57 protein-coding genes, 3 pseudogenes and 2 riboswitches are annotated in these 57,671 nt (G+C 37.3%); of the genes and pseudogenes, 40 read left to right on the top strand and 20 right to left on the bottom strand.

The annotated features are described in order from the left end of the window. Positions 1–2 precede the first annotated feature (2 nt). The 3 genes from ACHABW_RS06145 to ACHABW_RS06135 form a co-directional block, all read right to left on the bottom strand. Complete coding sequence (locus tag ACHABW_RS06145) at positions 3–326, bottom strand: DUF4870 domain-containing protein (protein ID WP_110935137.1); 324 nt, start codon at positions 324–326, stop codon at positions 3–5. 89 nt (positions 327–415) lie between these two features. Continuing rightward, positions 416–1,336 (bottom strand): EamA family transporter RarD, encoded by a 921-nt coding sequence (rarD, locus tag ACHABW_RS06140; protein WP_435754519.1) that lies wholly within the window; start codon positions 1,334–1,336, stop codon positions 416–418. Positions 1,337–1,618: 282 nt separating this feature from the next. Beyond that, a complete protein-coding gene (locus tag ACHABW_RS06135) occupies positions 1,619–3,496 on the bottom strand; it encodes an LTA synthase family protein (protein ID WP_435754518.1) in 1,878 nt (625 codons plus the stop codon). A gap of 456 nt (positions 3,497–3,952) precedes the next feature. Here ACHABW_RS06135 and ACHABW_RS06130 point away from each other — a divergent pair, with 456 nt between their 5' ends. From ACHABW_RS06130 to ACHABW_RS06120, 3 genes are all read left to right on the top strand, one after another. Further along, complete coding sequence (locus ACHABW_RS06130; RefSeq protein WP_435754517.1) at positions 3,953–4,588, top strand: YitT family protein; 636 nt, start codon at positions 3,953–3,955, stop codon at positions 4,586–4,588. A gap of 204 nt (positions 4,589–4,792) precedes the next feature. Beyond that, positions 4,793–5,212 carry a tripartite tricarboxylate transporter substrate-binding protein gene (locus tag ACHABW_RS06125; protein ID WP_435754516.1) on the top strand — a complete coding sequence of 140 codons (420 nt, stop codon included), beginning with the start codon at positions 4,793–4,795 and terminating at the stop codon, positions 5,210–5,212. 17 nt (positions 5,213–5,229) lie between these two features. Beyond that, complete coding sequence (locus ACHABW_RS06120; RefSeq protein ID WP_435754515.1) at positions 5,230–5,766, top strand: tripartite tricarboxylate transporter substrate-binding protein; 537 nt, start codon at positions 5,230–5,232, stop codon at positions 5,764–5,766. A 75-nt stretch (positions 5,767–5,841) separates the two neighbouring features. On the opposite strand, the gene ACHABW_RS06115 is transcribed toward ACHABW_RS06120, so the two are convergent. The 3 genes from ACHABW_RS06115 to ACHABW_RS06105 are packed head-to-tail and all read right to left on the bottom strand — an operon-like array spanning position 5,842 to position 9,424. Then, a complete protein-coding gene (locus tag ACHABW_RS06115; RefSeq protein ID WP_435754514.1) occupies positions 5,842–7,821 on the bottom strand; it encodes a tripartite tricarboxylate transporter permease in 1,980 nt (659 codons plus the stop codon). A 56-nt stretch (positions 7,822–7,877) separates the two neighbouring features. After that, positions 7,878–8,156: a hypothetical protein gene (locus ACHABW_RS06110; protein WP_110935143.1), complete on the bottom strand. Its 279-nt coding sequence runs from the start codon at positions 8,154–8,156 to the stop codon at positions 7,878–7,880. 11 nt (positions 8,157–8,167) lie between these two features. Then, positions 8,168–9,424, bottom strand: a complete 1,257-nt coding sequence (locus ACHABW_RS06105; protein ID WP_435754513.1) for an MFS transporter — start codon at positions 9,422–9,424, stop codon at positions 8,168–8,170. Positions 9,425–9,647: 223 nt separating this feature from the next. Between ACHABW_RS06105 and ACHABW_RS06100 the strand changes: the two genes are divergently transcribed. Then, complete coding sequence (locus ACHABW_RS06100; protein WP_435754512.1) at positions 9,648–11,021, top strand: amino acid permease; 1,374 nt, start codon at positions 9,648–9,650, stop codon at positions 11,019–11,021. Here the strand turns inward: ACHABW_RS06100 and ACHABW_RS06095 are convergent. Beyond that, entirely contained in the window at positions 11,002–11,631 is a 630-nt protein-coding gene (locus tag ACHABW_RS06095) for a LysE family transporter (protein WP_110935146.1), read from the bottom strand. The two genes, ACHABW_RS06100 and ACHABW_RS06095, sit on opposite strands and share 20 nt — an antisense overlap. A 290-nt stretch (positions 11,632–11,921) precedes the next feature. Between ACHABW_RS06095 and ACHABW_RS06090 the strand changes: the two genes are divergently transcribed. The 6 genes from ACHABW_RS06090 to ACHABW_RS06065 all read left to right on the top strand — a co-directional run bounded on the left by ACHABW_RS06090 (position 11,922) and on the right by ACHABW_RS06065 (position 17,065). Continuing rightward, complete coding sequence (locus ACHABW_RS06090) at positions 11,922–12,140, top strand: hypothetical protein (protein WP_435754511.1); 219 nt, start codon at positions 11,922–11,924, stop codon at positions 12,138–12,140. Between the two features lie 190 nt (positions 12,141–12,330). After that, positions 12,331–13,353 carry a GTP 3',8-cyclase MoaA gene (gene moaA, locus ACHABW_RS06085; RefSeq protein WP_435754510.1) on the top strand — a complete coding sequence of 341 codons (1,023 nt, stop codon included), beginning with the start codon at positions 12,331–12,333 and terminating at the stop codon, positions 13,351–13,353. A 384-nt stretch (positions 13,354–13,737) separates the two neighbouring features. Further along, positions 13,738–14,517, top strand: a complete 780-nt coding sequence (locus ACHABW_RS06080) for a TerC family protein (protein WP_435754509.1) — start codon at positions 13,738–13,740, stop codon at positions 14,515–14,517. 141 nt (positions 14,518–14,658) lie between these two features. Further along, positions 14,659–15,156, top strand: coding sequence for a L,D-transpeptidase family protein (locus ACHABW_RS06075; protein WP_435754508.1), 498 nt, complete (start codon positions 14,659–14,661; stop codon positions 15,154–15,156). A gap of 95 nt (positions 15,157–15,251) precedes the next feature. Then, positions 15,252–16,088 carry a sulfurtransferase gene (locus ACHABW_RS06070; protein ID WP_435754507.1) on the top strand — a complete coding sequence of 279 codons (837 nt, stop codon included), beginning with the start codon at positions 15,252–15,254 and terminating at the stop codon, positions 16,086–16,088. A gap of 110 nt (positions 16,089–16,198) precedes the next feature. Beyond that, a complete protein-coding gene (locus ACHABW_RS06065) occupies positions 16,199–17,065 on the top strand; it encodes a hypothetical protein (protein WP_435754506.1) in 867 nt (288 codons plus the stop codon). Between the two features lie 157 nt (positions 17,066–17,222). Here the strand turns inward: ACHABW_RS06065 and ACHABW_RS06060 are convergent, their stop codons facing one another. Next, on the bottom strand, positions 17,223–17,954 hold the full coding sequence (locus ACHABW_RS06060) for a hypothetical protein (protein ID WP_435754505.1): 732 nt from the start codon (positions 17,952–17,954) through the stop codon (positions 17,223–17,225). Positions 17,955–18,221: 267 nt separating this feature from the next. On the opposite strand from ACHABW_RS06060, the pseudogene ACHABW_RS06055 reads away from it, so the two are divergent. Continuing rightward, a pseudogene (locus ACHABW_RS06055) lies at positions 18,222–19,412 on the top strand (MFS transporter). Next, entirely contained in the window at positions 19,402–20,055 is a 654-nt protein-coding gene (queC, locus tag ACHABW_RS06050; RefSeq protein WP_110935155.1) for a 7-cyano-7-deazaguanine synthase QueC, read from the top strand. Before ACHABW_RS06055 ends, queC begins: the two are co-directional and overlap by 11 nt. Before the next feature lie 99 nt (positions 20,056–20,154). Here queC and uvsE read toward each other — a convergent pair whose 3' ends face one another. Continuing rightward, complete coding sequence (uvsE, locus tag ACHABW_RS06045) at positions 20,155–21,030, bottom strand: UV DNA damage repair endonuclease UvsE (RefSeq protein ID WP_435754504.1); 876 nt, start codon at positions 21,028–21,030, stop codon at positions 20,155–20,157. 304 nt (positions 21,031–21,334) lie between these two features. On the opposite strand from uvsE, the gene ACHABW_RS06040 reads away from it, so the two are divergent. The 9 genes and pseudogenes from ACHABW_RS06040 to ACHABW_RS06000 form a co-directional block, all read left to right on the top strand. Next, positions 21,335–22,306: a rhodanese-related sulfurtransferase gene (locus tag ACHABW_RS06040; RefSeq protein ID WP_435754503.1), complete on the top strand. Its 972-nt coding sequence runs from the start codon at positions 21,335–21,337 to the stop codon at positions 22,304–22,306. Positions 22,307–22,589: 283 nt separating this feature from the next. Continuing rightward, positions 22,590–23,066: a low molecular weight protein-tyrosine-phosphatase gene (locus tag ACHABW_RS06035; protein WP_110935158.1), complete on the top strand. Its 477-nt coding sequence runs from the start codon at positions 22,590–22,592 to the stop codon at positions 23,064–23,066. 133 nt (positions 23,067–23,199) lie between these two features. Further along, positions 23,200–24,189: a class I SAM-dependent methyltransferase gene (locus ACHABW_RS06030; protein WP_435754502.1), complete on the top strand. Its 990-nt coding sequence runs from the start codon at positions 23,200–23,202 to the stop codon at positions 24,187–24,189. A 95-nt stretch (positions 24,190–24,284) separates the two neighbouring features. After that, positions 24,285–26,132 carry an asparagine synthase (glutamine-hydrolyzing) gene (asnB, locus tag ACHABW_RS06025; protein ID WP_435754501.1) on the top strand — a complete coding sequence of 616 codons (1,848 nt, stop codon included), beginning with the start codon at positions 24,285–24,287 and terminating at the stop codon, positions 26,130–26,132. A 324-nt stretch (positions 26,133–26,456) separates the two neighbouring features. Continuing rightward, a pseudogene (locus tag ACHABW_RS06020) lies at positions 26,457–27,956 on the top strand (phytoene desaturase family protein). Next, positions 27,953–28,786: a phytoene desaturase family protein gene (locus ACHABW_RS06015; RefSeq protein ID WP_435754500.1), complete on the top strand. Its 834-nt coding sequence runs from the start codon at positions 27,953–27,955 to the stop codon at positions 28,784–28,786. Before ACHABW_RS06020 ends, ACHABW_RS06015 begins: the two are co-directional and overlap by 4 nt. Positions 28,787–28,872: 86 nt before the next feature. After that, positions 28,873–29,415 (top strand): phytoene desaturase family protein, encoded by a 543-nt coding sequence (locus ACHABW_RS06010; RefSeq protein WP_435754499.1) that lies wholly within the window; start codon positions 28,873–28,875, stop codon positions 29,413–29,415. 191 nt (positions 29,416–29,606) lie between these two features. Next, positions 29,607–29,744, top strand: a complete 138-nt coding sequence (locus ACHABW_RS06005) for a hypothetical protein (protein ID WP_435754498.1) — start codon at positions 29,607–29,609, stop codon at positions 29,742–29,744. Between the two features lie 2 nt (positions 29,745–29,746). Then, a pseudogene (locus ACHABW_RS06000) lies at positions 29,747–30,445 on the top strand (phytoene/squalene synthase family protein); the annotation flags it as partial. 105 nt (positions 30,446–30,550) lie between these two features. Here ACHABW_RS06000 and ACHABW_RS05995 read toward each other — a convergent pair. From ACHABW_RS05995 to ACHABW_RS05970, 6 genes are all read right to left on the bottom strand, one after another. Next, positions 30,551–32,032, bottom strand: a complete 1,482-nt coding sequence (locus tag ACHABW_RS05995) for a phytoene desaturase family protein (protein ID WP_435754497.1) — start codon at positions 32,030–32,032, stop codon at positions 30,551–30,553. Further along, positions 32,029–32,481, bottom strand: a complete 453-nt coding sequence (locus ACHABW_RS05990) for a hypothetical protein (RefSeq protein WP_435754496.1) — start codon at positions 32,479–32,481, stop codon at positions 32,029–32,031. The genes ACHABW_RS05995 and ACHABW_RS05990 overlap by 4 nt, the downstream gene beginning before the upstream one ends. A gap of 22 nt (positions 32,482–32,503) precedes the next feature. Beyond that, a complete protein-coding gene (locus ACHABW_RS05985) occupies positions 32,504–33,121 on the bottom strand; it encodes a glycosyltransferase (RefSeq protein ID WP_435754495.1) in 618 nt (205 codons plus the stop codon). Beyond that, positions 33,118–33,390, bottom strand: a complete 273-nt coding sequence (locus ACHABW_RS05980; protein ID WP_435754494.1) for a hypothetical protein — start codon at positions 33,388–33,390, stop codon at positions 33,118–33,120. The genes ACHABW_RS05985 and ACHABW_RS05980 overlap by 4 nt, the downstream gene beginning before the upstream one ends. Positions 33,391–33,474: 84 nt before the next feature. Next, positions 33,475–33,843 (bottom strand): lysophospholipid acyltransferase family protein, encoded by a 369-nt coding sequence (locus ACHABW_RS05975; RefSeq protein ID WP_435754493.1) that lies wholly within the window; start codon positions 33,841–33,843, stop codon positions 33,475–33,477. Continuing rightward, positions 33,836–34,624, bottom strand: coding sequence for a carotenoid biosynthesis protein (locus ACHABW_RS05970; protein ID WP_435754492.1), 789 nt, complete (start codon positions 34,622–34,624; stop codon positions 33,836–33,838). Before ACHABW_RS05970 ends, ACHABW_RS05975 begins: the two co-directional genes overlap by 8 nt. A 283-nt stretch (positions 34,625–34,907) precedes the next feature. Here ACHABW_RS05970 and ACHABW_RS05965 point away from each other — a divergent pair, with 283 nt between their 5' ends. Together ACHABW_RS05965 and ACHABW_RS05960 are read left to right on the top strand one after the other, a co-directional pair. Continuing rightward, positions 34,908–35,651: an SDR family NAD(P)-dependent oxidoreductase gene (locus ACHABW_RS05965; protein ID WP_435754491.1), complete on the top strand. Its 744-nt coding sequence runs from the start codon at positions 34,908–34,910 to the stop codon at positions 35,649–35,651. Between the two features lie 58 nt (positions 35,652–35,709). After that, positions 35,710–36,585 carry a Cof-type HAD-IIB family hydrolase gene (locus ACHABW_RS05960; protein WP_435754490.1) on the top strand — a complete coding sequence of 292 codons (876 nt, stop codon included), beginning with the start codon at positions 35,710–35,712 and terminating at the stop codon, positions 36,583–36,585. 104 nt (positions 36,586–36,689) lie between these two features. On the opposite strand, the gene ACHABW_RS05955 is transcribed toward ACHABW_RS05960, so the two are convergent. From ACHABW_RS05955 to uppP, 3 genes are all read right to left on the bottom strand, one after another. Beyond that, entirely contained in the window at positions 36,690–38,201 is a 1,512-nt protein-coding gene (locus ACHABW_RS05955; RefSeq protein WP_435754489.1) for an NCS2 family permease, read from the bottom strand. A 12-nt stretch (positions 38,202–38,213) separates the two neighbouring features. Continuing rightward, positions 38,214–38,801 (bottom strand): xanthine phosphoribosyltransferase, encoded by a 588-nt coding sequence (locus tag ACHABW_RS05950; protein ID WP_435754488.1) that lies wholly within the window; start codon positions 38,799–38,801, stop codon positions 38,214–38,216. A 160-nt stretch (positions 38,802–38,961) separates the two neighbouring features. Next, positions 38,962–39,063, bottom strand: a riboswitch (purine riboswitch). A gap of 621 nt (positions 39,064–39,684) precedes the next feature. Beyond that, the gene (gene uppP, locus ACHABW_RS05945; RefSeq protein ID WP_110935168.1) at positions 39,685–40,515 is read right to left on the bottom strand and encodes an undecaprenyl-diphosphatase UppP; all 831 of its coding nucleotides are present in this window, start codon (positions 40,513–40,515) and stop codon (positions 39,685–39,687) included. Positions 40,516–40,733: 218 nt separating this feature from the next. Between uppP and ACHABW_RS05940 the strand changes: the two genes are divergently transcribed. Then, positions 40,734–41,390: a TlpA family protein disulfide reductase gene (locus tag ACHABW_RS05940; protein WP_110935169.1), complete on the top strand. Its 657-nt coding sequence runs from the start codon at positions 40,734–40,736 to the stop codon at positions 41,388–41,390. 144 nt (positions 41,391–41,534) lie between these two features. Here the strand turns inward: ACHABW_RS05940 and ACHABW_RS05935 are convergent, their stop codons facing one another. After that, positions 41,535–42,449, bottom strand: coding sequence for an aldo/keto reductase (locus ACHABW_RS05935; RefSeq protein ID WP_435754487.1), 915 nt, complete (start codon positions 42,447–42,449; stop codon positions 41,535–41,537). Between the two features lie 144 nt (positions 42,450–42,593). Here ACHABW_RS05935 and ACHABW_RS05930 point away from each other — a divergent pair, with 144 nt between their 5' ends. The 16 genes from ACHABW_RS05930 (at position 42,594) to ACHABW_RS05855 (ending at position 57,379) form a co-directional block, all read left to right on the top strand. Beyond that, entirely contained in the window at positions 42,594–43,130 is a 537-nt protein-coding gene (locus tag ACHABW_RS05930; RefSeq protein WP_435754486.1) for an NUDIX hydrolase, read from the top strand. 155 nt (positions 43,131–43,285) lie between these two features. Beyond that, positions 43,286–43,927: a stage II sporulation protein M gene (gene spoIIM / locus ACHABW_RS05925; protein WP_223292218.1), complete on the top strand. Its 642-nt coding sequence runs from the start codon at positions 43,286–43,288 to the stop codon at positions 43,925–43,927. A 180-nt stretch (positions 43,928–44,107) separates the two neighbouring features. After that, a complete protein-coding gene (locus tag ACHABW_RS05920) occupies positions 44,108–44,542 on the top strand; it encodes a Fur family transcriptional regulator (RefSeq protein ID WP_110935172.1) in 435 nt (144 codons plus the stop codon). 390 nt (positions 44,543–44,932) lie between these two features. Further along, the gene (locus tag ACHABW_RS05915; RefSeq protein ID WP_435754485.1) at positions 44,933–45,166 is read left to right on the top strand and encodes a YqzK family protein; all 234 of its coding nucleotides are present in this window, start codon (positions 44,933–44,935) and stop codon (positions 45,164–45,166) included. A gap of 29 nt (positions 45,167–45,195) precedes the next feature. Continuing rightward, on the top strand, positions 45,196–46,086 hold the full coding sequence (gene xerD, locus ACHABW_RS05910; RefSeq protein ID WP_435754484.1) for a site-specific tyrosine recombinase XerD: 891 nt from the start codon (positions 45,196–45,198) through the stop codon (positions 46,084–46,086). Between the two features lie 115 nt (positions 46,087–46,201). Beyond that, the gene (gene deoB / locus ACHABW_RS05905; RefSeq protein WP_435754483.1) at positions 46,202–47,383 is read left to right on the top strand and encodes a phosphopentomutase; all 1,182 of its coding nucleotides are present in this window, start codon (positions 46,202–46,204) and stop codon (positions 47,381–47,383) included. A gap of 12 nt (positions 47,384–47,395) precedes the next feature. Then, positions 47,396–48,229 (top strand): purine-nucleoside phosphorylase, encoded by an 834-nt coding sequence (locus ACHABW_RS05900; RefSeq protein ID WP_435754482.1) that lies wholly within the window; start codon positions 47,396–47,398, stop codon positions 48,227–48,229. Between the two features lies 1 nt (position 48,230). After that, positions 48,231–49,073, top strand: coding sequence for a purine-nucleoside phosphorylase (locus ACHABW_RS05895; protein WP_435754481.1), 843 nt, complete (start codon positions 48,231–48,233; stop codon positions 49,071–49,073). A 13-nt stretch (positions 49,074–49,086) separates the two neighbouring features. Continuing rightward, positions 49,087–50,388, top strand: coding sequence for a pyrimidine-nucleoside phosphorylase (locus tag ACHABW_RS05890; RefSeq protein ID WP_435754480.1), 1,302 nt, complete (start codon positions 49,087–49,089; stop codon positions 50,386–50,388). A gap of 311 nt (positions 50,389–50,699) precedes the next feature. Continuing rightward, on the top strand, positions 50,700–51,863 hold the full coding sequence (locus ACHABW_RS05885) for a D-alanyl-D-alanine carboxypeptidase family protein (protein ID WP_435754479.1): 1,164 nt from the start codon (positions 50,700–50,702) through the stop codon (positions 51,861–51,863). A 142-nt stretch (positions 51,864–52,005) separates the two neighbouring features. Further along, entirely contained in the window at positions 52,006–52,362 is a 357-nt protein-coding gene (gene spoIIAA, locus ACHABW_RS05880; RefSeq protein WP_110935179.1) for an anti-sigma F factor antagonist, read from the top strand. Further along, positions 52,359–52,799: an anti-sigma F factor gene (gene spoIIAB / locus ACHABW_RS05875; RefSeq protein WP_435754478.1), complete on the top strand. Its 441-nt coding sequence runs from the start codon at positions 52,359–52,361 to the stop codon at positions 52,797–52,799. The genes spoIIAA and spoIIAB overlap by 4 nt, the downstream gene beginning before the upstream one ends. Positions 52,800–52,812: 13 nt before the next feature. Further along, positions 52,813–53,568 (top strand): RNA polymerase sporulation sigma factor SigF, encoded by a 756-nt coding sequence (gene sigF, locus ACHABW_RS05870; RefSeq protein WP_110937572.1) that lies wholly within the window; start codon positions 52,813–52,815, stop codon positions 53,566–53,568. An 80-nt stretch (positions 53,569–53,648) separates the two neighbouring features. Further along, positions 53,649–55,139 carry a spore germination protein gene (locus tag ACHABW_RS05865; RefSeq protein WP_435754477.1) on the top strand — a complete coding sequence of 497 codons (1,491 nt, stop codon included), beginning with the start codon at positions 53,649–53,651 and terminating at the stop codon, positions 55,137–55,139. A gap of 57 nt (positions 55,140–55,196) precedes the next feature. Further along, a riboswitch (Lysine riboswitch) is annotated at positions 55,197–55,373 on the top strand. 112 nt (positions 55,374–55,485) lie between these two features. After that, a complete protein-coding gene (lysA, locus tag ACHABW_RS05860) occupies positions 55,486–56,826 on the top strand; it encodes a diaminopimelate decarboxylase (RefSeq protein ID WP_435754476.1) in 1,341 nt (446 codons plus the stop codon). A 118-nt stretch (positions 56,827–56,944) separates the two neighbouring features. After that, a complete protein-coding gene (locus ACHABW_RS05855) occupies positions 56,945–57,379 on the top strand; it encodes a peptidylprolyl isomerase (protein ID WP_435754475.1) in 435 nt (144 codons plus the stop codon). Positions 57,380–57,420: 41 nt separating this feature from the next. On the opposite strand, the gene ACHABW_RS05850 is transcribed toward ACHABW_RS05855, so the two are convergent. Further along, positions 57,421–57,671, bottom strand: a 251-nt coding sequence (locus ACHABW_RS05850) for a hypothetical protein (protein ID WP_435754474.1), incomplete at its 5' end; no start/stop codon positions are given.

The raw sequence follows: 57,671 nt of genomic DNA, 5'->3' as shown, positions 1-57,671 counted from the left end.
GTTCATTTAATTAATCTAAATATTAAAGGGAATTTATAATATTCTCCATCATATGCTTTTATAGCGGCAATAATAGTTAAAATAAACCCAGCAACTCCAACAATGGCAAGCATTAAGATGCCGATTAAAATAAGGACAAACAGCCCACTAATAATAGAATAAACGGTAATAGATATTAAAAAGTTCAGGTATTCTTTTCCGTGATAGTCAATAAATTCAGATTCGTCTTTTTTAAGAATCCAAATAATGACTGGGCCAATAAAAACTGTGAAATAACTAATCAAGTAAATTAACATAGCTAACGTTTTTTCTTCCTTTGAAATCATCCTCTCACCTCCTCTTATAGTTTACTCACCGTAGTCCAGAGATTTTCCTGTTGGACACTTAGTTTATTAAAAAATGTTTTAGCCATATATTATCTTTGCTTTGGTTGGATACTCACCATAAAAGATGACTTCCCGATAGAATAAATAACTAAGCCCACCCAAATGAATGCAAATGAAACAACGTGAACGATCGTAAATGGTTCGTTATAGAAGATAACTCCTAAAATTAGCATAATTGTAGGAGCAATATATTGAAGAAATCCAATGAGTGAGAAAGGGATTTTTTGAGCGCCAATTCCAAATAGCAGCAGTGGAACAGCTGTTGCAATACCAGTACCTATTAATAGATAACCAGTTGACAGATTTTGTAAGTGTAGGATGGAGGATACATCACGATGTATCCAAAACAAAAAACCTAATGCAATAGGAGTAAGTAGTAACGTTTCTAATGTTAAACCAGTCATTGCACCAATTTTTGTTTGTTTTTTAACTAAACCATAGCAACCGAAGCTAACCGCTAACAGAAGAGCAATGTAGGGTACTTCACCGAAAGAAAATGTTAAGATTGCAACACCGGTAAAAGCTAATCCTACAGCAATTTTTTGCCAAAAATGCAGGGTTTCTTTGAAAAAAATAACTCCTAATAAAACGTTAAAAAGTGGATTTATATAATAACCGAGGCTCACTTCAACAATTCTGTCGTTTGCAACCGCCCAGATAAAAATTACCCAGTTGATGCTAATAAAGAGAGCGGCCAATAATATCCCCACTACAATCTTTGGGTTTTCTGCTAGATATCGAAGGTCATAGATTAAAGCTTTGAACTTTTTTGTTACTAATAATAAAATAAGCATAATTAAAAGCGACCATACTATCCGATGCGCTAGTACTTCAAAAGGCGGGACATGATCTACAAACTTCCAATAAATAGGGAGGAATCCCCAAATGAGGTAAGCACCTATGCCAGAAGCAACCCCCATACTAATTTCTTTCTTCTCTTGATGCTCCATGAAGTAAGTGCCTCATTTCATAAATTTTACTCGTTAAGAATTGTTTTCTTCATCATTGACTAATATTACATGTTATTTCCAGTAAAGGATACTGTAAGAATGTTGTTTTTGTAGAAGATGTTAGAATAAAGAGAAAGACTATCACTTAAGCCGAAGAGCAGCACACGGTTTTCTTGCAGGGGACAACCTCAGTAGAGGCTGAAGTGTTGCCGTCGGACAGTTTTCGCCTCTAGATCAGTGTTGAGTGTATCTTTAGAAAGTGTTTGTGAACATGGGTATTGATTAGTTTTCATGAAGATTCTTGTCAAAGCGCAATAAATCTCCGTAAATGATCCTGTCTGAGTAATTAAGCTGCTTTTTAACGTTTTCCTTATAGGGGAGACATAAGCTATTATCTGTTTGTATACCTGTTTTTTTAGAATAGCAATGTTCATTTGTATAAACGACATCGTCAGTTATAAAACTGCCGTCTCTAAGGATTACAAGATCCTCCCGTTCTCTAGAGAAAAGATTATTACCTAATATTGTTTGTTTTTCTTCATCTATTCCAAGTAGGTGTAAAAGTGTAGGCCGGAAGTCAATTTGGCCGGAAACTGTAGAAATAACCTTACCTTCCATTCCAGGAATATGAATAATCAATGGTACTTGTTGAAGCTCTGTTTCTACGAAAGGAGTAATTTCTTTCTCTAAGTATGTTGACATGTCACGGTTATGGTTAGCGGAAATACCATTATGATCACCGTAAATAATTATCATTGAATTTTCGTACAGGTCTTTTTCCTTTAAGTTTTCAAATAATACCTTCAGTGATTCATCCATGTATCTCACTGTCGGGAAGTATTTATTTAAAGTGTTGCTCTTGGAATTATAACGACCAATATACATATCCTCTTCATCCAAATCAAATGGATAATGATTTGTTAACGTAATTAAATTGGCATAAAAAGGTTGGGGCATATGGGAAAGATGTCCAACTGACTGCTCCATAAACTTAATATCTTTTAGACCCCAACCAACACTATTTTCACGATCAATCCTGTAATCGTCTTGTGTATAAAAACGATTGTATCCAAGTTGTCGATACATCAAATTTCTGTTCCAAAAACTTCCGTTATTTCCATGCAGAGACGAAGTGAAATACCCGTGATTATTCATTATTTCTGGCAAAGCGTGATACTTATTACTTGCATGAGAAAAGAAAACAGCACCTCTGGAGAGGGGGAACAAAGAGTTATTCATTAAAAATTCTGCATCAGAAGACTTTCCTTGAGCTGTTTGATGATAGAATTCTTCAAAGTATATACTATCACTTATTAGTTCATTTAAAAATGGTGTGATTTCTTCTCCATTTACTGTATTATTGATTACAAAATTTTGCAATGACTCTGCAGCTATTAAAATAACGTTCTTTCCTTTAGCAATGCCATACGAGTCAAGTTGACTCAAATCGTTCTTTTCACCTATAGAATCGTTAATTCTAGAAAACTCTTCTTCACTGGCTAGTACACGGTGAGCACGAGCGTTCGTATGAAGATAAGCATCATAAAGGTGGTAATTGTAAATTCCAACATTTTTAACAAGAAGTTCCCTGTCAAAGGAACGGGATAACAATTGGGGTCTTTCGATATTTGCTAAACCAAGGTTTACGATCAAGACGATCAAAACAACAGTAAATAGCGGACTTAGTTCCGTAAATTTAAATTTTTTCCAATTATCTGTGAACGTAGTTTTGCCTTTTTGCAAAAGGAAAATAATCAGGATCAGATCAGAAAAATAGACGATGTCGTACCAATGGATAATTGAAAATATACTTGAGCCTAGTTTTGATAAATTTCCTCCTAACATAAATAGTGGGATTGTAATAAAATCAGTGAATACTCTATAATACAAAATGTTTGCGTAAAGAATGCAAGAAACGGTTGCCATGAATAATAGCAAATAAAAATGTTGTTTTATTGGGTTTCGCATTGAAATCAAACATAGGAATACGATTAAAAAACACCAGGGATTTAAGACAAGAATCATCCACTGATTTAGGTTTTGGATAGACGTTTGAAACTCCGTTATACTGACAAGTATTGTTTTCCCCCACAATAATAAAAATACTAAGATAAAAATTTGTTGACCTTTATAAATATCTTTCACTTTAATTTCCCCCATTAGCTCATCCCATGATATTCCTTTAGTTATTTCAGTGCTTGAATGATTGACTGTAGGATCATTAAAATCCAAAGCTAATATATTTTTATTTGCACATGATTATCCCTTTAGCTTTAAGCTTTACTCTTAGCAAATAAGTTTCCTTATCAACACATTACCTTCAACAGTAACGACAAGCGCGGATTTTAAATATTCTCAGCTAGTGTAATGGATGATTTATTAATAGTAGGTTGTGCTTTTACTCTCAGCCAGATACATTGGATTTCTTTGTCATTTCATACGTTGCTCTTCAAGTCATGCTTCTGAAAGTCATAATTCAGCTAGTTACTCAGTAGAATAATGATAGGACAAGTTTATCGAGGCTTACTTAGTGGGGTGAATCGACGTGGAATATAAAGATTACAAACTAATGAGGATGAGAATAATTAGTTATGATCGTTTATTAGGAATTTTACTGTGAGGCATAGCTTAAGAGCGTATGTTTTAATATCTTGTGGTGCTATTATACAGGGATTTGCAATGGCGTTATTTCTCTTCCCTAATTCTATTCCTTCCGGTGGTGCAGGTGGCCTTGCAGTACTTTTAAATTACTGGTTAAATGTACCGGTAAGTTTTGCTCTTTGGTTTGTCAATTTTTCTTTACTTGTTTTAGCTATCTACTGGCTTGGAAATGCGAGTGCAATTGGAACAATGTATGGTATAACCGTGACCTCTTTAAGTGTGCACTTCTTTACGATTACGATGCATATGCCGCAAACAATTGTGTGGATTGATCTGCTAACCGGTTCTATCATTTTAGGTTGTGGGATTGGAATACTGCTCAGACAAGGTGTTTCCAATGGTGGCATGGGGGTAATTGCCCTCTTGGTCTCAAAATACAGGGGGATCCCTCCCGGTAAACCGCTTTTAATATTGAACGGTTTAATATTTATTCTAACTGCGTCTATTATTGACTGGCGGATCATCATTCTTGCACTCCTTTCCCAATGGATTTCAACCCATATTGTGGATGTTGTCTTTAAATTAGATATAAATTCGCGAATAGATAAGATGAAGATTTTGACTGAAGGATTAGTGTGGAGAAGAAAATAAGAAATCTTTCCTTCATACAAAATTGTTAGAAACGAAACCAGTGGACGAATACCAGATAAGCAAAGTGGAGTTAGACTACTAGCAGTGGGTTTCTCTTATTAAAAGCTAAACTATTTCAATTTCTTTTTTTCTAGACAACATACCCATTCATCTGTAAAAACATATGGATGTAGGGTAGAGAATTTAGAAAAGGAGGAATATATTTTGTTTAAAAGAAATGGTATGATCGTATTAATATGCAGCTTTTTCTTCTTCATCACTACTGCGTGTTCATCTGAATCTGTTGAGGAAGAATATCCAGAAAAAAGTATTCAGCTAGTTGTTTCTTTTTCACCAGGAGCTGCAACAGATACGCAAGCAAGAATCATTTCAAAGTATGCCAATAAATACTTAGGAGAGGAACTTGTTATTGTAAACAAGCCCGGTGGAGGTGGACAGGTTGGCTGGAATTCCTTTGCTTCAACGGAGTCTGATGGATATACACTGGCCGTCTATAATCTGCCTCATATTATCACTCAACCGCTTGTGGGGGATACTTCTTATGCAATAGACACCTTTGAACCAATTGTAAATTGGGGCGGTGATCCCCTACCGTATTTGCTGTACATGTGGATAGTGAGATAACTACACTTGATGAACTAGTGGCACAATCAAAAGCTGCACCCGGTTCCATTACTGTGGGGAACGCTGGAATGTATGTGGGACAGCACCTTGCAACTCTCTTGTTAGAAAACGAAGCCAATATTGAATTGGAAGATGTTCCATTTCAAGGGGCAGCAGATGCCATTGCATCATTACTAGGAGGGCATACAGATGTGGTTGCAGGAAATTTATCTGATATATACAGATTAGGAGACGAAGTTATTCCTTTAGCGATTGCAACCGAGGAGCGACATTCTTTTGCACCGGATATCCCAACGTTCTCAGAACTAGGCTTTACCGACGTTATCATGAGTACTGACAGGGGAATAGCAGCTAGACAAGGAACTCCCCCCGAAGTGATCGATAAACTAGAGAAAGCATTTATAGAGATCCTTACCGATGAAAAGTTTCTGGATGAAATGGAGCAGGCAGGGGCAGATATGCTCATTATGAATCGAGAAGAGATGATCGAAGAAATTAAAATCCGGACGGAAACTTATCAGGAATTACTTGATTCAATTGGGGTAACAGACTAAATAACAGGCGGGGAAACTTTCACAGCGGTGCTTCAAAAAATATGTTTTGATCTTTTGAGGCACCGTTTTTATAAGTTAGAACATGGGAAAAACATTGAGTGGTACTTTTAAAATGAGTTTAAAAACAATATAAAGAATAACCGTAAAACTAATAGAAATAATAATCATTCTTGAATATTGTATCGTCTGCCATTTCAATAGATGAACGTATAGAGGGACGATCATCATTAAAATAAATACTTGCGTATAGTATCCTATTTGATTCGTAAGGAGACTAACGATGCTTACCAAAACTAAGAGAGGGAAAATTATCATGATTTTACTTTTATTTGCATTTGTTTTTAACTGAGAGAGAACCTGTCTTGATGAAGAAAAATATTCAAGGACAGTAAAAACAACAATTAAAAGCAGCGTTACTTGAGGGAAAATCCGATGCTCAAACGGAAATTTAAATAAATAGATTGTAGACAGAATGGTTACAAGGATAGTTCCTATCCAGAGGACACTTGAAAATGAAAATAAATATTGTTTAGTTAAAACGTGTTTGCGCTCTTTTGATGGTTTCAGCGGTTGATTCTTTTTTTTCACTACTTGAATTACCGACATCGTGATTGTTAGCATGACGAGAGAATACAAAATAATGTTCCAACTGCCAGTGAAGAAATATGCCATTTGTGAACCACTTGCACCACCAACTTGGAGACCTTGTAAAAGTCCTTCTTCAGCAATTGAACCTAAAATAAAACCAAGCGCAATTGGCGCAGGGGAAAAACGGTGTTTTTGCAGAAAAAACATGAGACAGCCTAAAATAACGACAGTATGAATATCAAAGCTATTGTTTTGAGTCGTGTAAGCTCCAATAATCGAAAATGACAAAATGACCGGAGCCATAACATGAGAAGGAATACTTGTTAAACGTGTCATATATTTTATCATAGCGAGACCGACAATGAGTAAGACTAATTGAGCTGCAACCATACTGTAAAGGAATACATAGGCAACTTCAGCATTATCTATGAACAGGTTTTGACCGGGCCAAATCCCATGTATAAGTAAGCCACCCAAAAATATTGCTGCAGTAGGTGAGCCTGGGATGCCTAGAGTAAGTAAGGGGATTAAAGAAGCTCCTACCATTGCATTATTAGCACTTTCTGAAGCAATGACCCCTTTTTTCTCGCCTTTTCCAAAATTCTTTTTGTTTTTAGAAAATCTCTTCACTTCATTATAGGCAAGAATACTTGCGATATTACCTCCGGCTCCAGGTACAATCCCAACAACAGCACCAATGACGCTTCCTAAAGAGACCGATTTCGGTGTTTTAAACACATCAGCAAAAGATTGCTTGATCGTTGATTTTTCTTGTAATTCTTTTCGTACACCTTTTTTTTCCTTGAATCGAAGGGATTCTATAAGGCGGAGAGCTTGGGGAAATGCAAATAAGCCAATTAATACAGCTACAATATGAAGACCACCAACGAAGCTCTCAAATCCAAATGTAAACCGAGTAGTCCCGGTCACTGTACTTATTCCAATAAAGGAAAGTAGAATACCAAAAGCCCCACCAATTAAATTTCTATTGATGGATCCATCTGAGATAGCTGCGATTACCGTGATACCAAAAATGGCAATCCAAAATGTTTCGGAAGGACCAAATTGCAAAGATAGTCGTGTAAACGCCGGTGCAAAGAAGATAAGTAAAAACATGCCAAATAATCCGCCGACGACAGAAGAGATTACAGCGAGTTCTAATGCTTTTCTCGCTTTTCCGCTCTGAGCCATAGGGTAACCATCAAAAGTAGTGGCAACAGAAGCTGGGGCTCCAGGTACATTAAATAATATAGTTGGAATCGACCCGCCGAAGACACTTCCGCAATAAATGGCACCGAGCAAAATCAATCCATCTGTAGGACCAAGGCTAAAAGTAAAAGGAATCATTAACGCTACGCCCATAGTTGGAGTAAGTCCTGGTAGCGCACCAACCAAAATTCCGAGAAACAACCCGAGAAATAAAATAAGAATGTGATAGACTTCAAACACATGCCAAATATAATCCATAACCCAGCCCCCAATTTATACGCTAGGATATGATATTCGATGTGAGTTAAATTATGCTATTCTTTCTCCGTTTCAATGTCTATCTTTTTCCCGCCTACTGACAAATAAGTTAGTACCTCTAAATCCGGTTTAAGTTTAGTGAGCCCTTTTATATATGGTGATATCAAGTCCTTAAAATCCTCCGTAACACCTTCTTCTTGTAATAGTCCATAAACATACATTTTTTTCTCTTCCATTAGAAAAGCAAGGTATCCCACCGGCTTATTTTGATCAGTAACAATATTTAAAACTTGAGCGTCTTGTTTATAAAACTCTGGTGAAAAATAAATTTGCAAGTAAAGCCCTCCTATTCCGTTGTTTGATGCATTCTACTGAATATAGATCCGGATTCCTCTTGATCTCTTTTAGCTTGCCCCTTTACGTGAATGAATAAAAGACAGAATAACGCTACCAGTAACGTTAAGCCTGCTGTCGCCAAAAACATTCCTGTACGTGACCAGTTCATAAGCCAACCAAAAATAGGCGGGCCGGCAGCAACGCCTAAAAATCTGACTGAGCCATATAAAGAAGTAACCATTCCTCTTCGCTCTTTTCCGACAGAACCAGTAATTAAGCTATTTAAACAAGGTAGTACTAATCCTGTTCCGATACTACTAACGACCAATACCGATATAAATGGAACTAACGCCTTGAATAATACGAGGCTTGCAAAAGAGGCTGTCATTAACAAAAATCCTAAGATTATTAAAAATTTCATTTTCTTAAGATTTTTACCGATTTTACTGCCGGTAATGTAGGACGTTGTCATTAAAAATAATAAAGGTATTGCCAATATGAATCCTTTGAGTACCCCATCTATGGCGTACTGTGTTTCTAATACATCCGATAAATAAAATAGGATTCCAAATAATGTGAACAGGCAAGTTGCCCCAGCCAGGTAAGCAGTAAATAACCATCTTCCTTCACGCTTAAATAAAGAAAACAGGCCGTGTATATACTTCCCGAAAGGCATTGGTTCCTTTTTCTTCTTTTTTTCCTTAACAAAAAACAGCGTTAAAAAAATAGAAAACAGACAAAAGATTGGAAATCCTAGAAACGGTCCATACCAGACAATTAAAGCCAGTAATGATCCTACAATAGGAGAAAGAACCTTTCCAAAGCCATTGGAGGCTTCAACGACACCTAATACTTTGCTTTGAGCCCCACCTTTAAATAAATCACCAGTAAGTGCCATTGCAATAGGGGCTGTACCTGCTGCACCAATTCCTTGCATCGATCTGCCAACAATGATCCACGTATAAGGACTATTAAAAAAGGCCGCTGCTAACCCAGCTAAAAGTCCACCTATCCCATATAGAAATAAAGCCGGTAAAATGATAGCTTTTCTCGAAAGGCGGTCAGATAAATATCCTAAAATAGGAATAAATATGGCGGCAGTGACAGAAAACACGGTAATCGTCAGACTTGCTTGGAGTGCAGTAATGTTTAATTCCTTTTCCATCTGAGGGAGGATCGGAATTAACATCGAGTTACCGAGTGTCATGATTAACGGGATGGAGCCTATAGCAAGAATGACCAAGCCAGTTTTCTTCTCTTTTGTCAATGTGTGGTGACCTCCTTAGGCATGTTTCGATTTGAAATGAGGTTTAGATTGTATTGTTATTAAGATGTCATAGAGTGCACTAAAAAATACATATAAAATAGAGAGTTTTTACGATTAGCAACTGGCAACTAAAACATTCGTATTATTTTTCCTCGGTTTTTTCTACATAAACAAACAAGTTTTCTGTAACAATAACAACAGTAAATAAAAGTGGGGGAAAACAATGACAGCAAAAGCAATTAAGGAGAAAAAACTGCAGTGGTGGCAGCTTTCTTTGTTAGGCTTAGCCTGTACAATTGGAACTGGTTTCTTTCTCGGATCAAGTATTGCTATATCCATGGCAGGTCCGGCAGTGATCATGTCCTATGCACTTGCAGCTATAGGAACATTTTTCGTTTATGAGGCACTGGCAAAGTTATCAATTGATGATCCACAAAAAGGTTCCTTTCGCATTTATGCTAAAAAGGCTTATGGAAGATGGGCTGGTTTCACTTGTGGGTGGGTGTATTGGTTATCGGAGTTATTAATTATGGGGAGTCAGTTAACAGCATTATCCATTTTCTCACGTTTATGGTTTCCAAATGTTCCTCTTTGGATATTTGCTTGTGTGTATTCGGTCTTAGGAATTATCGTCATTCTAACTGGTGCAAAAGGATTTGATAGAATTGAAAACCTATTGGCAGTTTTGAAAATAGCAGCGATTGTTATGTTTATTATTTTAGCTATCATTGCGTTATTTGGAGTATTTGGTCAAAACACAGTTGCTTCACCACTTCCAAATAATGTCGAGACTTTTATACCAAATGGATGGAAAGGTTTAATGCCTTCGTTAATATTTGGTTTCTATGGTTTTGCGGGGATTGAAATTATTGGACTTTTGGCCATTCGTCTTAACAATATGAAGGATGCGATTAAAGCTGGAGCGGTGATGTTTTCTTTACTCGGAATTATTTATATAGGATCCCTCTTTCTAGCAATCGTCCTTTTACCTTGGAATAAGTTTCATGCTGATAAAAGTCCTTTTGTTATGGCTTTGAATAATTACGAAATTCCATACATTGCGGATATTTTTAATGGGGTTTTTATTATTGCTGGTTTTTCTACTATGGTAGCGTCGTTGTTTGCGATGATTAAAATTCTGGTTAGCTTAGCGGAAGGAAGAGATGCTCCACAATTTTTGGCGAAAACAGTGATGAAAGCCACAGCCCTTCCAGCCATTGGATTAACTACACTCGCAATTATTGCGTCCATTGTTTTATCCATGCTAATGCCTGGGAAAATATATGAATATTTCACAACAGCAGCTGGTTTAATGCTTCTGTATAATTGGTTTTTTATCCTAGGTTCTTATAACAGGCTGCTTAAGCTTTCATTCTTTGAGAAGTTTAAACGTGCTTTAGGTTTTATCATTATTTTGGTAGCAATTGCCGGAACCACTTTTCACCATATCAGTCGTCCAGGTTTTTTGGTGAGTTTGCTATTCATCACTGTAATAGGGATAGTTACACTAATTATGAACCAGATTTGGAAGAGAAATAAAACCGATAAACCTGAAAACCCAGAACCTGGTTCACTCTTTACGAAAACAAAACAGTAGCTGCCTGTATACCAAAGTACACACCGAAACCTATGAGAGAAATGCCAGATAGAACAGAGATACTGATCAGAAGACGAGGAGTTAAAAACTTTCGAAGTGTACTCGCAAATCCAGCCATCGTAAAGTCCCATATAATGATCCCTAAAAAGATAGCTCCAACATAAAGAATAACCTGTTCCGTTGCAAAGGAAGTAATTGTTTTAGCTAATATAGAACCAAATATTCCTAACCAGAACAGGATTGTTAATGGATTGAATAACGACATGAAAAATCCAGATAAGAATGATTTCGTATGAGATTCGCTAACAGTCCTGGAATTAATTAAGGCAATCTTACCTGCCCCGGAAAGTGCTTCGATTCCTGTATACACTAAGACAAAAAATCCAAATAACCACAGAAATGTTTGCACGAAAGGGATTTCAACTAGATGTACTACACCTAGGAATACCAATATCATATATATTCCATCCGCAACCGTAGCCCCCAAACCGACTAGCCAGGCATGAAAAAAGCCACTTTTAATCCCTCTATCTAATTGTGCAGCATTAACAGGACCAATTGGAGCGGCTAAAGAAAGACCTAACAACACATACGTAAAAAAAACCGTCATGACCTATCAACCATCCTCGTCTTAAAATTAAACAGCATATTGGACAAGTTTGCTGCTTGTACATTCTATTCAGTGCGCTACGATAATACGACTGAAATAAGACAATGATCTAAAAATAGGTTTCTCAATTGTGTATTAGATAGGGAAAAAATGAAAAATATACTTAATTGCCTCTACTTAAATTTAGATTTGCTATATTAATAATAGATACAATGATCTTTTATCCTTTGCATGCTCTATTACGTTTTTAAACCCAGTGACTTGACAATACAGTTATAAGGAGAATATTGATGCAAAACGTAAATCATGGTTTTAAAAAGGCGAATGCTTTGGATGACTATTCAACGAAAGAATTAAAACTAGAATACAGTCATTTAATAGGTCAGTTAAAACAATTAAGGAACGCTGATGAATCTGGACTCGTATCAGAAGTTAAAATGCAAATGGTATATATTATAGAAGCATTAAAAACAAGAGTTGAGGTCAGTGCAGAAGAAAAAGAGGGTTAATTTCAAACGAAAGTGATTCTGCATGAGAAATTAGAAATCACCTTTTCCAGCGTATTTTGAAATCTCTGTTATTGCATTTGTAAATAATTTCTTTGTCGGTTGAGAGAGAAAGTAGCTATGTCTATGTTATGCTAGACATAGCTCTTATTATTTTTAGTGTGCTAAGTTATATAGAGAGGAGAGATCGAGCATGACACAGGAAATCATATACGATTCCCTTTCGCGACCTCTAAAAGATTTACGTATTTCAGTTACAGACCAATGTAATTTCCGCTGCTCCTATTGTATGCCGGCAGAAATATTTGATAATAATTTCCCGTTTTTAAAGCGAGATCAATTGCTATCTTTTGATGAAATAATTAGGATTACCAAAATGGCTGCTCAAATGGGAGTGGAGAAAATCCGTCTTACTGGCGGTGAGCCATTGTTACGTAAAGACCTTCATTTGTTAGTAGAACAATTAAATAAAATTGATGGAATAAAAGATATAGCACTAACCACGAATGGTGTGTATTTGCCTAAATATGCAAAAAAATTAAAAGAAGCCGGACTTAATAGGGTAAATATTAGCCTTGATGCGATCGATGATGAGGTTTTCCGTAAAATGAACGGCCGGGATGTTCCAACAGGTCCAGTTCTAAAAGGGATTGAATCTGCTCAAGCAGTTGGCTTTAAAGTAAAAATCAATGCTGTTGTGAAAAAGGGTGTAAATGATTCACAAGTTATTCCGATGGCAAAGCATTTTAAAGGTTCAGGAGTTATCGTCCGTTTTATAGAATTTATGGATGTAGGTTCCACGAATGGTTGGAATGACAAACATGTTGTGCCTAAAAAAGACATTATTAAATGGATATCCGAGGAGTTTCCTCTGGAGCCTTCAGACCCTAACTACTTTGGAGAGGTAGCAAGCCGATACCGTTACAAAGATGGAACGGGCGAAATTGGCGTTATTTCCTCAGTGTCAGATTCTTTTTGCGGTACCTGCACAAGAGCAAGGCTTTCGGCAGATGGTAAGCTATACACGTGCTTGTTTTCTCAACGTGGCCACGATATTCGTTCTTTAGTTCGCTCGGAAGAAAATGATTACGTTGTTTTAAAAGCCTTAGTGGATATATGGGAAAAACGTAGTGATCGTTATTCTGACGAACGGCGAGCAGACGGTACGCATCCTGGAACCAAGGAAAAAATTGAAATGTCTTATATCGGTGGTTAACTTACGGTGTCTACGATTTAATTTTGTTGATTTGATTAGAACAGAGAGGTACGCGAGCAATTCTGGCGTTTTCAGAGTAAAACGTTTCTTCTAGCATTATAGTACAAACAACATAAGAGTAACCCAAGCACAATTTTTAAGAAATGTCTTGACACTTTGATTCTTTGATATTATGATCATATTAATTAAATAAAACTCGTTCTCCTAAAGGGGAGTAGCTTTAATAACAAAGTCGTCATTACGGAGTAATCCTCCCGGCTTTGTTAGCGACATGTTTCATGTTGTTAGCAAGACCTTTACTGTTTGGTAAAGGTCTTTTGTGTGTTCAAAACCTTTACCAACTCTGGTAGAGGTTTTTTATTTACATAAAAAGGGGGATTTTAAATGGAATGGTCGATTGTTTTAGAATATGCATGGGTATTATTACTATTAATTGGAATTGAAGGTTTATTAGCAGCCGACAATGCATTGGTGTTAGCCGTTATGGTGAAAAAACTTCCTGAAGAATTGCGAAAGAAAGCATTATTTTATGGTTTAGCAGGAGCATTTGTCTTAAGAATTGGTTCTTTATTTGTAATTTCGTTTTTAGTAGGTGTGTGGCAAGTGCAAGCGATAGGAGCACTGTATCTTCTATTTATAGCTATGAATCATATATTCAGGAAACTTGTGGTAAGTAAGCAAAAAAGTAAAGTTGAAGTTTCGGATTCTCAGAAAAAAGCGGGTTTTTGGAGTACAGTAGTTAAAATTGAGTTAGCTGATATTGCCTTTGCTGTAGATTCTATTCTCGCAGCAGTAGCTCTTGCAATTGTATTGCCCGACTCTGGTTTACCAAATATCGGAGGATTAGATGGCGGAAAGTTTCTTGTGATTCTTACAGGAGGATTAATTGGAGTTGTTATTATGAGATATGCTGCTAGTTACTTTGTCGCTCTTCTTCATAAGCGGCCCGGACTGGAAATTGCAGCATTTGCAATTGTAGGATGGGTAGGTGTTAAATTAGCCGTATTTACATTGTCACATCCAGAATTAGCAGTTCTGCCGGAAGCATTTGCAAAATCTCCAGCATGGAAAATTACTTTTTACAGTGTTTTACTTCTTATAGCAGCTAGTGGTTGGATATTTTCCAAAGAAATAGAACAGGAAGCACCAACCATGACAGCATAATAAAAGAAGAATATACCGTTTTTCATTGAGGATGTTCAAAGGATCTGTTTTGATCTTATGGGACATCCTCATTCTATTTGTTATTCTTCATTTTAACTCTCTCTCATAGTTTAAAGAAAGAAGTATATAGGAGGAGCTAAAATGTATCGGTACATTGTCAAACCAGGAGAAAATCTTTGGTCCATTTCTGAAGACTTCAGGGTATCTTTTCAAGAGCTTATCGAAGTAAATCAAATTGAAGATCCAGCAATGATTCAAGCAGGACAAATGCTTCTCATTCCAGGTTTACCTGACAACAGTCAAATACCGTATTGGATTCAAGTTTCTATATCGGGACGCAGCTTAACTTTATTTAGAAATGATGAAGAGGTCCGAGTGTATCCGATAGCGGTTGGCAGAATACTTCATGCAACACCTACAGGTAATTTTATCATTATAAATAAAGCACCGAACCCCGGAGGACCATACGGAACAATGTGGATGTCTTTATCTAGAAAACATTACGGAATCCATGGCACGAATGATCCGTCTTCTATTGGAAAGGCTGTTTCAAGAGGATGCATACGAATGTACAACGAAGATGTTGAAGAACTAGCTTCTACCATCCCAATAGGAACTTCTGTCGTAATAAGACCATAGGAATTTTATAAAATAGACGAGTGAAGGTAAATCAAGTTAAACTATATAAAACATCTCCATTATTGGAGTGATACTAACTAGGAGGCGAGTATATATTGCATTCAAATATTACTAGTTCGGAGTGGTTATGCAACAATTTAGAAAATGAAGAGTTGGTGGTCGTAGATTGTCGCTTTCATTTGGGAAATGCAGATAAGGGTTTTGAAGAATATACAAAAGAACATATTTCCGGTGCTATATACTTGGATTTAAATAAAGATTTATCAGGAGTTCTTGGAGAGCACGGTGGCCGACATCCTTTGCCTAGTACGGATGATTTCTTAGAGACATTAGGCCGTGCAGGAATCGGTAATGATCAAATCGTTGTTATATACGATGATCAACGAGGAGCAATGGCATCGAGATTGTGGTGGATGCTTAAATACGTTGGTCATGAAAATGTACATGTGTTAGAGGAAGGCTTTTCCCATTGGAAAAAAAGGGGGTATCCGGTAACTGCTACTGTCTTATCGCCAGTGCCTAAATCATATACACCCGAAATAAACGAAGAAATGCTGGTCACGATGGAAGATGTAAAATCAATGGTTTCCCAGAAAAATGCAATACTTATTGACTCACGCTCAGAGGAAAGATTTTTAGGTATTCATGAACCTATTGATCCGGTAGCAGGACATATTCCAGGTGCAGTTTTGGAAGAGTGGATGGAAAGAACCACAGCTGATGGCAGATGGAAAAAGAAAGAAACTCAAGTTAAAGAGTTAAAATACTATAAGGAAGCGGGGCAGGATTTAATTGTGTATTGTGGATCAGGTGTTACTGCATGTGTTAACATACTGGCGCTTACCGAGGCAGGCATCCAACCTAAATTGTACGCAGGCAGTTGGAGTGATTGGGTCAGCCATGAAGATAATCCAGTTTCCAGAAAAGCATAATGCTTTGAAATCAATCTCTAAAGGGTAAAATGCCGGAGATAGGGAAGACTATGTTGAAGTTAGGAATAGTCTGATTTTCCGAATAAACTTTTTAAGGGTAGTGATGTAATGTGGATATGAAGCTGGAGGGAGAATGGTCTGAACTATTATTTTCTTATTTGACCGCATCTTGGTATGACTGGGGCGTGTCGAGTCAATTGTCTGCCTCTAATACTCATTGCTGGTCTGTAACATCCGGATATTATGCTCATTACATGTTGGCAGCATCTTTATTAAACATGTACAGGGGAACATATAAAGAAGAAAGACTGGTAAAACGGATTGCCTCTAATCATAGTAAGATGTGCAACTTTCTGAGCAACAATAAATACAATAAAGAATATAGTTTTCGTTTGCAATTTAACTCGGAGCTTGCTAATATCATGAAGATCTCAGAAGATGAGATGGACAGAAAGCTTCAAATTATTGGTGACTCTTTGTTTTCAGCAAAGAAAGCTCGTGAATCACACACGTATCATGTGATTGTTGTTTCCCATCAAACAGTTAACATCGTAGATCTTGGTGATGGAGGAACAGTGAAACCAGCAAAACTTGTATCTAAAATAAGCGAAACGATGTTAGACATCGTTCCAATCCTTCATACGTTTGTTCTAACGATGGTTGAGAAATTACTATTGGGTTTAGAGGATACTGTTAAGCATTATCATCTGAAACACCTTATTCAAGAAGTGGATGATTTTTATAAGCTTGCAGAAGATGAACGTATTTTACCTTTACCTGATTCTATGGACAATGGATTGAAAAGGTTAAAGGATTTTGCAGTGGAACACCTGGATAATACAAAAATCGAACATTATTCCGATTTTGAAGAAAGTTTATTAAGTTTTACGGAGAAAAAGGAAAATTATCAAGACTTACAGAGCAATTTTGATTACTTAAATCAGGCGTTGGTAAATGTAAAGAAGCTGAATATATGAGTAGCCTTTCTAATCCAGAGGCTACTTTTTAATTTGTTGTTTTACTGGTAGGGTGACAGCTAAATTTACACCACACATATTAAGGGATACCCACCCTCCTTTCGAGTAGCACCTATTTCTTCAAAAGTTTAGATAACATTCTTTAATCGTTAGCAATTTAGAATGAAGGTTGATAATATTGATCTATCGGATAATATATACGCTCGTTTTCAGGTAGACTCATATAGTATTTGAAGAAAATTGCTAATAGAACTGGGTATTCTTTTTTGATGACATCCTCAGGGGAAAGGTGCCATCTTGACTTACAATAAGTAACTAGTTCTGTTGAAACATCATTTCGAAGCTTGTCAGGAAGAGAAAGCATTGGATAGTGAGGGGTAAAACTTCCGTCTCCAAGAGGAAGAAGAAGACCAGTCATGAAATCATTGCGTTTAGGGGCTATGAAGATGTCGCTATAACTGACGGTTGTTTTGAGTATGCCATTATAAATATCCAGTAGCGGAAAAATTCGTTTGACTTTAAACTCGGGTTGGTAATAAAAAGAAGGGTAGCATTGCTGCCAAAAATTCAGGGTTTTTAACGTGTAAGAATGAAGTTCGTTTTTGATTAAGGGGAGATGATGTGTCAGGAATGAGGAGTATATGGTCTGTTGATTAAACTTGATTGGCGAACAGAAGGTGTACCAACTAGTAAATGGCATAAATGCTGTTTCTTCACATTCAAGAAAAATCGGATGCTGCTCACACAGTTTCAGCCAGTTATCATAGATTATTTCTCCATAGTTTGCATTTGCATAACGACTAATTTCGTCACGAACATCAAGTAACTCTTCTTTAAGACTATCCTCTAAGATTCCTAGAGTATGTAACGACCGGTTAATTGTATTCATGCACTTACCTCACTTTCAAATGTTGAATTCGATAAAAAAATGGGATACAGTTAACGAATAAAAATAGTTATTACTAGGGGGATGGAAGCGGATTTTTTTGGGGAATGAATGTTCTTATTTTAAACATAGAATCGTAAAATGTCAATATAATTTTATTCCTCAATAGTGTGGAAGGATTGCCCCATCTAATAGTTAGTGCAGAAATAATTAGCAAATAATAAGGTCCTACACTAACTCACAATATGTGTAAGTTCAGAGGAGTCTAATATGATTCGATTAGGGATTTTTTATTTTGTGTTGTATTGTTCATTTGCTGTTGTTCTCATGTTTCTTCCCTTGTACTTGCAATATCATGGGATAGGGACAGGTAGAATTGGCGTGATTATGGCGATGGGTTCCGTAATGGCAGTAATTGGTCAGCCGATTTGGGGTTACATAAGTGATAAAGTGAATTCAGCTAAAAAAGTATTACTATTTATTATGGTTTCAGCCTTATTATGTAGTTTTCTATTTTTTGCCGTTGAATCCTTTTGGCCATTATTACTCTTGTTTACGTTGTTTATGTTTTTCATGACTTCTTGCGGACCTTTAACGGATAGTATTGCTATGCAATATGCAAATAAAAACAAGAAAAACTATGGAGCTGTGCGTTCTTTTGGTTCTATTGGGGTTGGGACCTCTGCACTCGTTTTAGGAATGCTGATTGGAGTAGTGGGGATACAGTATATAGGCTGGATGTATGCCATAATCATGTTGGCTGCTATTCCTCTCGTGTTAATCATTAACGAAAGTGGCAGAGAAGTTACAACAGGCGTTCGTCCATCAATTTCTCTTTCTTCTTTAAAAGAACTATTGAAAAACAAGAAGTATATTTGGATCGTGATCATTAGTTTTTTAATTTTTACCCCACATAAGATGAATGATAGTTTATTAACGATATATTTAGCTGATTTAGGTGCTTGAGAAAAACAAATAGGCCTTGCCTGGATGTTTGCCACATTTTCTTCTGTTCCTATTTTCGCTTTGACCGGTTTGCTTTTGAAAAGATTCAAGGAGATGACATTATTAATGGTTGCAGCTTTCTTGTATTCAATTCGCTGGTTTCTGTACGGAGTATGGGATGATCCACAAATTCTTACCTACTTACAGCTCCTCCATGGAGTAACATTTCCTTTATTTTTTGTGGCAGTATTTCATTATGTAACAAAATTAGTTCCAAGAGAATTAATTGCGACGGGTCAATTGCTGTTTATCGCGTCCACGATTGGATTAGGTGGACTGCTTGGAAATGCAGGTGGAGGTTGGCACATGGAGACTTATTCTCCGCAGGAAACCTATCATTTAGCCGGGTATTTTAGTTTAATAGCTTCGATTTTAATTATGATTACTCTTCTCTATTCCCGGAGAAATAATAAAACCAAAATTTATAACGGAACGAGGATGACATATGAAAAATGATAAAGCAATAGTTGTGTTTAGTGGTGGACAAGACAGTACGACCTGCTTATTTTGGGCACTTGAAAACTTCAAGGAAGTAGAAACCGTGACGTTTAATTATAATCAACGTCACAAGCTTGAAATAGAAGTAGCAGAAGGTATCGCAAAGGAGCTAGGTGTTAAACATACCTTGTTAGATATGGGCCTGCTGAATCAGTTAGCGCCAAACGCACTAACGAGAGAAGATATCGATATAACACAGGAAGCAGATGAGTTACCTTCTACCTTTGTGGAAGGACGAAACCTGTTATTTTTATCCTTTGCAGCGATTCTCGCAAAGCAAGCAGGAGCAAAACATCTTGTCACTGGCGTATGTGAGACAGACTTTAGTGGGTATCCTGATTGCCGTGATATTTTTGTAAAATCGTTAAATGTAACGTTAAACTTAGCGATGGATAACCAGTTCGTCATTCACACCCCTTTAATGTGGCTGGACAAAGCGGAAACATGGGGATTAGCAGATGACTTACACGCATTTGAATTTGTAAGAGAGAAAACACTGACATGCTACAACGGTGTTATTGCTGATGGCTGTGGGGAATGCCCAGCATGCGAGTTGAGACAAAAAGGGCTGGATAAGTATTTATCGAAAGATAAGCGATAATAAAAGACGGCTCTGCCGTTTTTCTTATCGTAAACTTTTGATAGAAAAGGGAACTTGGCTAATTATATGTCCAAGTTCTCTTTGTGTTGAATTATGAGCCTAAAACACTTCTTTCTTTATTTTTAAAACAGCTTGTTCCTTCATTTTTGCTTCAAGCATAATATCAACATCTTTGCCGTTAAGTGCTAGTAACAATCGCTCAAAATCTTGTTTAAAAACATACTCATGATGACGTCGGTCTGTTTCACTAGTTTTTCCTGAACTAATGTGAACTTTTGGTATGATCGATTCTTGGGACCATGAAGCAAACACTTTGTTAAGCATTGGTTCGAGATCTTTTCCGTTATTATTACAGTTGTGATGGTGGATATCAAAACAGATAGGAATGTTACATAGCGTATGGATATCCAATACATCTTCAAGTGTATATGTAACGTCATCATTTTCGAGACGTAATTTAGACCTAATACGCTCAGGAAGTCTTACATAACTTTCAGAAAATCGTTGCTTGGCTTTACTAATATCTCCATAAGCGCCTCCACCATGAATGATCATATCTGTTCCGCCCATCAAATGAAGAAGCTTTTCATGATAATCCAAGTCAGCTATCGTTCGCTGAAGCACTTCTTCTCGAGGGGTGCTCAATACAGAATATTGCCCTGGATGCATGGATAATCTCATTTCATGTGCAGAGGAGAATTTTTTTATGGTATGAGCGAGGGCAATGACATCTTCATCAAGCCACCATTTCCAAGTTAATATTTCGTGACTTCCTAAAGGTACAATGTCGGAGCTAATGCGATAAAAGAAAATTTTCTGTTGTTCATTCCATTTCAAAGCAGCATATATATTTTCTAAATTGTGTATTGTTAATTCTTTGATAAACGCATCGCCCTTTTTTTCATATGTAGCAAGTCGGCATGTTCTGAATTTTGTTGGCAGAGCAGTATTAATACAAGCATATCCTAAGCGCATAAAGTAATCTCCTAATGGTTTATGTAGTAAAAACTAGCAGTATATTATAGCCTTTCCTGATAAGGTTCGGAAAAGTCTAGAATAATAACAGAAAAACACTTTACACCTAAAAAGTTCATATTTTCAGATGACAAACTGTTTTTCAAAGTACTTACATTATGACTACCCTATTAATGGAATGATCATGCTTAGAAATAAAAAAATAAAAAACACAAAAATATTTTTGTCATACACGCTGATCTTTTGGTATAATATCCTTCGTACTTTATAAATTTAAGATGTTTTGAGCAAAGGTGGTATAAAAATGACTAACCCTTCATATAGAGTGTTACTTTATTATCAATATGTAAAAATAGAAGATCCCGAAGAGTATGCTACGGTGCATTTGGATTTTTGTAAAAGTCTTGATCTCAAAGGACGTATCCTAGTTTCTGCAGAAGGAATTAACGGCACTGTTTCAGGCTCCGTTGAGCAAACACAGGCCTATATAGATATGATGCATGCAGATCCTTGTTTTGCGTCTATGCCTTTTAAGATTGATGAGGCATCAGAACATGCATTCAAGAAAATGCACGTCCGCTACAAACCGGAACTCGTGAATTTAAGCTTGGAGGATGATATTAACCCACTAGAGATAACCGGGAATTATTTGAATCCAAAGGAGTTCTTTGAACAATTAAATCAACCCGAGACTGTTGTCATTGATGCTCGTAACGACTATGAGTATGAATTAGGACATTTTGAAGGTGCTGTGAAACCGGATATTAACTCATTTCGGGAATTGCCTGATTGGATTAGGAAAAATAAAGAACAATTTAAAGATAAGAAAATTTTAACCTATTGTACGGGAGGCGTCCGTTGTGAGAAGTTTTCAGGCTGGTTGATGGAGGAAGGGTTTGAAGACGTATCGCAGCTTCACGGTGGTATCGTTACTTATGGTAAAGACCCAGAAGTGAAAGGTCAGCTTTGGAACGGTAAATGTTATGTTTTTGATGAACGAATCAGCGTTCCAATCAATCAGGTAGAGCATAAAATAGTCGGCCAGGATCATTTTACGAACGAGCCTTGTGAACGATATGTTAATTGTGGAAATCCCGAATGTAATAAACAGATTTTATGTTCAGAAGAAAATGAACATTTCTACATGAGAGGCTGCACACACGATTGCAGAGTTCATTCGCGGAACCGCTATATTAAAGAGCACAATTTACTTGAAGAAGAAGTAAATGAAAGACTTAAGAAAATTAATGAAAAACACAGGATTTCCCAGGGATAAAAGGCATAAGTCTTTTATCTCTTTTTTTAAAATGTAAATTGACAGCTCTCTTTACGCCACGTGTATCAAGGGAAATTCACGCTCCTTTCGAGTAGCCGGTACACGCAATTCAGAGGTGCTACTCGGGTGGCGACAACTAGGAGCATACTCGTGAAGTAACACTCGTGCTTAGCGCGGGATCTTCATTTTTTGTTTACCTCACAGGAGTCGCCAGGAGATTTGCAATGAAGGTTTCTAATCTATACTATATTTATTAGATGAATTGGTAAAGGAGCGAATTGTTGTGGTAAAAGTACTGTTTGTTTGTTTAGGTAATATATGCAGATCACCAATGGCTGAAGCGATATTCCGAGATAAGGTAAAAAAAGAAAATTTACAGCATATTATAAGCACGGATTCAGCAGGAACAGGCAATTGGCATATCGGCAACAGTCCTCATGAGGGGACACTTGATATTTTGGGAGAACATCAGATAAATTGCGAAAATATTATTGCGCGACAGGTAGAAGAAAAAGATTTGCAAGACTTTAACTATATTATCGCAATGGATGCTTCAAATTTAGGTAACCTTCATCGATTGAAGGGTTTTAAAGAATCAGGAGAGGTATTCCGTTTACTTGATCTTATGAATGATTTATCAATCGAAGACGTTCCGGATCCGTATTTCACAGGTAATTTTGTTGAAGTGTATGATTTGGTTGATAAAGGTTGTGAGAAGCTTCTGTCTTATATTAAAAAGAAGGAATCACTTAGCATTTAATAAAAGACGCTACGCGTTTTTGTTAAAAAATACGGTCAAATACTCTATATTTGATCTCTCCAGGTTTGGAAATACAATCTCGAGGGAAACGACCTTTACAGGATTAAAAGGTTAGAGAGGGCCGGTGAGCTAGTTGAGTGAAATAAAAAGAATGCTACAAGCAAGAAATTGGATGAAAAGTAATGAAAACTTTTTAACGACATGGCATGCTCATGTCGGCTATAAATTAAATCTTTTCGAGCACTTTACTGAAAGTAAAACGGTACAAGAGGTTGCAGAAAAATATGATTTAGATGAAACCTTGCTGGAAAGATGGATAGAAGTTGGATTAGAAGTAGGTCATTTAAAAAAGAAGATTTCGGGAAAGATTAAGTCCAAGAAAAAAATGGTGAAGTATGCCTCTGCGAACAGCGATGAATCGGTCGGAATTCTGTTGCGCGAGATGATGGAACTTCATATACCGACATTGTTAGAATATCCAAACTTAATAGAATCTAAAAAGCGAATTACTTACTTAGAAGATAAATTTGCGGATGTCGTCGCTGAAACGTCAACGTTACTGGAAAAAGCTGCAGTTACTCCAATATTAAAGCGAATAAAGCAAAATAATCCAGCCTCAATTATAGATTTGGGTTGTGGTTATGGAGGGTACTTAAAAAGTATTCAATCTAACTTTCCAGACATTCAATTGCAAGGAGTAGAGCTAAATAAAGATGTCGCAAGGATGGCCTCTTCTCGTTTAGGCGATCAAGTCGATGTTTATGAAGGTGATTTGATCGATTACATCGAGAAGTTTTCAGGGAAAGTGGACATGGTGATGGCTCATAACTTGCTTTATTATTTTCCAAAAGAAGACAGAGAAAACCTATTCAAAAAAATTGCAGGTGTCTTAAACAAAAAAGGAACAGTAACTTTTATAACTCCTGTTATAGGTGCAACGCATGGTCAGACGTTTGCGACAGCGTTTAATTCCTTTATGACCGCTCACGAAAATTTATACCCGCTACCTACTATGAATGAACTCAAACAAGATGGTAAAGCTGCTGGTTTTAAAGTTACAAGTACGAAACCATTAATTCGTGAAGGTAGTTGGTATTTGGTTACATTAAAAAAAGTAAAGTAAAAAATCTATCTTACTTGTATTTTGGACAATCCTTGTTGAATAGCATAATTGTAGAGCTTTATCTAGAGCTTTATATTAGAAACGAGGGATGCAACGTGTGTGGAATCACAGGCTGGATAGATTTTAAGCGGGAAATGAAAAACGAAGTGAATGTTGTTAAAGCTATGGCTGATTCACTTGCTCATAGAGGACCGGATGCAGGAACCACGTGGAGCGGAGATCACGTGGTTTTTGGTCATAGAAGATTAATTGTTATCGATCCTGCAGGAGGCGCACAGCCTATGACTCGTGTGCAAAACGGGAAAGAATATACATTATGTTATAACGGTGAATTATATAATACTGATGAATTGCGCAGTGAACTGAAAAACTTAGGTTATCGCTTTGAGTCATACTCCGATACAGAGGTTTTATTAATGTCATATATCCATTGGCAAGAGGGTTGTGTAGAAAAATTAAACGGTATTTTTTCGTTTGCTATTTGGGATAGTGCTCGAGAAATGCTTTTTATGGCAAGAGACCGTTTAGGCGTGAAACCACTCTTTTTTTATCCACTTGAAAATGGTTTATTATTTGGATCTGAGATGAAAGCGATTCTTGCTCATCCACTAGTTAAAACGGAAGTTGACACAGAAGGTTTACAGGAATTACTTGGATTGAGTCCGTCACACACGCCAGGAAAAGGTGTATTTAAAGGGATGAAAGAGCTAAGGCCTGCACATTGGCTCAGGATGACCAGGAATGATACAGAAGTCCGTCGGTACTGGCAGGTTACAAGCGAAAAACATCTAGACTCAGAAGAAGAAACGGCTCTAAAGGTTAGAAAATTGGTGAAAGATGCCATAGAACGACAATTAGTATCAGACTTGCCAATATCTACTTTCTTATCTGGAGGGGTTGATTCAAGTGCGATAACCGCCATATCTCATGCTCATATGCAAAAAAAACACCTTCCAACATTGAAGACATTTTCGTTTGATTACGAGGATAATGCGAAGTTTTTCGTGGAAAGTGATTTTCAGCCCAATTCAGATGCCCCTTGGGTAAAACGAATGACGAATACGTTTCAAACCGATCATCATAATGCAGTGATCACTCAGGATAAACTTTTTACTTTACTTGAAGACTCCATGAGATCTCGTGATCTTCCAGGAATGGCTGATATTGATTCTTCTTTAATGTGGTTTTGTGGAGAGATAAGGAAGCAGGCAACGGTTGGACTTTCTGGGGAATGCGCAGATGAAATATTCGGAGGTTATCCATGGTTTCATCGAGAAGACAGATTAATGAGTGATATTTTTCCGTGGATGACATCCATCAGTGGCCGAGAAAATCTTCTCCGACCTGCTTTGCAAAAAAAATTGCATCTGAAAGAATATGTGAAAGCTCGCTATGAGGATTCCTTGGCAGAAGTACCCCATTTAGAAGGGGAATCAAAAATTGAAGCAAAACGCCGTGGTATGTTTTATGTGAATATGATTTGGTTTATGACGACACTGTTAGAGCGAAAGGACCGAATGAGTATGGCAAAGAGTCTGGAAGTACGTGTACCTTTTGCTGATCATCATTTGGTAGAGTATGTGTGGAATGTTCCTTGGGCAATGAAAATGCTTAACAATAGAGAAAAGGGCTTGTTGCGAAAGGCATTAGAAGGTGTGCTTCCTACAGAGATACTTTACCGTAAAAAAAGTCCTTTTCCAAAGACACACCATCCCACGTATAAAAACCTTGTTACTCAAGCTTTAGACGGGGTGATCAAAGAAAAAGATTCGCCTCTGTTTGATATCCTTGACTACCAGAAGGTAAAAGATCTTGTTGCAACGGAAGGGGCTTCGTTTACAGAACCTTACTTTGGACAATTAATGACGGGACCGCAGCTCATGGCACATCTGTTGCAAATGGATATGTGGTTAAAGCAATATAATGTAAAGATAACTTCCTAATATTTAGGGAATGGACTTATAAGTACTTTTGAAAGGTGGACTTACGGTTATTTTATAACCTGAGTACCACTTTTTTTTCTGTTCATCAGATATTTTTAATTACATAGCTTTAAAAAGTAAAAGTAAATCAGAAAAAATTGATAGAATAATTATTTTTAAGGTGAAAATAACTTCTCTTCTTTCTTTTTAATTGACACATGTGTCGTTTTAGAAGGAAATATATATAAGATAATTTAATGTTTGTATAACCTTTGTTTAATGTAATTGTAGAATGGGTATATAGCACTATTCAATAGAGACTGAAGAAAAACAGAGGTGAAGGGGATGCAAGGAAGAAAGATCGCTATAATCGGAGCTGGACCAGGAGGATTAGCAGCAGCTATGCTTTTGTTAGCCGATGGTTTTGACGTTGAAATATATGAAAAACAAAATTATGTTGGTGGAAGAACATCATCTTTTACGGAAAAAGGGTACACGTTTGATCTAGGACCTACTTTTCTTAGTATGAATCATATTCTAGAAGAAATATTTGAAGCGACAGGTCGTAAATTAAATGATTATTTAACGTTAAAAGAATTAGATCCTATGTATTCATTGAAATTTGACGAGTTGACATTACGGGCAACGCGAGATCCGGTTCAAATGAAACAAAGAATTGAACATCTTTTTCCTGGTAACGGGGACAGCTATTTAAATTTTATGAAAGATACCCGGAAAAAGATGGCCGCTTTAACACCTATTTTACAAAATAAACATTCTTCCTTGGCAGCCTACTTACATCCAAGAAGTTTAAAAGCATTACCACAACTGGAATTAGGTAAATCTCTTCACGATGTTCTGTCAAAGTATTTTGATGATGAGCGTCTCAAACTCTCATTTACGTTTTAATCTAAATATCTAGGAATGTCTCCATGGGACTGTCCAGGGGCATTTAGTATCTTGTCTTTCATGGAACATGAATATGGCGTTCATCATCCAATAGACGGAGTGAATCAATTAACAAAAGCCATGGCTAAAGTTGTTGAAGAACAAGGGGGAAAGATACATTTAGGAGTTGGCGTTAAAAAAATGATTGTTGAGCAAAAATCAGTCGTAGGGCTTGAACTGGATAATGGGGAAAGAATTGCAGCAGATGATTGCATTATGAATGCTGATTTTGCCCAAGGAATGAACCAACTTGTGGATGACAGACATAAACGAAAATTTAAAACGATGAAACTGGAAAAGAAAAAATACTCATGCTCCACATTTATGATCTATGCAGGTGTAAACCAACCAGTTGATTTGGATCACCATACTATTTTGTTTTCGGAGGACTATAAGCGAAACGTCGAGGAAATAACAAAATCGAAAATACTATCGGATGATCCGTCTGTGTATGTACAAAACGCATCAATAACGGATCCAACTCTAGCTCCAAAAGGGAAATCGGCATTGTATATCCTTGCTCCAGTCCCTAATAATTTCAGCAAAATTGACTGGTTGTCACAAAAAGATAACTTTAGAGATGTCATTTTAAATTTAGTCGAAAAACGGGCGGGGATCAAGAATATTAGTAATGCAATCGAAGTGGAGAAAATACTTAGTCCTTATGAATGGGAACATGACAAACATGTTTACAAAGGGGCAACATTTAATTTATCCCATAATTTAGGACAGATGATGTACTTTAGACCTCATAATAAATCTAATGAGTTAAAGAGATTGTGGTTAGTTGGCGGCGGAACACATCCAGGAAGCGGTCTACCTACTATCTTTGAATCAGCACGAATCACGGCAAAGCTTATAACGAAGGCTTATCGTAGAAAAGAGGGAAAAGTATGAGTGCAGCCATAATTGGTGGCGGCATAGGTGGGATGATTACCGCTCTGTACCTGCAAAAAAGGGGTGAAGAAGTAACTATTTTTGAAAAGGAGAATCGACTAGGAGGTCGATTAGCTTATTTTAACGGGCCTGAGGGGTACAAGATTGATGAAGGACCTACGATTGTTTTACTGCCTCATATTATTCAGGAAATTTTAACAGAAGTGAATGTCAATTTAAATAAAATTGAAATGGTTAAAATTGATCCGATTTACCCGCTTCACTTCAAAGATGGAAAGTCTTTTGTGAAATGGAGTGATCGATCTAAACAGATAGAAGAAGTGGAAAAGCATTTTCCAGGTGAAGGAAAAGCTTTTGAATCCTATATGACTAATATGAAAGAACGTTTTGAAAAAGGAAAAAAAGCATTCTTAGATACTTCATTTGTAAATAAACGATCTTTTTGGACGCAAAAAAATATTAGAACACTTTTAAAATTAAAAGCTTATCAAACTGTGAACACACAAACGAAAAAATACTTTAAATCCAAACAATTACAGGAAGCTTTTTCGTTACAAACGCTATACATTGGTGGGTCTCCGGATCAAACACCGGCTCTTTATTCTCTTGTACCTTATAGTGAGCACGAACATGGGATTTGGTATATAAAAGGTGGCTATGCTTATCTGGCTGAGGTATTAACAGACGAGTTAACAGATCGAGGGATAACAATCGAGTACGAATCAGAAGTGGAGGATATCACGGTAGAAGAAGAAAGGGCTACTTCTTTAATAGTTAATGGAAATGCAAGAACATTTGATCGTTATATATTGAATGGTGATTTCCGGTAGCAGAGAAATTAGTTAAAAAAGAGTCTAAGAGAAAATTCATTCCATCCTCCGGTTGTTTATTAATTTATTTAGGATTGAAGGAACAATTGAAAACAAACTATGTTCACCAGTTTTTCATGTCAGATAGCTTAGAAGAACAAATGAAAGATATTTTTATAAATGAAAAATTAGCAACAGACCCGTCTTTTTATTTATTTTCACCGTCCCTAATTGATCCCTCACTGGCTCCAGAAGGGAAAAGTGTAGCCTATATGCTGGTACCTGTCCCAGATTCGACAGATATTTCTAAAGAAGAATATGCGAATTACGCCGATAAAATTTTGGGAGAGTTAAAATCACGTCTTGATCCGCAGCTCGAAGAAAAAATCGAATGGATGGACATTCGAACTCCTCATGAGTCGAAACAGGAGGGATTATTTGAGGGGGGGAGCTTTGGAATAGCCCCGACTTTATTTCAATCAGGCGTATTCAGACCACAGGTAAAACCTTTTTCCATGGAAAATATTTATGCTGTGGGAGCTTCTGTTCATCCCGGTGGTGGAATTCCGATTGTCATGCAAGGAGCAAAACTATTAGCAGAATATATAGATGCTGAAAATTTTGCTAAAGAGAGTTCACAAGAATTATAGTTTTAAAAGTATAAGATGACTGCTATCTTCATGCCGCACGCAGCAAGGGAAACCCATCCTCCTTTCGAGTAGCACCTACACAGATTACATAGGTGCTACTCGGGGTGGCGAAAGATCCACTGTATTTAATAAAAGACGCTTAGCGTTTTTCTTAATAGATTCAAACCTAGAATAGGAGGAGGACCCTCAAGTTGAATATAAACGAAGCATATGAGGATTGTCGTCGTGTGATTGAGTATCATTCAAAAACGTTTGCAAAAGCTTTTCAACATCTTCCCAGAAAAAACGTCAAGCTGTTTGGGCGGTTTATGCTTTTTGCCGTACTGTAGATGATATTGTCGATGAAGGGGACAATCCTGAAGAAGAGTTAGAGGAATTTAAAAGGCAATTTGATCAATTTTTAGGAGGGGAAGTATCTGAATCCTATTCGCTTTGGGTCGCATTAGAAGATACTTTCCAAACGTTCACCTTTGATCCCGAACCTTTTCTTGACATGATTAGAGGTCAGGAACAAGATTTGCGAAAGAGAAGATACGGTTCAGTAGGGGAAGTATTAGAATATGCTTATCTTGTAGCAAGTACAGTCGGATTGATGCTATTACCGATTTTGGCGCCAGGTAAAGAAGAAAGATTAAAACAGAGCGCTGTACATTTAGGTTATGCAATGCAAATAACTAACATATTAAGGGACATTGGTGAAGATTTAGAAAGAAATCGGATCTATTTACCTAAAGATATGATGGATGACCACCACATTTCTGAGGAAATATTAGCTAATAAAGAGGTAACGAAGGATTTCAAAGCAATTTGGGAAGATCTTGCCGAACGAGCGGAATTATTTTATCAGAGCGGGCTTAAGGATATGAGTGTCTATCCTGTTTACTCTAGAATTCCTGTAAGGGCAGCTGCATATTTTTACAAAGAAATTCTTAATTCTGTGCGAGCAAATGACTACGAGGTATTTCATCAGCGAGCGATTGTGACCAGCGAAAACAAGCAGCAAATTATGAAAGAGATGGTAGATGTATAGGCGAAAAAAGGAAAGAGGTAAATATACCTCTTTCCTTTTCGCCACCTTCGCTTCTTGGAGTAGAATCGGGGACCATTCATTGAAAGCGAGCGATCATTCCAAAAATTAATGACGATGGTTTTTAGTAATGAGGTTAGCGATATTTTGACCACTTAATACAACCATAGGAGATCCACCACCAGGGTGCGTACTTCCTCCGGCAAAATACAAATTATGTATGTCTTTAGAGCGATTGTAAGGGCGGAGGAATGCATCTTTACGTTTATTGGAGGCTAGACCATATAAAGCACCTCGATAGGCGTTGAAGCGTGAAGAGATCTGTTTAGGGTCAACAACCTTGGAATCAATTAAAGAAGAAGTAATGTCTAGCCCTCTTTGTTCTAAACGAGTGTAAATTTTTTCTTCGAACAACTTTGGATCTATTTGTTGAGTTCCGTTTTTACGGAGCGGAGGTGCATTTACTAAAATATAAATATTATCTCCATCTGGTGAAAGAGTTGGGTCTGTTTTAGCAGAGGTACATAAATAGATCGAAGGATCAGAGCCATATTTACCGTTATGGAAGATGTCATTAAATTCTTCTTTTATATGATCACCAAACATAATTTGATGATGATGGAGATCAAAGCGTTTCGATGTTGCAGCCAAAATAACAAAGGCAGAAATCGATGGTTCAAGTTTGTTGACTTTTTTATTGGAAAAGGATGGACGTTCATTTTCTCGTATTAAACGAGGATACTGACTTAATAAATCACCATTTAATACAAAAACATCTGCTTCGTAATATTCTCCGGCATTCGTCTCTAATCCAGTAATTTCACTCTCTTTTGTATGTATTTCTATCACTTCTTCATTTTCAATTAGCGTCACACCTAACTCTTTTGCAGCTTGAACAAAGCCTTTTGCAATATTGTGATTGCCGCCTTTAGTAAAAAATACACCTTGGCTTAATTCTAAATGGCCAATGAGCGCAAATGTTGCCGGAGCGTTGTATGGGGAGGAGCCGATATACGTAGCATAGCGATTGAATGCACGGATAACACGCTCATCTTTAAAAAAGCGCCGATGAAAATGATCAAGGTTTTCGATAGGGTTCGCAGTAAGCATTGCTTTTGTTAAAGGCAGTGATAAATAGTCTTTCCAAGAAGAAAAAGTACGGTGCAAGAAATAATTATTGGATAGTTTATACAGTCGTTCCACTTCTTTTAAATAGGCTGGATAATGTTTTGCAGCATAGCTGTCTACCGATGCAAGCTCAGAGATCATTCTTTCTTTATTCGAGGAAAAATAAAACGAGGATCCATCCGGAAACTCATTTTTAGTATGGGTGTCAAGCTTGATAAATTCAAAATAGTCGTCGGGGTTAAGACCAACATTTGAAATAACATTCTGAAAAACATGGGGCATGGTGATCACGTTAGGGCCAAAGTCAAATCGGTGAGTACCCAATGTTACTTCATGGAGTTTACCACCAAATACACTGTTTTTTTCAATAATCAGAGTGTCAAAGCCGTCAAATTGAAGTTTGATTGCTGCGGATAACCCGGCAAGTCCGCCGCCGATAACAATTGCTTTTTGTTTTGTCATTGATATGTTCGTCCCTTCCAGGAAAATCCTCGTTTAAATATACCTAAATAAGTGGAAAAGCATAAAAGTGTGATCATGCCCATTGCAGAAAATGGAATGAAAAAACAAAGCCACTTTTTTTGGTGAGTCATGAAGTCCACGATTCCTTTAATAATAATGGAACAAATAAATGGTAGAACCCACATATAGTTAGCTGTCACAATTCCCCATATTGCAAAAGGGAGCGGCATAACAAAGAAACCAAAGTAAAAAAGGATTAGGATAACTACGAGAAACGGATTTCTGCCAAGACCCGGAAAGAGGTTCTTTGAGAATCCATCCCATACTACTTTACTAGTATTATACATGTAACAGCGGACAGTATTAGTATTGTTAACGAGAAGAGCCTTGTAGCCACGTTTATTAATATTTCTCGTAATATGAATATCTTCTACAAGAGAATCTTTCACCGAACGATGCCCATCAATCGCGTCATAGGCACACCTCTTGAATACCATGAGCAGCAGTAGCGGCAGGCCAAGTTGTCTTATTTGCAAGAAGAATAGGCAAGTGCAGAAACACAACAAAGTGCTGCATCGGCACGAGAAGGTGACCGAGGATACTTTTTAACGGGTAATTCGGAAAACCGGTGACAAGTCCTGTGTCTTTTTTAAATGCCATTAGACTTCGTTGAATCGTCTCAGGATGTACGCGGACATCGGCATCTAAAAATAACAAATAATCGCCTGTTGCTGCTTCGGAAAGTTGATGACAGGCATGTACTTTACCTACCCATTTCTTGGGTAACGGTTTCCCTTCAATCACACGATAGTGATTATCTCCATGTATCGCCTGATGAAGAAAGGATGTAGTATTGTCAGTGGAATTGTCGTTCAAAAAGATGTATTCTGTATTTTTATACGTTAGAGCCTTTAGTGAATCAATGAGGGAAAAGACATTTTCTTCTTCATTTCTGAGAGGTATGAGGACAGAAACTTTTGGTAGCTCTTTATACTTTATCTGGGTTTTAAGAGAGGGAAGAGAAATCCCGTTCAGACCTGTCCATCCAATGAGTAAAAAAAATACAACCAGGTAACCTGTTAGAATCATAGCTTCTCCCTCCTTATGTGTTTTTTAAATGCTTCCCAAGTTTCTCCAATCCCCTTTTTCCCTTCTAATAAAACGTTGAATAACTGAGGCTCATCAGCCATGACTCTAGTTTTAAGAGTGTCTAATAAGATTTCGGTTTCCTTTTCTAAATAATGTGTCTTATCTTTCCTTGGTACTTCTTTCGGAATGGATAAAGGCTGTCCTATATGAACATACCACTCTGGGAGCTGATGATGAAAAAAACCATGGTAAAAAGCAATTGGAATCATTGGAACTGTTGGATTTTTCTCATGGAGATACGATGCCCCTGAGAAAAAAGATAAAGGCCGTTTATCTATATGCGTTTCCTGTCCTTAAGGAAATAAAAACAAGTGCTTATTTCGGTTTAATTGTTCAGAAGAATATTGCAAGGAAGTCACTAAAGAGTGACGTGATTTTGTATCAATAGAATAGGCGCCTAACTTACTGAAGAAAGGAAACCGATGCAATCCATCCGAGTCCATCATAGCTATTGCATCCAGCTTCAGCAAGGACTGGTTTAAATAAAAAAGAACTAAAGCATCCCACCAAGAGCTATGGTTTATAAAGTAGATACCGTTATTTTTAGCAGGGAGATAGGAGTCCTTTGTTATGTTTATTTGGTGAAAGGACTTTTTTAATAAACGTTGATTATAGAGATGAAATACTTTTTCAAACGACGTCTTTCGGTTCGCTTTAATCATGAGTTTGAGACCTTGTTAAAACAATGTATACCGACACATAGGATAGTAATGTGATAGCTGATATGAAAGAAGCGAGCCATAAGCCATTTACGAAAGCGAGTATGATGAACATACCAGCCATCATGATATACAAAGCTACAATCCTGCTAGTCCAAAAACGAGAACCAGTATTTTCCCATTTGCCAGAGCGATGGAACAATCCATAGATTAATAGATGAAGGATGAAAGATAGAATAAACCAGCCGTAAAAATTTGAAAATGGTATATTGTAATAAAAGCCACCTTCATTCCATACCCAATATCTCTTCACAGCATAAGCAACAGGATCGATAATCAGATCTAAGGAGGTTGCTATTATTCCCCCGTAGAAGGCATATATGAAAGCTTTAAAGCGCGGGAGAAGGTAAACCATAGGTGCTGCAAGGACATGAGATGTAGCCATGACCATAAGCCATGCAAATCCTATCGTAATTGGAACTCCAATCAATTTAAAACCAAAATCAGTTTCATATGTATAATCCCCGAAAAATAATCCAGTATGAACACCGAAGCTCTCGATGCCCATGGACATAAAGAAAATGATGATGACAATGAGTACACCTCGTAAGTAATTTTCACTACGAAGGAAATAGACGATTCCCAACAAACCTGAACTAATAAGGAAAACTACGTTTGCCCACTCTAACCATGGGGGAACTAAATCAAAAGATAGTAATATTAATCCGATAAAATACCAAACTAGAAAAAATCGAAAAAGAATAATGTCAAATTTATTTGCCACATCGTGTCAACCCCTTAACAAGCAGTATGATCAAAAAAGGAGGTAAAAAACTCGCAGATAGTACAGTAATAAATACCCTCAGGAACTTTGTTCTTTCGAGTTATTTTGCTAAAAAGAAAAACTACTTTTCTTATGCAAAGGTAGTTAAAGTATATCTAAACCCGAAAATTTTGTACAATAGTACAACTCAAGACAATGAAGCAGATAATCTGATTTGTAAAATAAAGAATTTAATAAAAGACGGCTATGCCGTTTTTCCTAATAAAAACAAGGAGAGATAATCATGCAGAAATGGCAGGGAAAAGAAATTTTAGTTACAGGTGGAGCAAATGGAATCGGAAAAGCTATTGCAACGGCCTTTTTGGAACAAGGTGCGAAAGTTTGGATCATTGATAAGAAAGAAGAAGCTGGGAAAGGATTAGTAGCACGATTAACTGAAAAAGGATATCATGCTCGTTTTATAAACGTAGATGTATCAAAAAAAGAAGAAATATATCGGTTATTCGATAAGTTAAAACAAGAAAATGTCATTCTTGATTCCTTAATAAATAATGCAGGAATTTCATCTTTTATCCCACTTGATGAGCTTACAATGGATCATTGGGAAGAAGTAATTCATACAAACCTTACAAGTGTAATGCTTTTCTCAAAATTGGGTTCTAAACTCATGCATAAAGGATCCTCTATCATTAATATAGCTTCAACTAGAGCTAGTATGTCTGAGCCTGGAAGTGAGGCATATGCAGCGTCAAAAGGAGGCATCATTGCTCTAACTCATGCTTTAGCTTCGAGTTTAACAGGATTAGGTATACAAGTGAATACAATAAGCCCCGGGTGGATTCAAACGGAAAATTATCAAGAATTAAGAGAAAAGGATCATAGCCAGCATTGGTCGAATCGGGTTGGCACTCCAGACGATATCGCCAGAGCTTGCTTGTTTCTAGCGGATTCCAAAAACGATTTTATCAATGGAGAAAATATTACTATTGATGGCGGCATGACAAGGAAAATGATCTACAATCATTGAAATTAATTCACAACAGGGGTATCATCAATGATGATGTTAATTAGAATGAGGTGCAGCTATGAACAGAATAGACATGATAGCCACAGACATGGATGGTACATTATTAAATGACGGCCGGAATGTATCCAAAGCCAATGTCGAAGCAATTTTAGAAGCACAAAAAGCAGGGAAAACGGTCATCGTCGCAACTGGACGTGATTACACTGAAGCTCTTTCCCCATTAAAAGAAGCTGGATTGCGATTGCCGCTTATCTGTGCAAATGGAGCGGACATTCGCCGCGAAGACGGTAAAGTCCTTCATCAGCAAACATTGTCTGATGACCAATTCAAAACGATGGCAGCTATGTTAAGAGAAGAGGATATATATTTTGAAATCTATACCTCTAAAGGTGCCTTTACTGATAACGAAAAGAAAGGCCTTGAACTAGTCATTGACTTATTAGAAACAACCGGAGAATTTTCCTCTAAAGAGGAAGCCACAAAACTCGCTGAAAAACGTTTTGAAGTAGGTGCCATTAATCGGACAGAAAGTTATGAGTCTGTATTAGAAGAAGAAAATACAGAATTATTTAAAATACTTGCTTTTTCCACAGATGATGTCAGACGTAATCGAGTGAAAGATGCGATGGAGCTTAATTTGAATGTGGCGATAAGTGCATCCGCGAAAGATAATCTGGAGATCACCCACAAAGATGCAACGAAAGGAAAAGGCATTGAAGTGATGGCTTCGTATTACGGGATTGATGTTTTACATACGATGGTAATTGGAGACAATTTCAATGATGTATCTATGATGGAAGTTGCTGGGTTTCCCGTGGCCATGGGCAATGCCGAAGATGAGATAAAAAAGATATGTAAATTAGTTACAGCTACCAATGTACAAGACGGAGTGGCAAAAGCTATTCAAACAGTAATACCGCACATGCAAAAATAAAAAGGATGAGTCAAAAGGTATCATAACCTTTTGACTCATCTTTTTTCGAAATAAAGTATATTTAGATTAGCAGGAAAAACTAAAAAAGGTTTTAACTAGAACGACTACGCCGCTTTAGATTCTTGATGAACGGTTTCTTTTGATTTTATACCGACTAAATAATAAAGACTAAATAGAACGCCAACTAATGCATATCCTAGCGCATAATCCATTGCTGCTCCGAATGCCATGTTGGGGGCATGCATCAGACCGATAAAACTTAAAATGGCACCTACGAAAGAAAAAATGGCTGCACGGTGGAACTCATGATCAATGATAAATACCGTTATTGCACCTAGAATAATAGCCGTAAACATCGCACCTTCCCCAAGTGGAACAATTCCTGGTGATAGCTCAGCAATAGTTTCCGGCACGGGATTGTTAAATCGAGTCATTAAGTAATTAGCAAAATAAGGCAGCATGGCAATTGCTACAGCTGGATAATATTTTTCTAAATTAGTACTGAATGCCGAAGAAACCATGGATATTCCAACAAAAACAAGGATAGGTGCTACTACCGCAACAGGAATAATCGCACTTAATGCAGCGATAATTCCAAAGGATGCCGTGATCAAGAAAACAATAGCGTTTAATAAACTGTACCCGCGACCGGCAGCCATCTTTTTAGAGCCGACGCTGGCAATATAAACAGTGGTAGGGAACATTCCGCCGAAAACAGCACCAAGCATCGTTCCAACACCATCGACAGCTTGACATTCCCGAACGTCATAGTCATCTCCTTCTGCTTTCATCGCCTCTACATTGTTCATCGTTTCCACAGCATTATAAATAGTAATAGGTAAAATAACAGCAAATAAAGCGATAAGTGCACCAAACAAATATTGAAACCCTTCTATAAGATCAAGAGAAGGCAAAATTGGATAGAATCCTAAATGGCTAAAGCCTTCATTAATAGCAGCAGTATCTACGTAGCCTAATCCGAATGCGAGGGAAGTTCCAATGATCATTGCAAACAGGGAAGCAGGAATTCGAAAAGGAAGGGCAACCTTGCCAACGATCCCTATAAGAATGACAGCAAGTACTACTAATCCAACCACTGGCATCTCAAAGGAAGTAAATAACATTTCCCCGGCAATAAATGTTAGTGCTACACCAGCTAATGCCCCGAGCATAGCAGCACGTGGTATATTTCGTTGCACCCATCTTCCTGTGAAGCTGGCTAAAACCTCTATAAAACCACTGATAAATGCAGCAGCGAGAGCAATTTTCCAAGCTAATTCTGGATCATTTGTAAGTGCATTTGCGGGAACAAGTACTCCAAAAAGAAAGATAAACATGACTGGTGTACTTACACCGTAAGATAGCGCGGTAACATCGGTCCGATTTTCTTTTTTTGCTAGACGATTAGCCATAAATGCATAATAGATATTACCGAAAATTACTGCCACTGCAGCACCAGGAATTACTTTTCCGAACACTAAACTAGGCGGAAATCCCATGCCAAGCAAAGTAACTACAATGATGACGAAATTTGCTAAGTTATTTTGAAATAATGCGAAAAATGCATCGATATCTTCTCGTTTAAACCAAGGGTATTTGATCGTCGTAGTTGTCATATGTTGTTCCTCCTAAAGTTTTATAGTTGCGTCTTCAAATGAAACAGTTCCATTTGAAAGGTTAGCGATTCTTGCAAGTGATTCTACACGATAGCCTTTATCCTCCAGAATTTGTCTGCCAGGTTGAAATGATTTTTCAATGACAATACCGAATCCAATCAGTGTGGCATTCGCCTGGTGTACTAAATCCGCTAAGCCGAGTGCGGCTTGTCCATTCGCAAGAAAATCATCAATAATTAAAATGTTATCTTCGGGGCTTATCAGTTCCTTGCTGACAGCAATCTCATTCGTTACCTGTTTTGTGTATGAATGGACGCTTGCTGAATAGAGATGATCGGTCATAGTAAGAGATTTTCTTTTTCTTGCAAAAACAAGATCACAGTCCAGGGAGAGAGCCGTCATTAAAGAAGGCGCAATACCAGATGATTCCAAGGTTACTATTTTAGTAATATTATCCCTCTTAAATAGCATAGCGAATTCCTCTCCTATTTCTTTCATTAAAGAAGGTTTAATGGCGTGATTCAGAAAGGAATCAACCTTCAGTACTCCTTCATTAATGACTTTTCCTTCGCTTAATATGGTTTTTTTAAGCACATCCATGACATATCGCTCCTTTAATTAAATTCAAATACAAAAAAACTCATGATTTTACTCACGTCTCTAACTAGAGGGGAGTAAAATCATGAGTTCCACCTGTAACAAATGAGGAAACAACTATAGTCCAAAATTATGTATGTGTACATATCAATGGCATAGCTTTAGATGATTTTTTACATCCCGTAGTCAGGCAATTTAAGGTAGCCTGGTAGAAACTTGTGAGCCATATCCTCACTTTTATACGAGTTGATTTTTTAACAACGAATTGATTATAACATATTTAATTTAAGCAGCAACCTGTTTTCCGAATGAAATACTTAATATATTTAATATCGTACGGATTATGACGCTGAGAATGGGTTAGAATTAAAATTTTCAGTTAATTTTGAAACGAATCGTAAAATGAGTGTTATTTATATAGAAATGATCGAAGAGGGGAAAGGCTAAAGCGTTTGGCGGCGGAAAGCGTCCATTTGTATAGATTTCTTGTACCGTTTAGTTATGCAAAAGAAGGTAACATTGTAAATGGAGGCTAATTAATTAAGTAAACCACAGACTTGGTTAATCAGAAAACAGCTAGTTGAATTGAGCCAATGAAAAAATGGTGAGAAAGTAAGTTATAACAATACCAAGTAAATAAAAAATGGCAAACTCCCGAAGAGTTTACCATTTTAAGAATTTGTACCACAGTCTATGATAAGAGATATTAAAGACACTTCGATAGACTGCTAGAAAGTATAAAATGACAGCTATCTTTACGCCACACGCATCAAGGGAAGTTCATCCTCCTTTCGAGTAGCACCTACACGCACTTCGTAGGTGCTACTCGGGGTGGCTTTAAAGATCAAGCTGTAATTAATAAAAGACGGCTATGCCGTTTTTCTTATTACACTTCCATTATCACGTTGCCGTCGATCATAGTTAAAACAAAAATTGCTAATAGAAAACAATAAATTGCAAAGTAAATTAGTTTACTCTTTTTAAGAAAATCGATTAGCCAGATAATACCTAGAATGGAAAAGACAAACGTAATGACAAACGAAACAACGAGGTTCAATGGACCGATATATGCAAAGGCTGCTGCTGAAAAGTCCTCGAAAGCTAAGACTGTAGAACCTAAAATAACCGGAATAGCTAACAAAAATGAATAACGAACAGCTGTTTCGCGGTTTAAGCCGACTAAAAGGCCAACTACAAGAGTGGACCCAGAACGAGAAATTCCGGGAATAACTGCCAAGGTTTGTCCTAAACCAACGATGATTGCATCGATAAAAGTCATTGAGCTTTCATCTTTATTCCCGACTTTATGAAAACGTTCAATGAAAATTAATGCTAAACCAGTGAGGAATAAAGATCCAGCTATCATTGCCGGCGTTTTAAGGTTAGCACCAAGAGCATCTTGTAACAGTTTACCTAAAATACCGGTTAGAGCAGTTGCGATCAGGATGTACAATCCAAAATAAAATTGCACCCGATCTTTTGGTGAACGTTTAATCACGAAATTGAAAAATCCTTGAATCACATCCCATACATCTTTCCAAAAATATAAAATAACAGCTAATACGGATGCTAAATGCAAATAAATTTCAAATGCTAGTCCAGGAAATGTATAACCAAATACGAGCTGAGTGATCACAATATGTGCAGAACTTGATACGGGAAGAAACTCGGTAACTCCTTGAATAATTCCAAATACTATCGCCTCAAATAACGTCAAATAAATCTTCCTTTCTTCTGTTCCTGTTTAATATAATTGTTTGTAGTTTATACTCACATAATAAGCAATACTTATTTTACCAAAGTTAAGAACAAGAAAGTATGTTTTATTATGAAAAATTATTTTCTTTTAAATTCCTGCTGAATTATCATATAATAATAAGGACGTTTTAATTCCGAAATATTTATTTTAATTATTTTGGAAGTTGAGGAGGTAGTATGTTTTTAAAGAGGTATGTATCGATTGCAATTTTAGTTGCAGCTGTTGCTATAGGTGCTTTTGTCATTGTAGATAGCCGACAGGATAAGGCGTTAGATGATAATCAACAACGACTCGATGAATTCGTTGAAACTGGGGGGATCGAAAATGAAATCCAAAACCAAAGCGATGAGTTTGAAGAATATGAAGAAAGCAGTGAGACAGGTACTAGTACTGGAATGATAGCGCCGGATTTTATTTTACCAACATTGGACGAGGAGAATGATGAGGTAAGCCTTTCAGATTTAAGAGGGAGTTATGTCATTGTGAATTTTTGGGCAACATGGTGCGCACCTTGTCGCGATGAGATGCCTGATTTTATAGACTTCTTCGAAAAGTATCGAGACGACGATGTTGAAATGATCGGTGTAAATCTTACAGATACAGAAAAGAATATGAGTGATGTGGAACAGTTTGTGACTGATTTTCAAATACCTTTTTATGTTGCTCTTGATGAAAAAGGAATTGTAGAAGACACCTTTGAGTTACATGCATATCCCACTACGCTTATTATTGATCCTAATGGTCGAATCGCAGTGAAACGACTGGGCGAAATTGACTATGAGATGTTAGAGAATTACTTTTTGGATGTAAGAGAAAGTTTTGAATCAAAATAGTTTGAACCCCAAAAAATGAAGGTAGGATCACTCGGTCAAATATACCGTAGATCCTACCTTTTTTATAGTGAACCTTAAGACTCTAGAAATTTGTTATAGAGGAGACTTAGTGTTTAATAAAACAAGCTTCACATAACTTTTAACTTAATTTCTGTGGTTTTCATAAACGGAAGCTTTGAATAGAGCTTCTAATTCTTTTGTCAGCTCCACGGATAATGGACTAACATTTGAGCTTTGAATATTTTCAATTAATTGGGAAGAAGTACTTGCCCCAGTTACGGCGGTAGCTACTTGTGACTGGTCCAAAATATATCTTAATGATAATTGCTGACTGCTCATTGTGTTGGCATCAGCAAGAGTATTGAGCTTTTCTAAGGTAGCTCGTAATTCTGCTTCAGAATAGTCTAGGAACCCTTTTTCAGTGATTTTCCGTTCAAAGTCATTTGTTAAAAGTCCCTTTGATACAGGTCCTCTTGCAATCATAGACAAACCGTGTTTATCTAGAAGGCTGAACCATTCTTCCGGGCGTCTATCGAGAAGACTGTATTGCATCATCACACTGACTATATTTGATTTCTCAGCATATTCTTTGATGACGTTTGGTCTAATCGAAGAAATACCATAGTATCTTATAGTTCCTTCCTGAACTAATTCCTCAAATGCTTCAATGGTTTCGTCTATAGGATCATCAATGGTCCCTCCATGGAGCTGATAAAGGTCCAGATAATCAATATCCAAACGAAGCAAAGAGTTTTTTAAGGCTTCTTTTAAGTAATTCTTAGTTGGGTTCCATCGCCACCCATCAATTCCTTCCCCCCACTCATTTCCGCCTTTTGATGCCAAAATAACATCATGTCTCTTACCTTTAATTGCTTTTCCGACCGTTTCTTCATTAAAACCCAGCTGGTAAAGGTCTGCAGTATCAAAAAAATTCACGCCACGGTCTATTGCCTCGTGGATAATTTTTTCATTATGTAAGTGGTCATCTGATAATGACATGCAGCCTAGACCAATTTCAGAGACAAATAAGTCTGAAGTTCCTAATTTATTTTGCTTCATTTTAATATCACCCCTAATATGTTTTTACCCTATTTTTGCTAAAGTAATCCTATTTATTTCTTTTAAACTTTAGAATGTCTATGTATAGTAGATATACGTAGAATACACAATAATAAGTAGAAATGAAAGAACGGAGGAAATGAAATGTCTGAAAAGTTAAATGAAACAACGATTCGAACGACACCAATCTTTCAAGGGAAAATTATTGATCTCGAAGTTCAAGATGTAACTTTGCCGAATGGGAAAGAAAGCAAACGCGAGGTGGTCCATCATCCAGGTGCAGTGGCAGTGATAGCATTCACCCCTGAAAATAAACTTATTCTAGTTAGGCAATTTCGGAAACCTTTGGAGAAAGTACTTGCAGAAATTCCGGCTGGCAAATTAGAAAAAGGAGAAGATCCTCTTGAGTGTGCAAAGCGTGAGCTTGAGGAGGAGACTGGCGTACAAGCGGAAAATTGGACAAAACTCCATTCGTTTTATACTAGTCCAGGTTTTGCCGATGAACTTGTTCATGTTTATTTGGCAGAAGGATTAGGGGAAGGTATGGTAAATATGGATGAAGATGAATTTGTAGAGCGGATAGATGTAACTCTAGAAGAAGCGGAAGCACTTATAGAATCTGAAGAAATTCATGATGCAAAAACAATATATGCTGTCCAATATTGGAAGCTGCGGGGTTAAATACTAGATTGAAAATTAGTTACTAGAGATAATGGTAATTTTCTTCTATCGAATTGCTGAAATGAACCATTTTCTTATTTAAACCGTCATAGTTGATTCCTTCTTTTCATAGACTCTGATAGAGAGTGATTCGGAGAAGAAATGAGGAGAATTGGATGAGACATTTTCACATGAGACGTAACCGGATATTCACCCATCTATCAGGGAATAAAGCTACGTATATCTTTTCTATCGTTTTAATTCTAATGGGTGTGATCTTCGGAGCAGTTATTGTTAATAGCATGAATTTCACACAAAAAAATGACTTGTATGCATATCTTACGTTGTTTTTTAGTGAGGTAGACAGTGGAGAATTTGCCAATGCTACAGAAGTTTTTACGCAAAGCTTTGCTTATTATATTAAAATTATAGGATGTATTTGGTTACTGGGTTTGTCTGTTATTGGGTTACCGGTTATTTATATACTCTTATTTATAAAAGGTTTAATGGTAGGATTTACAGTTGGGTTTTTAGTAGATCAAATGGGTTTTGAAGGTTTTATATTTGCGTTTTCAGCCGTATTTCCCCAGAATATCGTGCTTATTCCTTTGTTCATCATTGTTGCTGCTGTAGCAACCACTTTTTCCTTGAAAATATGGCGACAAATTATTGGACGAGGGAAAGAATCTGTTTTCACGCATTTTATCGCTTATACATTATTTTTACTTTTAGTTAGCGGTGGATTGGTTGTGGTTTCGCTTTATGAAGCATTTGTTTCTCCTAGTGTGATGAAATTTATTGTCACTCACTTGTTATAAAAAAGTACTCATTATCACTTAGTAATAATTATAAATAAAAGATGATAACGATTCTCATTTGACACTTTTTTTTCTCAAATAGTATAATGGATTGAGAATAACATTCTTACTCCTGTGAAAGTATCGTTGGTAACGGTTTTCCTTCGGTTTTGGAGTGAGCGAGTGGCAGGGGGAAATTACATGGAGCAACGTATTGAACGCATAAAAAAACAGTTGCATTCGCAAAGTTATAAATTGACACCTCAAAGAGAAGCAACCGTTAGAGTTTTACTTGAGCACGAAGATGACCACCTTAGTGCTGAAGATGTATATATGCTGGTAAAGGAGAAATATCCTGAAATTGGACTAGCTACCGTTTATCGAACACTAGAATTGCTGACTGAATTAAAAGTAGTTGATAAAATTAATTTTGGTGATGGTGTTTCTAGATATGACTTGCGTCAAGAAGGAGCAGCGCACTTTCATCATCATTTAGTTTGTATTGAGTGTGGTTCGGTAGATGAAATTCAAGAAGACCTCTTGGAAGATGTAGAAAAAGTCGTAGAGGATCGCTGGAATTTTGAAATCAAAGATCATCGACTTACTTTCCACGGGATTTGTCATCGGTGTAAATAAATAGGAAATCAAGTGACTACTAGGTTACTTGATTTTTTATTTTAAAGTTAGGCTACTAGCTACTAGTAGGGGTGGCGAAAGCTCATGGTGTATTTATTTAAAGACGCTACGCTTTTTCTTACAACCTTTGAACATATTTATACATTTACATAAAACATCCATGTACTCGTCTAGGGGTACGATATTTTACACAATTATGGTTAAAACTTAATAACTAGGTTAACAGGTGAACGAACGCATTTCCCGTTTTGCTATCCTGATAAATAGAAGAGGAAATGAACGACCACAAATTAATCTCTTAATATTTGAAATTCCTCCCTCATCCAGGTATACAATGTTAATAGCTTGGCATATCCTTTAGTAACGTTATTACTAAAAGAGGGATATAAAATGAGATCAGTAAAACAAATATTTCAAGGGTTTTGGGTGTTTTTCTTGTTCATGGGGTGCACCATTGTTTTTTATTATGGTATTCTATGGGTGAGCGATGTATATGAACAATACGATCGATATGAGGAACCACAAGGCAAAGCTTTGAAAGTCTTTCAAATTTCATCATTTGATGAGAAGAAAGATGTGACGTTTACAGATCGATTACGGATTTTTTTAACTGAAGGAGAATAGAGTAGAGCGTAGAGGAGTGGAATAAAAGATTGGAAAAGCATCTGAAAGCGTTTATTCAATTTTTAATTGTAGAAAAGGGTCTTGCAACAAATTCAACAAAAGCTTATGAAAAAGATTTATCAACGTATCTCAGTTTTATTGAAAATCAGGCAGGAATACAGTCTGTAGAAGCAATTCAAAAATCCACTATTCTTCAGTTCTTGAAACATCTTAAAGAGTTGGGGAGAGCAAGTTCTTCCTCAACGAGAATGCTTTCAACAATTCGTTCTTTTCATCAATTTATGCAAAGGGAATCGATCATTTCACATGATCCAACTTTACATATTGAGAGCCCTCGGCCAGATAAAAATCTACCAAAGGTTTTATCCACATCAGAAGTAGAAATGTTATTGGAAGCACCAGACGAACGAACTCCATTAGGTATGAGAAATAAAGCAATGCTAGAGCTTCTATACGCAACGGGAATTCGAGTAACCGAACTTTGTACGATGAAATTAGCTGATATTCATCTACATATGGGATTTATTCGGTGCATTGGGAAAGGGAACAAAGAAAGAATTATTCCTTTAGGACAAGTCGCGAGTGAAAGCTTAGAGAAATACTTGCAAACTAGTCGGCCTAAGTTATCCAAAAAGCAGGATCATGACTTTTTATTTGTTAACCATCATGGAAGGTCAATGAGTCGCCAAGGTTTTTGGAAAGTATTAAAACAAATTTCAAAGGATGCTCGTATTGAAAAAGAACTTACTCCACATACATTAAGGCACTCATTTGCAACACACCTATTAGAAAATGGAGCTGATTTAAGAGCGGTTCAAGAGATGTTGGGACATGCAGATATTTCAACGACGCAAATATACACACATGTTACTAAAGTTCGAATGAAAGAAGTTTACTCGCAATATCATCCAAGAGCTTAAAAGGATTTAAAAAACAAATCAGAGGTCTGACTTCAGACATCAAGGGATTTGCGGTAGTTTTAGTGGATCAGGGTATAGTAACCATAGATACAGTTACATTTTAGGAGGTATTATAATGAGCAAACGTTATCAACGCGTTTTTTTGGTTGTGATGGATTCTGTAGGAATCGGGGAGTCACCAGATGCAAAGGAATTCAACGATATAGGCGCAGATACATTAGGACATATTGCAGAAGCCAAGGATGGTTTAAAAATGCCAAACATGGACCAACTAGGCTTACCCTGCGTGAAAGAATATCAAGGCTGTGCAAAACCGGAAAGTCCAAAAGCTTATTTTGGTAAAATGGAAGAGGCTTCCGTAGGTAAAGATACAATGACAGGGCACTGGGAGATTATGGGACTTCACATTGACCAACCTTTTCGAACGTTTCCTAACGGTTTTCCAAAAGAGTTGATTGCTGAAATAGAGCAGAGAACGAACAGAAAAGTATTGGGTAATAAACCTGCGTCAGGCACTGAAATTCTAGAGGAATTAGGTGCAGAACATTTGAAAACGGGGGGGCTTATTGTATACACATCTGCTGACTCTGTTCTACAAATTGCAGCACATGAAACGATTATTCCGCCTGAAGAGCTCTGGGAAATTTGTGAAATGGCTCGTGAACTAACATTAGATGAAAAATACATGGTTGGACGAGTGATTGCACGACCATTTTTAGGCTCGCCCGGAAATTGGGAACGAACATCGAATCGTCACGATTACGCCCTTAAACCATTTGGGAGAACTGTCATGAATGAACTTGTGGATCAAGGCTATGAGTCCATTGCAATAGGGAAAATATCCGATATTTATGATGGAGAAGGAATTACTAAATCCTTAAGAACAACCTCAAATATGGACGGGATGGATAAATTGTCAGAGTCTTTGCTGATGGATTTTAAAGGATTTAGTTTTCTGAACCTTGTAGATTTTGATGCGAAATTTGGACACAGGCGAGATCCTATAGGTTATGGTGATGCGTTAGAAGAGTATGATGCAAGGTTACCTGAGATTTTGGAGAAGCTGAAAGAAGACGATTTACTAATCATTACAGCTGATCATGGAAACGATCCTATCCACCATGGGACGGATCATACGAGAGAATATGTACCCTTACTTGTTTATAATACAAAAATGAAAAACGGAAAATCTTTAGGAACTAGAAAATCATTTGCAGACATAGGTGCAACCATTGCGGATAATTTTGAGGTTAATTTACCAAGTATAGGGAAAAGTTTTTTACAAGAATTAAAATAGGAGCTGAGGCAGATGTCAAATAGTGAAATGATCAAAGACGCAAAAGAGTATATTGAAAAACAACTTGTATCCAAACCTTCGATAGGACTTATATTAGGCTCAGGTTTAGGAATGTTGGCAGAGGAAATTGAATCACCTATTCATATTCCATATCAAGAGATTCCCGGATTTCCAACTTCTACAGTAACAGGTCATAAAGGCCAACTTGTCATAGGTGAATTACAAGGGAAAACAGTAGTAGCTATGCAAGGGAGATTTCATTACTACGAAGGGTATTCAATGGATTTGGTAACTCTTCCGGTTAGAGTAATGAAAGCAATTGGTGTTGAACAATTAATTGTTACAAATGCTGCCGGGGGAATTAACGAAACTTTCGAGCCTGGTAATTTGATGATTATTAAAGATCATTTAAATATGTTTGGTGACAATCCACTGATAGGTTCTAATAATGACGAGCTTGGCGTGCGTTTCCCTGACATGTCACAAGCGTATACGGCAGAGCTTGTTCAGTTGGCTCATCAGGTAGCTAAAGATATGAATTTCAAAGTTCAAGAAGGCGTTTATGTGGGTAATACAGGGCCAACCTATGAAACCCCTGCCGAAATTCACATGCTTCGAACACTTGGAGGAGATGCAGTCGGCATGTCTACCGTTCCAGAGGTTATTGTTGCCAGACATAGTGACATGAATGTTTTAGGAATTTCATGCATTTCTAATATGGCAGCTGGAATTTTGGATCAGCCATTAACGCATGACGAAGTGATGGAGACGACGGAACAAGTAAAAGCAGATTTTCTTTCTTATGTAAAACAAATTGTCCTAAATATGGCCGAATGGAAGAATTAAGATGATAACTTCAGAGATGATTCATGAATCATCAGAATGGATAAGAAAGCAAATCGACGTTCAACCTAAAATTGGCATGATCTTAGGCTCTGGGCTTGGAGAATTAGCCGATGAAATTGAAGATGCTTTAATCATTCCTTTTGATAAAATTCCACATTTTCCTTCTTCGACAGTAGAAGGACATAAAGGGCAACTAGTTATTGGCAAGATGGAAGGAAAAGTAGTTGTTGCTATGCAAGGAAGGTTTCATTTTTATGAAGGATACTCGATGCAACAAGTAACCTTTCCAGTTCGTGTGATGAAAGAACTGGGGTGTCATGTTTTGATTGTGACGAATGCTTGTGGAGGGATGAATGAAAACTTCCAACCAGGTGACTTAATGGTTATTAACGACCATATAAACTTTACAGGAGCAAACCCTCTCATTGGTCAAAATCTTGATGATTATGGACCTCGTTTTCCGGATATGAGTCAAGCGTATACTTCTACCTTGAGAGAGTTTGCATTAGAAACAGGAAAGAAGCTTGGTCAAACCCTTCAACAAGGAGTGTATGTGGCTGTAAGTGGTCCAACATACATGTCTGGAGCGGAATTAATCATGCTGCGGAAATTTGGTGCAGATGTCGTAGGAATGTCTACGGTACCTGAAGTGATGGTGGCAAGTCATATGTCCATGAATGTTCTCGGGATATCTTGTATTACTGATATGGCAATCGGAGAAACAATCGAAGGAATTACTCATGAGGAAGTCATGGAAGTTGCGGCGAAAGCAAAACCCCGCTTTAAAGAACTCGTTAAAGAGATATTAAAAAGTGGAGATGAGAGTCTTTGGGTAAAAAAATAAGGAGGAATGAATCATGAGAATGGTAGACTTAATCGAAAAGAAGCGGGACGGTCAAGCTCATACGAAGGAAGAAATCGATTTTATTATTCATGGTTATTCTACGGATGAAATTCCAGATTATCAAATTAGTGCATGGGCAATGGCAGTATTTTTCCAGGACATGACACAGGAGGAGCGTGCCTTCTTAACTGAAGCAATGGTCCACTCTGGGGATACGATAGATTTATCAGCAATTAAAGGTATAAAAGTCGACAAGCATTCCACTGGCGGGGTAGGAGATACAACGACGCTGGTATTAGCTCCTCTTGTAGCTAGCTTAGGTGTTCCTGTAGCTAAAATGAGTGGTCGTGGCCTTGGTCATACAGGTGGCACAATTGACAAATTAGAAGCCATTCCAGGTTTTAGTGTAGAAATCACAAATGATGAATTTATTGACCTAGTAAATACGAATAAAGCAGCGGTAATTGGTCAAACGCAAAACTTAACCCCAGCAGACAAAAAGCTTTATGGCCTGCGGGACGTAACAGCTACGGTTAATTCGATTCCGCTTATTGCGAGTTCAATCATGAGCAAGAAAATTGCATCAGGTGCTGATGGTATCGTCCTTGATGTAAAAACAGGTGCTGGTGCATTCATGAAAGAATTGTCTCAGTCAAAAGAGTTAGCGGAAGCGATGGTTCAAATTGGTAATAATCTTGGTCGTAAAACGTCCGCAATCATATCAGATATGAGCCAGCCGTTAGGTTTTATGATAGGAAATGCATTGGAAGTGAAAGAAGCAATTGATACGTTAAAAGGTGAGGGACCGGAAGATTTAACGGATTTATGTTTAACATTAGGCAGTCACATGGTAGTAGTTGCCAGTAAAGCAGATACGTTAGAGGAAGCGCGGGAGATGCTTGAAGAGTCCATCAATTCAGGTAAAGCTTTAGAGCAATTTAAGATATTTATTGAATCGCAAAAAGGTGATCCTTCTGTGGTCGATAATCCAGAAAAACTTCCGCAAGCATCCTTTAAAGAATCTGTCCTTGCTGAGAAAGATGGATTTGTATCAGGTATAGAAGCTGATCATATAGGGACCGCTGCAATGGTATTAGGAGCTGGTCGCGCTACAAAGGACTCCGTGATTGACCTTGCTGTAGGAATCGAGTTACATAAAAAAATAGGAGATTCCGTTAAAAAAGGTGAATCTTTAGCTACTATTTATTCGAATCAAAAAGATGTCATTGATTCGAAGAGTAAAGTGTTAGCTTCTTATCACTTTTCATCTGATCCAGTCTCTGCTCCTACATTAGTGTATGACATTATCACGTAAAGTTTTAAAGTTTAGCCGTCAAGGAAAGTTAACCAACTTTCCTTGACGGCTTTTTTTAATTCTACCTCCTCGTGAAATGAACATGCCTCTTCCTCTGTTAACATAGCTCTGAAGCTATTGTTATTTCTGCTAGAGTCGCCGCTTTTGATATCTTCGGTTTATTCTTCTAAGAACAATCCTTTTATTTGAATGAGGTTCCATAAACAGGTGTATGAAAGTTTTTCATAAAGAAATAAATTCATTAAAGAATAAGACTAGATTTTTTGGAGAAAATAGAATGGCATAGATTGATAATAATCGGAGGGATACGTGTGAAAAAAATACTTATTGGCTTGGTAACGACCCTTGTTTTTTTAACACCAATGAATCAAGCGAATGCGGAAGAAGATCAGCATGAGTTTGCGGAAGAAGCGACATCTGCTATTTTAATGGAGAGGGATACGGGGACAATTCTCTTTGAAAAAAATAGTCAAGAAAAGCTTCCACCGGCAAGTATGACCAAAATTATGACAATGTTGTTAATTATGGAAGCGTTGGATAACGAGGAAATTACTTGGGAAGATACAGTTCGCGTCAGTGAAAAAGCTGCTTCTATGGGTGGTTCACAAATTTTTCTGGAACCTGGGGAAGAAATGACAGTCAAAGAATTAATGAAAGGGATTGCTATTGCCTCTGGTAATGATGCGACTGTAGCAATGGCTGAGTTTTTGGCAGGATCTGAAGAAGAATTTGTGAAAGAAATGAATCAAAAAGCAAAGGAACTGGGATTAGAAAATACTACTTTTCAGAATACGAACGGCCTTCCAGCTGCTAATCATGAGACATCGGCTTACGATATGGCAGTGATGGCAAAGGAATTATTAAAACACGAGGAAATTACGGAGTACACGAGCTTGTACGAAGATTATTTGAGAGAAAATACAGATAACCCTTTCTGGTTAGTTAATACGAATAAATTAGTTAAATTTTATCCTGGTGCAGATGGATTGAAGACTGGATTCACCAGAGAAGCAATGTATTGTTTGACTGCTAGTGCGAACAAAGATGGCATGAGGATGATCGCTGTCGTCATGGGTGCTCCATCTCCAAAAGAGAGAAATCGCCAAATTACCGAAATGTTTGATTATGCATACAGTCAATTCGCCCTTCACACTCAGCATGAAGCAACAGATATTCTAGGTGAAGTAAAGGTTGATAAAGGTGCTGAATCTAGCGTAAGTGTTAGTGCAAAAGAACCTGTTTCGATTCTAATGAAAAAAGGAGAAAAAACAGATGGGTTATTAGAAAAGACAGTGTGGAAAGAAGATGTACGAGCACCAATTCAAAAGGGCGATGAGTTAGGCACTATTTCGCTTGAAAGAGATGGTGAGACTCTCCTATCTATGCCGCTTATTGCCACGGACGATGTGGAAGAAGCTTCTTTTTGGAGACTGATGAAACGAACAAGTGAAGTTCTTTTTGGAAATGCCTCTTAGAGAAAAATGCTAAATTTGAATTGTTTTAGCGAAGTAGCACTAGTTTTGTTTTTGAGAAGGAAATAAAGAGAAATAGATGGAATTAGCTACGTAAACCATTTTAAATATGTGGTGAAGAAAATGGAGAAGGAGAGGTTGAAACATGAATTTATTGATTGACTTGGAAAAAAGAGAAGAAGTTTTATGCGTGCGTCTTGTTGGGGAACTTGATCATCACGCTGCAGTTAATCTGCGGGAAAGAGTGGACGCTGCTTTATCTGAAAATAATTTAACTCATGTACTATTAAACCTAGAAAAATTAACTTTTATGGATAGTTCTGGACTTGGGGTTGTTCTAGGTCGTTATAAGAGAGTGCAGGCAATGGGAGGAGAAATGGTCGTGTGTTGCATTTCTCCTCAGGTTAAAAGGTTATTCGAACTTTCGGGGATATATAAAATTGTTTCAATTACATCCAACGAGCGAGAAGGATTAAGCAGTTTAGGAGTGGTGGCGTCATGAATAATCGGATGGAATTATCTTTTTCAGCAATTAGTGAAAATGAATCGTTTGCCAGAGTATCCGTAGGCGCATTTGTCACACAGTTGGATCCAACAATGGATGAGTTAACTGAAATCAAAACGGTTGTGAGTGAAGCTGTAACGAATGCGATTATTCATGGTTATGGAGAAGGCAACGAAGGAACAATTTATATTGAAGTAATGTTAGAAGGAGAAACGGTTCACTTGATTGTTCGGGACGAGGGACGAGGCATCAATGATCTTGAAGAAGCGAAGCAGCCTTTATTTACGTCATTACCTGAACTTGAAAGAAGTGGAATGGGATTCACCATTATGGAGAACTTTATGGACAATTTGCAAGTGGAATCAGAACCAATGAACGGGACAACGGTAACCTTGACGAAACGTCTCTCAAATTCTAAAGCACTAGCGAATTGAGAGGGATTTTATGATGAGTGCCAATGTGAAAAAAGAAAAACGGAAACACCTAGAAGATAAAGAGGTCAAAAAGTTAATTAAAGAAGCTCAAAGTGGTAATAAAGCTTCACGTGAAAAAATTGTTCACCATAATACGAGATTAGTATGGTCTGTGGTGCAACGTTTTATGAACCGGGGATACGACCAGGATGATTTATATCAAATCGGGTGTATTGGATTAATAAAGTCTGTCGATAAATTTGACCTAAGCTTTAACGTAAAGTTTTCCACATATGCAGTTCCAATGATCATAGGAGAGATTCAGCGGTTTCTAAGAGATGATGGAACAGTGAAAGTAAGCCGGTCGATTAAAGAAACTGCTAATCATATTCGAAGAATGAGTGATGAATTATCCAAAAGTCTTGGTAGAGTTCCTACAGTGAAAGAGATTGCTAAACAGTTAGACATTTCACCTGAGGAGGTTGTTTTTGCCCAGGAAGCGAGCAGACAATTGGCTTCTATTCATGAGACAGTATATGAAAATGATGGGGAACCAATCACAATATTAGATCAAATCTCTGATGATAGCAATTCGGAGTGGTTTGAAAAAATAGCGCTTAAAGAAGAAGTGGAAAAATTGTCGGAACGCGAAAAACTAATTATTTTTTTACGTTATTATAAAGATCAGACGCAATCTCAAGTGGCTACTAGATTGGGAATTTCACAGGTTCAAGTATCACGGCTGGAGAAAAAAATATTACTACAATTAAAGGAACAACTCAACGAATAAAGTTGAGTTGTTTTTTTTGTATTGATTCTTCCTTATTCACTCATACTATGTGTGATCACAATAGAAAGGGGACTTTTAATATGGGTGAATCACAAAAAGAAACAGATAAAAAGCCCAAAATATCACCTAACATTCTTGTTAATGAAGCGGAAATTACAAGAAGAGTTGGAATCGGAAAAAGCTTTGATGTAGACGTTAGAAAATTACATATATTAGATAAGGACGTTCAGATTTATTTTACAAATGGATTATGTGATATTGACTACGTAATTGAAATACTCAAAGAATTAATGTTTCTTGACACGACTCACTCTAAAAAACTAGATGCTCGTAAAGAAATTCAGAATCATTTGGCACATGTTCAAGTTAAAATGACTGAAATTCTGGAAGACGCTATAAAAGAGATGCTTTCAGGCCTGGTGTTCATCTTAATAGAAGGTGAATCAGAAGCAATCATAGTCGATGTGAGGAGCTATCCTGGTCGAGGACCAGAGGAACCAGATCTAGAGAGAGTAATAAGAGGGAGTCGTGATGGATTTACAGAAAATATTATCGAAAACACAGCTTTGACACGAAGAAGGATTCGTGATGAAAGACTTAGAAATGAAATGACCCAGGTAGGCAAAAGGTCAAAAACAGATATTTGTATTACTTACATCGAGGGGATAGTCGATCCAAAATTGGTAGAAGTAATTAAAAAAGAATTAGATGGAATTGATATAGACGGCTTAACAATGGCAGATAAAATGGTCGAGGAATTTCTAGTAAAACAAGGCTGGAATCCCTTTCCGATGGTTAGATATACAGAGAGACCAGATGTAGCGGCAACCCATTTATTTGAAGGTCATGTCATTTTGTTTGTAGACACTTCTCCCAGTGTGATCATTCTGCCAACAACATTATTTCATCATGTACAGCATGCAGAAGAATATAGACAAGCACCTTTGGTTGGGTCCTTTATGAGGTGGATACGTTTTGCAGGGATTTTGTTTTCCTTATTCATTTTGCCTTTTTGGTTATTAGTAGTTAAAGATCCCGGTCTATTACCTGCTAACCTTGAATTTATAGGACCAAATGAAGTGAACGGAAATATACCTATATTTGGACAAATATTATTTGCAGAATTAGGAATCGAACTGTTAAGAATGGCAGCGATTCATACCCCAACCGCGATGGCTACTGCATTAGGTCTTGTCGCTGCCCTGTTAATTGGTGACATTGCCATTCAAGTTGGACTATTTGTCCCAGAAGTAATTCTGTACGTAGCAGTAGCTGCTATAGGCATCTTTGCCACACCTAGTCATGAGCTGGGGGTAGCAATAAAATTACTTCGATTAGGTTTAATACTTGCAGTAGGTTTTTTCGGTGTCCCGGGACTTGTTATCTCCTGTGTGATTTCACTCGCATATTTAGCCGGAAGAAAAGCGTTAAATGCGCCATATTTGTGGCCATTTTTACCGCTTTATCCTAAAGCTGCAATAGATATTTTTATACGTCAAGCAGTTCCGCTTAAACGGATAAGACCTAGCGTTGTCCATCCAGTCGATTCAATAAAGCAGAGAAAAACGTAAAGTTGTTGCGTGAATAATTTAACTATGCTATTGTTTAACAAAATGAATAAAAACTTGTAATTAGGTAGAGGTGCAATCTCGAAAAAGTATACTGTTGGAGCTTCAGGACAGCTATGAAAACAGAGGAAAGGTCGAATTGCCGAAGCAGCTATGTTTCCTTGACTTAGCTTGCTGGGGTATAGTTGAATAAACTATGCACTGTCACTGCGTTTGTAGTGGAGCACTATCCTATTGGAAACCGATGGACTAATCGAAAACCAAGAGGAATGGATGTGTTTCGCATTCATTCTTTTTTTTATTCATATATAAAAGAACCGAGAGGGTTTGCTGATAAGGAGTGATATAGATGGGTTTTTATGGTACTAGTAGTGTCAACCAAGAAGGTCATTTGACAATTGGCGGGGTAGATGCCACTACCCTTGCGGAAACATATGGTACACCACTATTTGTATACGATGTGAAAGATATTCGAAATAGAGCACATGAGTTTCAGGAAGCATTTATAAATCAAGGTGTAAATTATCAAATAGCATATGCTAGTAAAGCGTTCAGCTGCATAGCGATGGTCGAATTGGCCGATGAATTGGGCTTAAGTTTGGATGTCTGTTCAAGTGGTGAGCTCTACACAGCATTGCAGGCAGGCTTCCCTGTAGACAGAATCCATTTTCACGGAAATAACAAGACGCCGGATGAGCTGGAAATGGCAGTGAAGGAAAAAATTGGCTGTATTGTTGTGGATAATTTCACAGAATTGGCATGGTTAATGGCGATAACAGAAACAAACAAAACGAAGATGGATGTTTTGATCAGAATTACTCCAGGTGTCGAAGCCCATACACATGAATATATTTCAACCGGTCAAGAAGATTCTAAATTTGGCTTTGATTTAAACAGTGGGCAAGCGAAGAAAGCTATAAAAATGATATTATCTCATTCCTTTTTAACTTTACAGGGTGTACATTCCCATATAGGTTCACAAATTTTTAAAGCGGAAGGATTCCAGGAAGCTGTGAAAGAAATTTACCGTTCTTTAGCTGCTTGGAAAGAAACATTAGATTATTATCCAAATGTACTTAATTTAGGTGGTGGTTTTGGGATTCGATACGGTGACCAGGATCACCCTCTTCCTCTCCATGTTTATATTGATTATATGGTTGACAAAGCCAAAGAAGAAGCAGCGAAATTAGACATGCCAGTACCGGAAATTTGGATTGAGCCAGGTCGTGCTTTGGTTGGAGAAGCAGGTACAACGCTTTACAGTATAGGAAGTAGAAAAGACATCCCCGACATTCGCACCTATATTTCAGTTGATGGCGGGATGACTGATAATATTCGCCCGGCACTCTATCAGGCTGAATATGAAGCGGTTCTTGCAAATAAAGCTAACGAAGAAAATACAGAGGTTGTCAGTATTGCCGGTAAGTGCTGTGAAAGTGGAGACATGCTTATCTGGGATATTTCCTTGCCACAGACTACACAGGGGGATATTTTAGCGGTATTTTCAACAGGTGCATACGGTTATTCCATGGCAAATAATTATAATCGCATATTACGTCCAGCGGTAGTTTTTGTTGAAAACGGAGAGCATGAATGTGTTATAGAACGAGAATCATTAGAAGACCTTGTTCGGCATGAACGTCGTTATAGTGCTGTGAAGGGACAGAATCGGGTAGAAGGTACGGTATAAAAAATAGTTTAATAACGTAGAGGAAACTAGATAAAATGCTATCTAGTTTCTTTCTGTATTTAACTAGTGTAAAATAAAGAATGTGTACATAATTAAAAATACTATGGAGGTTTTAGATATGAAAAAAGGTGAAATTACGTTTGAAAATGGAGAAAAAGTAGTGATTGAATTTTATCCCGACGAAGCACCAGGTACGGTTGCTAACTTTGAGAAACTTGCTAATGACGGTTTTTATAACGGATTAAATTTGCACCGTGTGATCCCAGGGTTTGTAGCACAAGGTGGTTGTCCAAATGGATCTGGTGCAGGCGGACCGGGTTATACAATTAAATGTGAAACAGAAGGAAATCCTCATAAACATCAAAAAGGAAGTCTTTCAATGGCTCACGCGGGTAAAGATACTGGTGGAAGTCAATTTTTCTTAGTGCTTGACCCACAGCCGCACTTAGACGGTGTTCATACTGTTTTTGGTCAGGTAATTGAAGGTCTTGATTCAGTAGATAGAATTAAACAAGGTGACGTTATGAAAGAAGTTACTGTTTACGACGCATAATCAATTAACTTAACGACCGCATATTTTTTGCGGTCGTTTTATTATACGTAAGAATTCATAAAATTCTTGATTTTTTTTCGAACAGAGGTGCTCGAATCCACTCTAGGCGGACGGATTTCGTTGGACAAGTACCGGAATCCACTGAAAAAGTGCTTATATTTATAGGATGGATTTTTACATATAATGTAATCGTATAAAGAGGTTGAGGAGCCCTGCGCAAACTCGCTTTCCGCGGAGAAGTCAACAATCCGCTTCGAGCTTTGCTCTGCAGGGTCTTGCCTGACTTCCTTTT

Origin of the sequence: Salipaludibacillus sp. CF4.18 (assembly GCF_051262595.1) — a bacterium.
Taxonomy (GTDB): Bacteria; Bacillota; Bacilli; order Bacillales; family Salisediminibacteriaceae; genus Salipaludibacillus; species Salipaludibacillus neizhouensis.
The sequence above is the reverse complement of the archived record's forward strand: the minus strand, read 5'-3'. Positions and strand labels throughout refer to the sequence as shown.

What these genes read in the sequence shown, in the direction of transcription:
- ACHABW_RS06145 (WP_110935137.1), bottom strand. Translation starts at nt 326, where the DNA reads ATGATTTCAAAGGAAGAAAAAACGTTAGCTATGTTAATTTACTTGATT.
- rarD (WP_435754519.1), bottom strand. Translation starts at nt 1,336, where the DNA reads ATGGAGCATCAAGAGAAGAAAGAAATTAGTATGGGGGTTGCTTCTGGC.
- ACHABW_RS06135 (WP_435754518.1), bottom strand. Translation starts at nt 3,496, where the DNA reads ATGGGGGAAATTAAAGTGAAAGATATTTATAAAGGTCAACAAATTTTT.
- ACHABW_RS06115 (WP_435754514.1), bottom strand. Translation starts at nt 7,821, where the DNA reads ATGGATTATATTTGGCATGTGTTTGAAGTCTATCACATTCTTATTTTA.
- ACHABW_RS06100 (WP_435754512.1), top strand. Translation starts at nt 9,648, where the DNA reads ATGACAGCAAAAGCAATTAAGGAGAAAAAACTGCAGTGGTGGCAGCTT.
- ACHABW_RS06095 (WP_110935146.1), bottom strand. Translation starts at nt 11,631, where the DNA reads ATGACGGTTTTTTTTACGTATGTGTTGTTAGGTCTTTCTTTAGCCGCT.
- ACHABW_RS06090 (WP_435754511.1), top strand. Translation starts at nt 11,922, where the DNA reads ATGCAAAACGTAAATCATGGTTTTAAAAAGGCGAATGCTTTGGATGAC.
- moaA (WP_435754510.1), top strand. Translation starts at nt 12,331, where the DNA reads ATGACACAGGAAATCATATACGATTCCCTTTCGCGACCTCTAAAAGAT.
- ACHABW_RS06080 (WP_435754509.1), top strand. Translation starts at nt 13,738, where the DNA reads ATGGAATGGTCGATTGTTTTAGAATATGCATGGGTATTATTACTATTA.
- ACHABW_RS06075 (WP_435754508.1), top strand. Translation starts at nt 14,659, where the DNA reads ATGTATCGGTACATTGTCAAACCAGGAGAAAATCTTTGGTCCATTTCT.
- ACHABW_RS06060 (WP_435754505.1), bottom strand. Translation starts at nt 17,954, where the DNA reads ATGAATACAATTAACCGGTCGTTACATACTCTAGGAATCTTAGAGGAT.
- queC (WP_110935155.1), top strand. Translation starts at nt 19,402, where the DNA reads ATGAAAAATGATAAAGCAATAGTTGTGTTTAGTGGTGGACAAGACAGT.
- uvsE (WP_435754504.1), bottom strand. Translation starts at nt 21,030, where the DNA reads ATGCGCTTAGGATATGCTTGTATTAATACTGCTCTGCCAACAAAATTC.
- ACHABW_RS06040 (WP_435754503.1), top strand. Translation starts at nt 21,335, where the DNA reads ATGACTAACCCTTCATATAGAGTGTTACTTTATTATCAATATGTAAAA.
- ACHABW_RS06015 (WP_435754500.1), top strand. Translation starts at nt 27,953, where the DNA reads ATGAGTGCAGCCATAATTGGTGGCGGCATAGGTGGGATGATTACCGCT.
- ACHABW_RS05995 (WP_435754497.1), bottom strand. Translation starts at nt 32,032, where the DNA reads ATGACAAAACAAAAAGCAATTGTTATCGGCGGCGGACTTGCCGGGTTA.
- ACHABW_RS05985 (WP_435754495.1), bottom strand. Translation starts at nt 33,121, where the DNA reads ATGATTCTAACAGGTTACCTGGTTGTATTTTTTTTACTCATTGGATGG.
- ACHABW_RS05980 (WP_435754494.1), bottom strand. Translation starts at nt 33,390, where the DNA reads ATGATTCCAATTGCTTTTTACCATGGTTTTTTTCATCATCAGCTCCCA.
- ACHABW_RS05975 (WP_435754493.1), bottom strand. Translation starts at nt 33,843, where the DNA reads ATGATTAAAGCGAACCGAAAGACGTCGTTTGAAAAAGTATTTCATCTC.
- ACHABW_RS05965 (WP_435754491.1), top strand. Translation starts at nt 34,908, where the DNA reads ATGCAGAAATGGCAGGGAAAAGAAATTTTAGTTACAGGTGGAGCAAAT.
- ACHABW_RS05960 (WP_435754490.1), top strand. Translation starts at nt 35,710, where the DNA reads ATGAACAGAATAGACATGATAGCCACAGACATGGATGGTACATTATTA.
- ACHABW_RS05955 (WP_435754489.1), bottom strand. Translation starts at nt 38,201, where the DNA reads ATGACAACTACGACGATCAAATACCCTTGGTTTAAACGAGAAGATATC.
- ACHABW_RS05950 (WP_435754488.1), bottom strand. Translation starts at nt 38,801, where the DNA reads ATGGATGTGCTTAAAAAAACCATATTAAGCGAAGGAAAAGTCATTAAT.
- ACHABW_RS05940 (WP_110935169.1), top strand. Translation starts at nt 40,734, where the DNA reads ATGTTTTTAAAGAGGTATGTATCGATTGCAATTTTAGTTGCAGCTGTT.
- ACHABW_RS05935 (WP_435754487.1), bottom strand. Translation starts at nt 42,449, where the DNA reads ATGAAGCAAAATAAATTAGGAACTTCAGACTTATTTGTCTCTGAAATT.
- ACHABW_RS05930 (WP_435754486.1), top strand. Translation starts at nt 42,594, where the DNA reads ATGTCTGAAAAGTTAAATGAAACAACGATTCGAACGACACCAATCTTT.
- spoIIM (WP_223292218.1), top strand. Translation starts at nt 43,286, where the DNA reads ATGAGACATTTTCACATGAGACGTAACCGGATATTCACCCATCTATCA.
- ACHABW_RS05920 (WP_110935172.1), top strand. Translation starts at nt 44,108, where the DNA reads ATGGAGCAACGTATTGAACGCATAAAAAAACAGTTGCATTCGCAAAGT.
- ACHABW_RS05915 (WP_435754485.1), top strand. Translation starts at nt 44,933, where the DNA reads ATGAGATCAGTAAAACAAATATTTCAAGGGTTTTGGGTGTTTTTCTTG.
- deoB (WP_435754483.1), top strand. Translation starts at nt 46,202, where the DNA reads ATGAGCAAACGTTATCAACGCGTTTTTTTGGTTGTGATGGATTCTGTA.
- ACHABW_RS05900 (WP_435754482.1), top strand. Translation starts at nt 47,396, where the DNA reads ATGTCAAATAGTGAAATGATCAAAGACGCAAAAGAGTATATTGAAAAA.
- ACHABW_RS05895 (WP_435754481.1), top strand. Translation starts at nt 48,231, where the DNA reads ATGATAACTTCAGAGATGATTCATGAATCATCAGAATGGATAAGAAAG.
- ACHABW_RS05890 (WP_435754480.1), top strand. Translation starts at nt 49,087, where the DNA reads ATGAGAATGGTAGACTTAATCGAAAAGAAGCGGGACGGTCAAGCTCAT.
- spoIIAA (WP_110935179.1), top strand. Translation starts at nt 52,006, where the DNA reads ATGAATTTATTGATTGACTTGGAAAAAAGAGAAGAAGTTTTATGCGTG.
- spoIIAB (WP_435754478.1), top strand. Translation starts at nt 52,359, where the DNA reads ATGAATAATCGGATGGAATTATCTTTTTCAGCAATTAGTGAAAATGAA.
- sigF (WP_110937572.1), top strand. Translation starts at nt 52,813, where the DNA reads ATGAGTGCCAATGTGAAAAAAGAAAAACGGAAACACCTAGAAGATAAA.
- ACHABW_RS05865 (WP_435754477.1), top strand. Translation starts at nt 53,649, where the DNA reads ATGGGTGAATCACAAAAAGAAACAGATAAAAAGCCCAAAATATCACCT.
- lysA (WP_435754476.1), top strand. Translation starts at nt 55,486, where the DNA reads ATGGGTTTTTATGGTACTAGTAGTGTCAACCAAGAAGGTCATTTGACA.
- ACHABW_RS05855 (WP_435754475.1), top strand. Translation starts at nt 56,945, where the DNA reads ATGAAAAAAGGTGAAATTACGTTTGAAAATGGAGAAAAAGTAGTGATT.